Genomic DNA, 57,671 nt, shown 5'->3' on the forward strand with positions numbered 1-57,671 from the left:
GCTTTCCGTGACTTCATTTACCGGACGCCTCCTTTTCGCAACTTCGGATCCATAGCGTACATGACTAAATCCAATATAAATAAACTAATGACAACGATGACGCCCGTAATCATAACGCTTCCCATTAATAAGGGGAAATCTTTTGTGACGACTGCTTTCACGGTCAGGTGCCCCAGTCCAGACCAACCGAAAAGTGATTCAACGATGATGGAACCACCAAAGAACGACGGGATGGTGATAGCGATATAATTTAAGTATGGAATCGCAGCGTTACGCATGATTCCCCTACGAATGATTGCTTCTTTAACACCATTTGCGCGTGCCACTTTCACATAGTATTGTCGATTTTCTTTCTTAATGCCTTCCTGGAGAAAACGCGCATAGATTCCGACATGCGTTAAAATCATTACACTTGCAGGCATGATTAGGTGACGAATCGTATCGCTCAACCCGCCATCTCCACTTACATCACTCGAACCAGAAGAAGGAAGTATACCTAAACTCACTGAAAAGAAGTAGATGAATAAAATCCCCAGCCAAAAAGCAGGGATGGACGACGTCGCAATACTGAATGTGGAAAGTCCTCTATCCCAAATAGAACCTTCCTTCATCCCTGCTACTGTACCGAGCCAGATAGAGCCGGCTATAATGAAAAACATCGTTACACAAAATAACAGTAAAGTATTTGGTAGTCTTTCCATCAAAATAGTAGAAACTGGCCTACCTTCTTTATACGAAGTACCAAAATTCCCTTTTACGGTCTCTCCTAGCCACGCTACATACTGATAAGCAACCGGTTGATCCAATGCGAATGCATGGGTAATTCGCTCTTTTTCAGCTGTTGTGAGCGTCTGTGCATTGCCACCATAAAAAGCGGCAGCGGGATCACCTGGGGCGGCTTGCATAATAAAAAAAGAAAGGAAGCTCACGATGAGGAGGACAATTATCCCCATCGCCATGCGCTTCCCTACCCACTTAGCGGTCATTCCACTTCCACTCCTCCACATTCCAGAGGAAACCGGATCCGTGATGACCCAAAATTCGTTCTTTCACGCCACTGAGATTTTTATTGATCCCATAGACAGCATTTTCATACGCAATAAAGTCAAATGCTGGATCGTTCGCAAGTTCTTCTTGGAACTGCATATAGATCTGTTTACGTTCTTCTGGATCTGTTGTTGTACGTCCTTTCGCAAGCAGTTCATCTACCTTTTCATTCGAATAACTACCATAGTTATACCCTGAGCTCGTTACGCTGGATTCATCCGAATGGAATAAGATGTGCGTGTGGTGATCCGCGTCATACGGACTTCCCCAACCAACCATGAACGCTTCCGTGTCTTCAATCGTAATGGCGCTCCAATCAAGTGCAGCGACTTGTACATCTGCACCTATTTCAGTGAATCCTTCCGCAATATAATTCGCCATGTTCACACGAACGGAATCACTGGCAGGTGTAGTAATCGTAAAGGTTAGTTTTTCTCCATCTTTATAACGGAAACCATCTTTCTCTACTTTCCATCCTGATTCTTCCAGTAATGATTTCGCCTGATCTACGTCGTACGTGTACTTTTCCACTTGATCATTATTGAATTCATGGTTCTGTAGTGGTGAATAGGCGACGGAGCCATGTCCTTTTAAGATTCCTTTGACGATTTGTTCGCGGTCAGTCGCATAACTGAACGCCTTACGTACATTGACATCTTTCCAAAGATCTACATTCATATTAAACAATACGCCACGGTAATCCGCAGATTCTATATCGTAAATCGTTAAATTCTTTTCTTTTTCCAGATTTTCTACTTGCACAGGATCTAGCAAAGCAACATCCACTTCGCCCGACTTTAATTGAAGTGCACGTACGTTGCTATCTGGAATGAACTTGAATATTACTTTTTCAATGGAAGGCTTCGTTCCGAAAAAGTCGCTATACGCTTGTAATGTTAACGCGTTGCCACGATCCCATTTATCGAACATATATGGTCCTGCCCCAATTGGATGGCTATTAAAGTCTGCTGTTCTCATATCGACACCTTCAAATGCATGTGCCGGGAGAATAGGTACCGTTAATTTATCCAATAAAGGGGTGAATGGTTGTTTTAACTTGATTTCCACTTTGTAGTCATCCACTTTCTTAATGGAATCCACTTCTTCAAAATCGGATTTCAAGAACGAGGCCGTTTGATCATCCATAATACTTTCAATCGTGAACACCACATCATCCGCTGTAAGCTCTTCACCGTCATGGAATGTAATGCCTTCTTTTAATGTGAAAGTATACGAGAGTTGATCTTCGGACATGTCGAATGAATCGGCGATATCCGTAATGACTTTATTATTTTCATCAAATTGCATTAAACCGCGAAATAATAAAGCGTCTAAATTTGTTTCCTCCAAAATCGGATTCAACCCTTCGAATTCTTCTTCTGATGCATATACAAGTCGATTTTCTTTCGCTGTATCTGCTTCTTTAACCTCTTCTTTTTTGTTGCATCCTGCGATCGCTACTATAAGTACTAGTAGCACGATCAGCATGTTTTTATTCCTCTTAAGCATAAAAACCTCCTGTTTAAATTATTGCGTGTACTTACTAACTTACCTATTATTCTACTTCGGGGCTAGTTTGTCTCGTATAAAGCTTTATGCTAGTTCAAATCACGTAATTATAAATTGGGCATGATTTTTCTAGCACCTAAAATTAACCAAGTGCTCAGTACAAATGGCATCGTTAACGCAGGAAGCCCGTACGGTAATAACCAAATGCTGACACTTGCACTCAGCGGCACTGTGATACAGGCAGCAAGCACGCCGGTAATAGGGGCATAGCGATTTTCTTTCGTGTTAAACACAGCAGATACCGCGAGAATAGTTAAAATAGCATTATAACCATATAAACCTAGCACGATCTGCGTATGCTCCCCGCCTAATGCAAGTGCTGTGAAGAAAGCGACCGCATTGCCGATGATCGCATAAATACCGAATTTTCTGCTGGCCCAAAAAACCGCAAGAAACAGTAAAATACTAGGGATCGTTTCAATAATGAAAAAGATTTGGCCGATTCCATTGAAAATCACATCAAGCAAATTAATTTCACCTGCTATATGCAATTCCCAATTGGCTAAACTTTGAGGTACTAATTCATCACTCAATGTAATGCTTTTGAATTTATACGATTCCAGCAGTACAAACCAAGTGACTAAGATGAACGGTAACGTTAAAACCGGAATACCTATGTGGCCAATGAAATGCATCAAGGTCGCAGTGAAAATCGCAGCTACTGCAGCGCCGATCAATGCGACAACCCACGCACTCGGACCCGTCAAAAACGATTGTAACGCCAAACCAGTTAACACAGAATTATATCCCATCAATCCTTTACTAACCAACGTTTTGTCCGCACCGCCAACTGTTGCAACCAATGTACCGATCACAGCAGACAAAAACACTATGATTCCAAGTGGTAACGAAGTGATGGTAATAGCCAATAAAATTAGAAGGCCGCTTATTGTATTTTCTATAAATATGATTTGTGATATCCCTTTAATGGAAGCCTTTAGTAAATTAATGAATTCCTCTTTTTTCATCGATTGCCCTCCCAACAGTGTATGATATAGTAACTACCGGAGAGCATCAATCACATTTTCTTGTGAATGAACATAGTGAGATTTACTCATCAAAACATCCAATGATTATTTCATAAAAGTAAATCAATTTGTTTTTGATCATTAATACATGTAAACACACTATGTCCGATTCACTTTCATTTTATAAATGAATTATCCTTTTTCACGAATTAAAGAATGAAGGTATGTTACAGATGAGTTCAATGATTGTCAGCGGCTAGAAATTCAAAACGTCTTTGCTTGATCTAATGCAGGATTGCGGACACAAAAATACTTTGATTGCAGGGGAGGATTATTCTCGTTTTGCGCCCCTAAACTATTCACTTTATATAATTTATCTTGTCTTCTATACTTCCTTTCATACTTGCCCACTGTTCCTTGGTCACACTAAACATCACAGTGTGACGAATTGTACCGTCTACTCGTATCATATGATTGCGAAGAACACCTTCTTTTACAGCTCCAATCCGCTCAATTGCTTGTTGGGAACGAATATTCTCATGATCGGTTTTCAGTTGGACACGATTCAATTGTAATTCCTCAAAACAATAAGTGAACAGCAAATACTTGCACTCCGTATTAACGGAAGTCTGCCAAAACTCAGGATGCAACCACGTGTTTCCGATTTCTAAACGCTTATGCGACAAAACTATATCCATCAATCTAGTTGAACCAATGATTTTGCCCGATTCATTATGAATAATTACGAAAGGATACTCGCTTCCAAGATCTTTTGTACGGAGAGCTGCTTGAATGTATTTCTCCATATCCAGTCGAGTTTTCATGGGATTCGTCATGTACGTCCAGATCCGGTCGTCTTGCGCTACACTATAAAGGGCTTCCACATCATCTTTTTTCATCGGCCTTAGTGTAACGTGAACACCCGGCAATAAAATTTCTTTCATCACATATCCTCCAGATTTAGTAGTATCACATATTGGCTATGTTAGTAAAAAAGATGCAAATTCTTTTTAAAGAATTGCATCTCTTTCCACTAAAACATCATCGGTCACTTACTTTATTATTCTGCAAGTTGCTTATAATTTCAAGAATTTATACAACACTAATTTACTTAGTCCAAATTACTAATTCTAACGATATTCCCTAGATTAGAACCGATCCAAGCTCCGATAAATGGTAAGAGATTATAAAATTGTAGCATTTCGGAGCCAGTGTCTACTGTAAAGACAAATACGGTGAACATAATGCTTACGACGCTAAGAATGATGACCTCAGTTATCTTTTTTCTCTTCCAGCGCTTCTTTCCCCAATGATCTCTATCAAAAGCCTGAACAAGTTGATTTGTTTTGGTGCCCGTTGTTTTTTCTGTTAGGAGGATATAAAGTGCGTGTACAGAGAAAAACCATAATAGCACGCAAATTAATGCAAAGACAGTAGAAAGTGGCCATGCCGCTTTTATATAAAGAAGGGACAGAACGAATATCACGAGCATCCCTATATTGAATTCTACCAATTGCTTTTTCTTAAGACGTTTCACTTCTTCTATATTCCATTTTGATTCATCCACTTTACCCCTCCTTATAGGCAATAAAAAGTGCTATTCTTTTTTCTCTTTATAACCAACCCCATACCCCATGATAACGCCTAGCAATAGTATGAGTAAGAAATCTCAGTCAAAATTTTTTGTGAAAATACTAATTATGATCCAACCAAATAAAATTCCAGCAGTTAACAAAATTAAATTTTTAGACATTTTTTATCAAACTCCTTCATTTTCCAAGACGGTATCTCACAAATACTAGAAGCCAATTACAAAAGCAAGAACTAGAAAAACCGCAATGCCTACTGCTCGTGTGATCCATTTATTCCGTGTCCCGTCGCCCCGAAGTGGATCTATTCTGTGCCAGACCATGAACGCAATGATAGTAAAGGATACAAATAGTACCCAATTTGTCCAAAAGCTATCAAAGTATTGGAATGTGACAAATCGGATCATTACATATGTAACAACAGACAGACTACTGGTGAGGAGTAAGCTAAGAAAATACGGTTTTCTAGTATTTGAAACTTCTTTTGTCAATTCCACATACATACCTCCTAGTGATTAGTCGAATTCGAATTTTTGTAGACTTTGTACACGAGGCTACCAAATAAAAACTTAATAGGATACAACGCAATCAGAATCGCAACAATCTGACTAAATGTCTTAATTGTTCCTGTCAGATGTAGTTGATCATTAATAACGTAATTTGCCAACTGAATTAAACCGAATACAATAGCGACTGATACCGCCAGCGCAAATAAAATTAAAACAACTTGAGATATAGACAGCTTTCTTAACTTTTGAATGCTGCCGTCGCTAATTGTAAAGCTAATATACGATAATGGGACTAGCAATAAGAACCAACTTGAATAGCCGAATGAAATCCAAGAAACACCTATTACTATAAGTAAAATCCAGCCAATTACACTACTTATCCTTTTGCTCATTTTCTTCACCTACCTAGGTTCTGATTATTCTAGTATATCTTCTTTTAAATACGAATAGACCTTGGCTTAAGTTTCACTTCTTGAGGAATTTCTTGCAAATAATAGAATATTCTATACAAACTATTTCTAGTAGAATAACATGATCATTACTGCGAAAACTTTTTTACCATATAAAAAAGCACCGCAATATGCGATGCTAAATGGATATTTAGTTTGTTCTTTAAATGGTTAAATGAAAAGCACAGCTCTTACTTTACTGCAATTGCATCGTTGTAATACAAGTATTGTCCCCGTCAAACGTAGTAATTTCAGAGACGGTTTCTTTGTTGTCTTGTTTAATCGTTACAGTAAATGTATCATCACGGGGAAGCCAGAAATCAATAAATCCATTCGTTTCGGTTGTTTTGATTTCATCAAGAATGACATTGCCTTCCGAGTCTTCTATATGCACTTCAAAATCTTCTTCAACGAGTTCACCTTGACAGCCTGTAAGACTATGAATATCGCAAGGATGCGTACTGTCGACAAATGGTGCAATGGATACGAAAAATTCATCTTCAGGAAGATCGTATGTCGTAACGTTTTTATCATCATCTGTGACAATCAGTTCAGACGATGTAATCGATGCGGATGCAGCTACGGCATTTCTCACGGTGTAGTCGTTTACTAACTCTTTAATATCTACTTCTGGTTCTTGTATTTCAGTATTCGCTTTTTCATTGCTGCAACCTACTGATAAAGCAGTAATCAATAGCAACACGGCAATCAGTTTCATTTTCATTATTTTCACTACCTATCCCTATTTTTAGCAAAACTATACCGATTCATGTAATGATTATTGTTCGGATAGCTCATCTTCAACAACCCATTTATGATTCTTAACTTCTTCTCCATCCGTTGTGGATTCATAATCAATCATATAGACAGTCGTTTGCTCCGCAGATTCAATTTCTGATTTCGCTCCCTCCATCCCTTCCATATGATCGGCAAGGACAGTCACTTCAGTTCCTTTTTCAAGAGGGGCAGGTGCCGGATCTTCAATTTCTTCATGGACGACCCATTTATGATCCATCACTTTCTCGCCACCATCCGTCGGTGTGTAGTTGATGGAATAAGCAGTCGTATCAAATGCGCCTACAATTGTTGCAGTGGCTCCTTTCATTCCTTCCATATGATCTGTTTCAATAATTGCTTCGGATCCAACAAGATATGTCGGGTTTTCGGCTTTCATTATACCTTCAGGAATACTTCCATCACTTGAATGGTCCATCCCTTCCATTTCACCTGGGGACGTTTCTTCATTTTTAACAGGTTCTTCTTTCGTTGTCAAAGCTCCACATCCTGCAAGCACAAGGGCGAAAGCTGCGCTGACTGATAGTATTTGTTTTTTCATATGTCTTCACTCCTTTTACTTTACTAGTAGTATAGCCACTTTTAATTCAGAGTAACGCTATATTCCTAAACTCCTTAGAAACTCCTTAATTGCGAAAAATAGTACAATAAACTATTTCGGTACAAGCATTTGAATTATGGTACATCATTCGTGCTTTCTGCATACATTTTCGACACGTTTACCTTATACTGCTCAATAGAGAGAAAAGGAGCGCGTGCCATGAAAAAAATCTCCACCAAGTTAGCGTCAGCATTTATTATTTCATTTCTGATTATGGACACATTGTTGATGATCTATTTACATCAGACCATCACACACGCCCGGGTTGATGAAGAATTGGATCGACTATTGAAAACGGGTAGTAACCATCGAAATGTTTTAGAAGATAATTATACCGAAACAACTTTGCATCATATCATTCTAATGGAAAGCGGTGGCGAACGAGATGTTGTTATTCTTGATGATTCAGGGAATAGCGTACAGCACTCATTGAAAAACGAAGAAGTTCTCGCTCCATATTTGAAGAAAATCCAAGAAGAGAAACCGACTGAAGACAGCATTTTACCTGTTGATTGGAACGAGTCTCCTTACCTTGTCAGTGTCCATCCATATAAAGTCGGCGATAACTCAGGAACTCTCGTTATGCTTCAAAGCACTATTCCCATACGTCAGCTTGTGAATCAACTCAATATTCATTTTATACTGGCGGGTGGAGGAAGTATTGTCGTGCTGTTTGTCGTGTATTTATTACTCTCCAAATGGTTGACACGTCCACTGATTCGAATGAAAGAAGCGACCGAACAGATTAGCGAAGGGTTCTACGATGTTGACTTGCCTAAGTTATCGAATGATGAACTTGGGGAATTGGCTGCGTCGATCCGTAAATTATCGAATGACTTAAGTCGTGTCAAACGCGAACGACATGAGTTTTTGGCGTCTGTTTCTCATGAAATGGGAACACCTTTAACGTACTTGATTGGCTATGCCAAAGTAGCACAACGTACAGAATTGAATGATACGGAACGATTTAACTATTTATCGATTATCGAAGAAGAAGCCGAGCGTTTAAAAACGCTTGTGAAAAACTTGATGGATTTAGCTCAAATGGATGAAATGACTTTCACTGTGAAGAAATCCGAATTCTCTGCAGAACAATTCATCAAGGATACCGTTCAACTCGTCCAACCTGCATTTGATATGAAAGGAATAACGCTTCTCGTTGAACCAGTCCGAGACTTCTCTTTATTCGCAGATCGCATGCGGTTAGAACAAATCATTCTCAATTTATTGGACAATGCTCTTCACTATTCTCAAAGTGGCAGTACGGTAATCGTTCGTGCTTTTCAAGAGAAAAAGCATGCGGTCCTTCAAGTAGAAGACGGTGGATGTGGGATTGCGATTGAAGATCAACAACAAATTTTTGAAAAGTTATACCGTGTGGAGAAATCACGTTCTCGTTCGTTTGGCGGTGCTGGTTTAGGCTTAGCGACTGTGAAGGAGTTAACAGAAGCACATGGTGGGACGATCGAGGTGCAAAGTGAATTGGATAAAGGAAGTATCTTTACGGTACGACTATGACTGGAGATGATGACGGATATGAAGACACTATTATTGATTGACGATGAGCAACGCATGCTCGATTTACTTGAGCTATTCTTAGCACCACATGGTTATCGATGTTTACAAGCAACAGATGGTCAAACAGCTCTTGAACTATTCAATAAAGAGAATGTACACCTCGTGTTGTTAGATGTTATGATGCCGGGCATGGACGGTTGGGAAGTTTGCCGTAGGATCAGGGAAGTATCGGATGTACCCGTCATTTTATTGACTGCTCGTTCCGACAAATCAGATGTCGTCAAAGGACTCGACCAAGGCGCAGATGATTATATTACGAAACCGTTTGACGAAGGTGAACTGACAGCGAGAGTGCGCGTTGCTTTGCGGCGTATTCCCGATGACGAACCAAAGACAATCGAGGAAGGTTTATTTACGTTGGACTTGGAGTCTTATTCCATCCTATATGACACGCAGGAAGTTCGTCTTACATTAAAAGAGTTCTATATTATAGAAGCTATGATGACGAGGCCGAATCGGACGTTTACTCGGGAAGACTTGCTTCAAGTCGCTTGGGAATATGACACCTATACAGAAGTTCGGACGGTTGATTCCCATATTCGAAATTTGCGTGACAAGTTAAGAAAGTCTGGTTTTCCGATTGACGATATTCTAGTGACGGTTTGGGGAATCGGGTACAAATGGAGATGAAGTAGCGCCAGGGACGATTCGATTTTCCGTAGAGATCCCTTTTTAAGACGAGAGTGCTAGTATAATACGTGTACTAAACGAAAAGAGTCCAATTCTCATTTGAATGGGACTCTTTTAAAATTCGAAAATATTCACTTATAGTTCTAATTAGTACTTGATCTTAGCTGGTTATTTATTATTATTACGCTGAATCTCGGCTAAAATAAAACCTCCCATTATTGCAAGAGGAATGGAATTTGCAAAGACTGGCGGTTCTAAGAAACTTCCAAAAACACCACCCAAGATCGTTACTATCATGGCAACTAAAATTCTTCCCAAATAACTTCCCCCCTTTAGAATTTGGTGCTATTGTGTTCTACTATCGCGCTTATTAGCTTAAATAAGTTTACTTCAAGAGTTATAGCCAAATGCAATGATGAATATCATTGCAGTCACAGATACTACGATAAAAATTATAGAAATTATAGTGATACTTACAGTTAAACTTTTCGGTATGTTCGTACGGTTTTTCCGAATAGCTACTAACAGGAAAACACTCAGTAAAATTATAATAAGAAAAATTGATAAGAATGCAAAACGCTCTTTAATTATAAACCATATATCCATTTCTTCTGTTCCTCCAATGACTTTTAGCTCCATGATTTGTCTCTATTAAAGCGGTGGGGGCAATCCTTCTTAAAGAAATGCAACCTTTGACGTATAAGGGATTAACTCGCTTATAGTACTATTTAAATTTTGGCCATTGATTATAACCAATTTCCGGATCATTAGAATTATATTTCCTTATACACTCTACTTCTTTTAAATTAACCTCTTTATCTGTAGCAGTTTCAGACTCCCATAATATTTCTTTTCGTATTGTAAAATCTCTTCGTTCTTCCCTTGTAAAGTCTTTTTCAATTAGTTTACTGTTTGCACTTCCAAAATAATTAATAGTATCTGTAAAATCTTTACCAATATAAATTTTGTTGTTTGGATAAGTAATCTTGTAAATGATTTTCATGAATTAACACTCCAAAACTAGATAGCTATTCTACAAATATATAATTCAATTACTCAATATTATAACCTAGATTATTCATTCAACTATTTTATCAGCACTTCAATTCCCTCTTTATTCTGTTCAGCCAGTTCCTCTAATAACTGATTTGATTCTTCATTGTAATCTGTTATCCCATCATCATTATCGTTATCAAAATGATACGGTCCTATTTTTTCTTCCAAATACGTAAGCATGTAGGCGTTTTGTTCGTTTAATCTTCTAGTATATTCTCGTTGAAATTCCTTTGGATCCATATCAAACTTTTTTGCTTGTGATTCAGCAAATTCCCGTATTTGCTTGCCATTTGGATCTTCTGTACCTTCAGGTGGTAATACCGCAAACACGTCATCATCTGTTTCGAGATGTCCAGAAATATCGAGGTCCATTTTCTTTACTTCCTGTTTCACCAATTCTACCCGTATGGCTCCGTCCAAATAATTCAATGCTGTTTTATCCGGGAAAAAGAACCGTAAATCTCCGACCGTGATCTCCTGTCCATTTACGATGGCGGCTGGGTCATCATGATCATATTTCGCTATACCGCTGCAGCCCGACAGCAGAATGAGAACAAGCATAACGAAACAGAACTTTATAGATTTCAAATTCTAGGCACCTCCTATTCTTCAATCTTCTTTATCAAAAGAGTTTGCCAAATAAGCTTATTTTCTTCATCTATAATCTGTTTTTGAAAACTTTAAGCAACCGGCGTACCGTTTTTAACGGGTTGTTCAGGTTGTAACAGTACTACGTCATCTTCACCAGGGACGCCGCCGATTACTAAGACTTCGGACTTGAATCCCGCGATTCGTCTCGGGGGAAAGTTGACTATGGCCACTACTTGATTTCCTACTAGCTGTTCTGGTTCATATCTTTGCGTAATTTGGGCTGAAGAATATTTAATGCCTACTTCCCCAAAATCGATTTCTAACTTAATTGCAGGCTTTCGCGCTTCTGGGAATGGCTCTGCTTTCAACACTGTGCCCACACGAATATCTAATTTTAAAAAGTCCTCGATTGTAGCCATCACTATCACCTCATATGTTTATTTTAGTTCTGAGATTATGCTGCTTTTTAATGTCACAAAGTCGTAAGCGTAGCGCTAGTTTTTAAAATCCTCACACTTCCCCTCCTTATGACTATTGAAATTCAAAAACTTATTGAATTTTCAATATAAACTAATTCTAGTAGTTTTGCACCTGTATTACTATGAAAATCCTTTTACAATAAAAAAAGCACCGCTGAATGCGATGCTGATTTCACCTTATTTTAATTCTGTTAACAGCTCACCAAGTTTTTTCACACTTGCTGTTTGCTCTGTTACGGTTTTCTGCAATAACGCTTTCTGGCGATCTAGAGCGTCAGTTAATGTCGCGATTTCTTCTGACACGTCTGGCTTGTCCTGGTCTTTTTTCGCTTTCAACGATTGGATCGTATCGAATAGGTCTTCGTGATCGACAATTCGTCCAGCGCCCCACATCAGTTGTTCTTTTGGTGCTTTGATCACGTAATCCGTGAAGTAGGTAAATACTTCTTTATCAAAAGCGTAGGCGTACCAGTTATTATCGATTGCGGACAAGTTCTCGTCCAAAGGTGTTGCGACATCACCTTTTTGTAGTGCCTCTATGGAAGCACTCAAATGATTGACGTTATTTTGGGCATGTTCATGAGGGAAAATCGGTTCGTCTTCCCATGTTAATCTTACAAATTGATCTTCTGCATATTTGAATGCAGCGAGTAACCCACTGTTCAACTCACGGCTTTCTTCATACAATTTTTTCGCAGTGTCCGCATCTTCTTTTTTAAGTGCGGTTGCGTATTCTTCATTCACTTTTGCGACTTTCACGTTGACCTCTTCCGCTGCGGATAACGCTTGATCGATTTCATTAGTCAAACTATTTGACGCGACTTCTGCTTGATCAAATACATCTGTATCCATCAATTCTTTCATAGCAAGCAAACGTGTCGTGAAGTCGAGTGGTACGATCGCTGTTTTATCGTAATGCATCGTTAACAAGCCATAGAGATTCAAGTGGAATTTCAATGCTTCTGCATTAAATGCCTCTTCGCTATCAAATTGAGAGTGATAATGGGAATGCATGAATTCACTATCTTGGAAATCATTCCGAAGTGCCGGCACACCCGCAATTCCGAATGAAAAATCATCCGACCATGTACGTAGTGGCGAAACGACGGAAATGCCGTCTTTGTATACATCCGGTAGTGGAGGTACTTGTTTTGTAAACTCTGTCAAATAATTATTCAATTCATACACGGAACGGATTTCATCTTGTGTCGTATGTTCAAATGCCGGAAGCTCGAAGTTCATATTGGCAAATGTTTTCCCGACCCATTCCGGATGAATCTTGAAGATTTGATTATAAGCGCCTGTTGACCAATCATAGCGGGTGTTCGAAACTCCCCATTCTTCCGCTGCGATCGCATTGAAAATAATGGTCTTCTCCGGCTGATTGCCACTGTCGATCATCCCTTTGGCAATCCCCATCATCAAGCCGATTGCTGCATTATCATCTTGGAATCCAGCGAAATACGAATCATAGTGTCCAGATAATAGAATATACGATTCAGGATCTTTCCCTACAATCTTTCCATAATAATTATACGCTTCACCGTCCATTTTGACAGTCGATTTCGCATCGAACTTTACAGTAAATGCATCTGCTTCGCTTGCTTCAAGTGCCTTTTTCAGACTACCTGCATCTGTTTGAGACATCGAAAATGCTGGTGCATCGTCCGGTCCACAAATATCTTGGGCATTCAATGCATCGGGATCTACTTCAGCATAGCCAGCTTCTTGTACTGCAATTACCGCAGCTGCTCCTTTTACATGCGCTTGATAGGTAGGATAATTAATCCACCATTCTTCACGCTGGTTAATGTCGATTAACACAAGCTTCCCTTCAATATCCAAGCCTTCTAAGTCAGCAGCCGTCCCTTTTCCTGCATAGACGACTTCAAGTTCTTTCACACCATCTGTATTAAAGTTCACTTGGTAACCGCCAAGAACAGCGAGATGTTCTTTCCCGTCGGCGTCTGTAAAGGTTAGATCTGCTTTCTCAAACTCCCAACTATCTACTTTAAATGCGTCTTTTGTTACTTCAGTAAGCCCTATTTCCTTCATTTCTTTTTCTATTTTCTCGCCCGTCTTATGTTCCGCTTCCGATCCAGCCGTACGATAGCCGAGTTTTTCATTCGTTTTAAATTCTTCCAATCCTTTAGCGAAATCAAAAGCGTATTCTACGTCAACTACAGATAAGTACTTGTCTTTCTCACCTGAAAGCGGAACGGTCTTTACGTCTTCTACTGGCTCGTCTTTCGTCTTCGAAGTATCTTCTTTTGGTGTACACGCAACGAGTGACGCTGCAACGAGCATGGATAGAGCCATGCCACTTACGATCTTTTTCATATATCACAGTCCTTTAGATTTTTTTTAACAACTAATCAATTAAACGACATAGATTCATATTTGGCAATACAAAATTTATAAATTATTGATAAAAAATCATCGGTTTTTATTTATTTCAAAAAGTAATGCTTCTTCCTATTCTACTTGTCTATTACATTGGAAATTTTACTATTGACTGAATTCTATACTATTTGAAACTGCTTTTGTGTTTGAGCACATACCCAGTTTCGCTGCATATATATAGAAGGATTAACTAGACAAAGGGAGTGAACTTCATGGCAAACCAAACATTCCAAACGCTGATCACAGCCAATCCGGATGAAGGCTTTGCGCTCGCTGTTAAACTCGCGCAAAAAGGGGTGGAAGTAACACAACCTTCAGAAGAGATTAGAAAAGTATTGCGTCCGACGTATTCACGAGACGCGGATAGTTTAACGGCCGCTTCCCAAGTCATTGCTATTCATTTTCAAACGGTAGCTGCGGCCAATAATTATTGGCGGACGTGGATGCCTTTATATTAAAATGAATAAAACTCTGTGTTAGTGAAAAGGCTTTCTCCATTGTTTTTTAAGGCTTTGCTACAGGTGAAGAACGCACAACAAACTACTCTCCAATTGAACCGGAGAGTAGTTTGTTTTTTCATTAGTCTATTCAGTACATCACTTTTCTTAATCAAACGTTAAAACAATACGTCCGTTGATCTTCCCTGCCTCCATTTTATCCAACACTTCATTCACTTCAGAAAGAGGCGCTGTTTCGATCTGGGCTTTTACTTTTCCGCGCGCAGCGAAATCAAGTGCTTCTTTCATGTCGATGCGTGTGCCGACGATCGATCCTTTTACCGTTACGCCATTTAATACTGTGTTGAAAATGGGAATAGGCAGTTCCTCGTGCGGTAGTCCGACTGCTACTAATGTTCCGCCACGTTTAATGGAACGGTATGCCTGCTCAAATGGTACTTTGGAAACCGCTACACTGATCGCTGCTTGTACTCCGCCTACTTGTTGTTGGATCGCTTCAGCAGGATCTTCTTTCCGTCCATTTATTGCGATATCAGCGCCTAGATTCTTCGCAAGTTCTAGTTTCTCATCCGCAATATCGACTGCGACTACGTTAAAGCCCATCGCCTTTGCGTATTGCAACGCGACATGACCTAGGCCACCAATACCGTAAATCGCAACCCAGTCCCCTGGCTTCGCACCCGATACTTTCAATGCTTTATACGTTGTCACACCCGCACAAAGAATAGGAGCTGCTTCAACTGAGCTAAGATTCTCAGGAATTTTGGCTACATACTCTGCCGCCGCCAAGCAATATTCCGCATATCCGCCATCAACTGAATAGCCGCCGTTCTCCTGCTTGTGGCAAAGAGTTTCTTTTCCTTGTAGACAATAATCACATTCTCCACATGCCGAATACAGCCAAGGAATCCCTACACGATCCCCTATTTTTACCGCAGTAACATTCGGACCGATCGCTTCGACAATACCGACGCCTTCGTGTCCGGGAATGAGAGGTAGTTTCGGTTTAACGGGCCAGTCTCCGTTTATCGCATGCAAGTCTGTATGACAAACACCACATGCTTCCAATTTTACTAAAGCTTGACCCGGACCTGGTACAGGCTTTGCCGTGTCCTCGATTTGTAGTTTTGTTTGAAATTCTTTTACGATTGCCGCTTTCATCGACGTCTGTTGTTTTGTCTGTTGTGCCTTGTTGTTTTGGATTGCTGGTTTCATGAATTAATTCCTCCCTTTTCTCGTACCGTCCATGTATACGAGAGTACAGGGATGATTATGATAGAGGTTCAGAAATATTTTCACTGCTACATAAAATAAAAGAGTTCCTATGCCAATTGGCAGGAACTCTTTTTGTTGCGAACTGAATTTCATTACATCATTTAATTACGTAAAATAACATACACCAAGTAAATGACGTAGGCTGCGGCGAGCATTAAGCCTTCTCGTTTGCCGATTTTAAAGCCGGTTCTCGCGAATACGAGTAAGACCAGAGTCAGTGCGATCATGATGATGACGTCGATAAAGACTTTATCGTTCACCGCGATCGGTGTGATGGCGGAAGACGCACCAAGGACGAACAGGATATTGAAAATATTACTCCCGACAATGTTCCCGAGCGCAATTTCACTCTCTTTTTTCAACGCGGCCGAAATCGACGTTACCAATTCAGGTAATGATGTTCCGATGGCGATAATCGTCAGACCGACCAGCGTTTCACTCATCCCGAGGGAATACGCGATTTTCGTTGCGTTATCCACGACTAGATCACCGCCGAATATAATCGCTGCCAGTCCGACGAGCGTGATGAGTATATTCTTGCCCGACTTCACATTTTCCGTTACTTGGGTCAATGTGGCATTTTGTCGGCTACGGAGGCCGAGTTCAATCACGTAATACATAAAGATCGAAAGAAATATTAAGAAAATAATACCATCGCTGCGCGTGAGCACATTACTGCTGAAACCTTGTAGTGCGATATCACTCATCAACACCAACATGACGATACTTGCGAGCAATGTAAATGGAATTTCTTTCTTGATCGTCTCACTTTGTACCTTCAGCGGAAACAGAAAAGCTGCCACTCCGATTACGATGGTGATATTGAAAATATTACTTCCGACTACGTTACCGACTGCGACGTCCGCGTTTCCGCCGAGCGCCGCGATAATACTGACCGTCGCTTCTGGAGAGCTCGTACCAAGAGCAACAATCGTCAAACCGATCAAAATAGGCGGGATTTTCAGTAGTCTAGCAATATTAGAAGAACCATCGACAAAATAGTCGGCTCCTTTTATTAATAATGCAAAACCAATTAGTAGTAAAACATACGTCATCTAGTTGTTGCCTCCTTTAATGGAAAGAACTTTCTCATTAGTAGTATGAACATCGCTTGAAACCGTGAAGTTTCTGCGTTTTCATAGCATCCAGCTTTCTTGATCCATCATCTTTTTTAATCATTCCTTATTATCTCACGTTGTAAACACTTTTGCATACTACAAACAACATGTATGTTCACAAATATTAGAGTGTTTATTCTCAATTAGATGTGTTTTTCATCGTATTTCACCTATTTCATTCTCAATTAGATGCTTTTTTCAGAACGTTCTCTTATACTAGGAATACATCAAACGAAAGGAATTACTACATGATTACACAATTCTTCGCTTATTATAAGCCACATCGTCGCTTGTTTTTGATCGATTTTTTCAGTGCGATTTTCGTAGCACTTCTTGAACTCGCATTTCCTCTCGCCGTTCAGTGGTTTATCGACGGACTCCTACCGTCCGGTGATTGGAATAAAATTGTCACCATCAGCTTTTTATTATTACTTGTTTATCTAGTCAGTACGTTTCTTCATTATATCGTCAGCTATTTAGGGCATAAGCTCGGCATCAATATCGAAACAGATATGCGCCGCGAATTGTTCGAACATGTACAGAAGCAATCATTCCGTTTTTTTGACAATACGAAGACCGGCCATATTATGACGCGCATCACGACCGATTTGTTCGATATCGGCGAACTCGCCCATCACGGACCTGAAGATGCATTCATTGCGATCATGACTATTCTTGGCGCTTTCGGCTTAATGTATTCAATCAATCCCGAACTCGCGTTAATTGCGATCGTCATGGTTCCGCTACTCGCGGTCGTTGTGGCTTTCTCAAATAAACGGATGAATGCAGCGTGGCATAAAATGTACCAAAATATTGCAGATGTCAATGGTCGAGTAGAAGATTCGGTTTCAGGATCACGCGTCGTGAAATCTTTTACGAATGAAGACTTCGAATTGCGCCGTTTCCAACAAGACAATGACTATTTCCGCTTAGCTAAACTAAAAGCGTATAAAGTCATGGCGTGGGCGACGTCTTCGATGTACATGCTTACACGTCTCGTAACTCTCGTCATTCTGATCGTCGGTGCGTGGTTCACGGTCAATGATAAGTTAACGTACGGTGAACTCGTCAGCTTTATTTTATTCAGTAATATTTTGATCAAACCGATCGATAAAATCAGTGCGTTGCTTGAGTTATATCCAAAAGGCATGGCAGGATTCAGTCGTTTTCGTGACTTGATCAATCAAGAGCCTGAAATTAAAGACGCGAAGGACGCTGTTGAAGTTGCTCATTTACACGGTGATATTACTCTTTCTAATGTAACATTCGGATACGATGAACAGCGTCCTGTCTTACGCAATATCGATTTAACGATTCAGGCAGGACAAACCGTTGCGTTCGTCGGTCCGTCCGGTGCAGGAAAGACGACGATTTGTTCACTAATTCCTCGTTTCTATGAAGTCAATGAAGGCTCGATTTCCATTGATGGAATGGACATTCGCAATATGACGCAAAAATCATTACGAGATCAAATCGGCATCGTCCAACAAGATGTGTTTTTGTTTACTGGAACGATTCGTGATAATATTGCGTACGGTAAATTGCACGCGACGGACGAAGAAGTGTATGAAGCGGCAGAAAAAGCCCATCTTACCGACTTGATCAGCAGTATGCCGAACGGTTATGAAACACAGATCGGTGAACGCGGATTGAAACTGTCAGGCGGTCAAAAACAACGGCTGGCAATCGCCCGCATGTTCTTAAAAAATCCACCCATTCTTATTTTGGATGAAGCGACTTCCGCACTGGATACGGAGACTGAACGCATCATTCAACAATCGCTCGAAGAATTGGCAGTAAATCGCACGACACTCATCATTGCACATCGTTTGACGACGATCCGCAATGCCGATCAAGTCATCGTCATGACGGAAGACGGCATTGAAGAGCAAGGTACGTATCAAAGTTTACTCGAGCAAAACGGGACATTCGCTCAATTACATCAAGCGAACCAAGTCTAACTGAACATGAAAATACCTGTGCACAACGTTCGTGATGGTTTGATCCTCACAAACGTTTAACGCACAGGTATTTTTTTATTTCTTTTTCTTCCTGAATGATCGGACTTTCTTCCGCTTCTTCGCAATCGGCGCGCTCGGTTCAGGTGCCGGATTGTACGCAACGGTATATAAGCCCGAATAGTCTTGGTACCACGCGAAAATATGCTGGAATATTACTTTCAGTACTGCATAAGCAGGTATTCCAAGAATAACTCCAGGTACTCCGAATAGTTTACCCGCAGTCAGTAGGACGATAATAATCGTCACGGGGTGGATTTTTAAGTTACTGCCTAAAATTAAAGGCTGAATCAAACGACCTTCTAATAATTGTTCAATAGCGAAAACAATGAGTACTTTGACGAGCATGAACGGTGATGCAACAATCGCGACAATGACAATCGGGATCATCGCCATAAATGAACCTAAATACGGAACCAAATTCAATAATCCCGCCACAATGGCTAATAACACCGCATATTCGAGACCGATAATCGCGAATCCAATCCAAAATATTAATCCTACAAAGAAAGCTACAAGCAATTGGCCACGAATATACTGGCTGATTTGCGTATTGATTTCTTTCAGTAAATTATACATCGGTATCCGAGTCTTCGTCGGAAGTAATTTCATAACGTGATACGGTAAACTGCGTCCATCCTTCAATAAAAAGAATAATAAAATCGGCATCGTCACTAAAGCGATGACTAAATTTGTAACAGTCCCCACTACGCTACCGATTCCTGAGAATGTGGAATCCATCACTTGGTTCGCTTGCTCCGAAATGGACTTGATGACATTGGCATTGACATCGGCCAATTGTGTTTGCAACTGCGAAAATATCGTGCTATTTAATAAATGATCTATCTGTTCGATTAATCGATTCCAATAAGTCGGCCAGTTTTCAATCAAACTAATTGTCTGTTCACGTATGATCGGAATCAGAATAATAATCCCCCATACGACCAAGCCGATAATCACTAGAAAGACGGTAACGATTCCACCGATACGTGGAACTTTTTTTCTTTCAAGCCAATCAATTAACGGATTCAGTAGATAAAATAAAATCCCCGCCATTATTACTGGCAATCCAATCACACTGAAAAACTCTTTTACGGGATGTAGAAGGTAGGTAATCTTTGAAAAGAGTAATAAATTCGCTAGTAGCAATAAAGTAATCAATAAAATCGCAACGACTTTATTATCTAAAAACCATTTGCGGAACCATGTCGCCATGCCTTTTAACTTAGCTCTCTCCTGATCCATTGGCTGTACCCCATTCCTTTTTCTAGATGTGACATGCTGTATGTATAGTATACAACGTTAAGAGAAAAGCAGTTAGTAATACTATCTTTCATAATAGTTGTTTGCCTATTAGCAAACAAAACTAAATTTTGTTTGCTAATAGGCAAACGAATGCACAAATAAAAAACGTCTGCACCCATACATCTGGTACAAACGTTGAATAATTATTTCTTAATCCATTTAGACTCAAGCGAAATTCCCGCATCCGCAAATAAATTATACACTGGACATCTTCTCTCTACTTCAGCTTTCAATTGATCGATCGCTTCTTGTGATTCATTCGTGGTGATTTCACAAACAAAGCGTACTTTTTGGAAATGTGTTTTCACACCTTCTTCTCCCATCAAGCCACGCGCATCTACAATTCCTGTTGTATCAAAATCAATTGCTCTGAATGTGAAGTTCTGTTCTGTCGCAATTAGAGGGATCATGACCGCTTTACAACCATTCAGTGCAGCTGCGATAAATTCGAGTGGATTGGCGCCGGTATCCGTTCCGCCCAATTCTACTGGTTCATCCATCGGAAACGCTTCGAAATTACGAATGCTATGTGTGGAGCGAACGCCTTGATCCCACTTCGCTGTTGCGGCAATCTTTACTAATGTACTGTTTTTCGTCGACATATACCCATCTCCCTTTAATCCTTAGTAATATAATATGTATTGTAGCATATAAGATTATAAAACGTAATAGAGTATTTAGAATTCTTTTGCATAGAAAAACACCTGTAGAAAAAACAGGTGTTTCTGCTTCTCATACAGGTGGTAGTCATTTGTTTTTTATCAAAAAATATTCAATGGAAAAATATTCAATCAATCAAACTCTTCATATTCATTCGGATGTTGTCCTTCCACTCTTCCAGCTTCACCTTTATCCAATGCATCAATTTGTTTCATATCTTCTTCGCTCAGTTCAAAGTCGAATACATCCAGATTAGCTTTTTGATGAGCGTATGACGAGGATTTCACGACAGTCAATACGTCGTTCTGTAAGTTCCAGCGAATAATGATTTGTGCTGGTTCTTTGTTGTATTTTTCAGCGATCTTAACAATGGTTTCATTTGTTAAGACGTCATTTATTTCACGGCCTAAAGGACTCCAAGCTTCTGTTACGATTCCACGGCTCTTATTGTATTCAACCAATTCATTATTGTTAAAGTACGGATGACGCTCGATTTGGTTGGTCGCTGGTGTGACGCCAGTTTTTTCAATGATTTTCTCCAAATGCTCCGACAAGAAATTCGATACGCCTATCGTCTTGATCAGTCCGAATTTCTGTGCATCGACTAACGCTTGCCATGCTTCTTCATATTGACCTTGTTTTGGAAGCGGCCAATGAATCAAGTATTTATCAAAGTAGTCGAGACCTAGACGATACAGCGATTCTTGAATCATGAGTATCGCTCTGTCGTAACCGTGTGAATGTCCGGGAAGTTTCGAACTGATGATCAATTCCTCGCGAGGAGTAGATGAACGTCGAACGGCTTCGCCTACCATGCCTTCGTTGTTGTAGTTAGTGGACGTGTCGATGAGTCTGTAGCCTGCTTCGATTGCGGATAATACGGACGTGACACCTTGTGCACCTTTAACTTGTACAGTTCCGAATCCAATGGATGGAAGGCTCGTTCCGTCATTTAATCGCATCGTTTGTAGTTTTTCCATTTTACTCAAACACCTTTCATTTTTATTAATTGTACTTGTGTAGATACTCTATTTATCTTCCCTGCGTAAACGCAAATAAACATTTCTACATTTCTGACGCTTTCTATCGTGCACATCTAAAAAGCACCCACGCGGAAATGCTCCATGCATGGGTGCTTCTGGGTGATTATACTTTGCTTATACCTGGCTGTGTAGACAAGGTGATGTCTTCCCCCACATATTTCATGAATTCTGGCTGTTCTTTCAACCACAAAGGGGCATCCAGATCAAAGTATCGTACATTAGGATGAGCTACTGCAAAATGTGCTGCCGCCGCTACCGATTGGTCAGATTCCATCATGCTGCCTATCATGCAATGAACATCAGCTGTTTCAGCAATACTGGCAATTTTCAACGCATTGGAGATCCCTCCACACTTCATCAGCTTGATATTCAATAAATCAATATATTTTCCACTGACTAACTTCAGCGCATCATGCGGAGAGAATAAGCTTTCGTCTGCCATAATCGGAATATTGACGTTGTTCGTAACAAATTTTAATCCTTCCAAATCATGTGCAGCGACTGGCTGTTCAATGAATTCTATATTCAAATTTTCACGTTCCATTTGATTGATTAACTGAACAGCTTGTTTAGGCGTCCATCCTTGATTGGCATCTAGGCGCAACGTAACATCTGGCGGTATAACGGCACGTATTGCAGAAACTCGAGCCATATCCAATTCCGGTGCGGAGCCGACCTTTACTTTCAAGCTCTTAAACCCAGAATCCACATTTTTTATCGCGTCTTTTGACATAATTTCAGGTGTATCTACCCCAATTGTCATACACGTTTTCAAGTGTTTATGATTTCCTAAATAACGATAGAGCGGAATTCCCAACAACTTACTGTAAGCATCATACATCGCGATATCTGCTGCTGCTTTGGCACTTGTATTTCCTACGCAACTAGTTTGGATATCCATCAATAAGGATTGAAAATTATCCATATGTTGATTTAACAATATTTTTTTTATTGGACCCAACAAAGCAGCTTGGATACTTTCAGTTGAATCTCCTGTAATTACCCACGTAGGAGCGGCGGATCCCATACCTACCACCCCATTTTCCAAATGAATAGTTACTTCAATACTGTCGATTTCAGTCGCTGTCCGAAGAGCGGTTTTAAATGGTCTTTCAAGAAGAATGTTACGACATGTGACTTCTACATCTAGTATTCTCACGCAATCTCTCCTTAGATATTTAATTAAGTACTAATTTATTTAAACGAGTATGTTTACATCATGCCTAGGATCTTGCCGACCAACATACCGAAATACGTTCCTAAAAATGAACCAATTAGTGCCATGAGGACTCCTATCGGGATCAAGGAACGGTTATATGCAGCAGCAAGCATTGGAGCCGAAGCCATACCTCCTATATTAGCCAAGCTCGCGATACCAAGAGTGAATAAATCAAATTTAAATAACTTACCTAGTAACAACATAATGATTAAGTGGAATAGCATAATCAACAATCCTGACAATAAATATATTGGCGCTTGTGACAACTGCGAGAAATCAGATTGTGAAGCAATTAACGCCACAATAATATAAAGCAGTACATTGGATACATCTAATGCGCCCGTAATACGAGAAACACGCGTTTGTGCCAAAATTAACCCTACAACAGAAGCAATCATGATGGTCCAAGTAGTAGCATTAATCACCGTTCCGAACTCCGGCAAGGATTTTCCTATAGTAGATGATAATGTCGAAACCAATAGACCTAAACCTAGCAAGTACATGATATGTTGGAATTGCAAACCTTTTTCTTCTTCTTTAGCATGTTCAGTATCTTCTAAGTCTATTTGCATAAATTGTGTGTCTGCTTTTGTCCATTTATTAAATGAACCCGCAAATGGTACAAGCCAAAACATAAACATAACCCACAATGCATAATTGATTGTGTCCATCATCAACACATAGCCAAAAATATTTTCAGGCACTTTTAGAATACCTTGCAAGGCAACCATATTTGCTGATCCACCAGTCCAGCTTCCAGCTAGCGCTCCAAAAGCGCGCCATGTGTCTGTATCATAGAAACTTTTAAATAGGGCAAAAACGATTATAAAACCTAGCAATATACTGACAACCGCCACTAGATAGCCACCAATCATACGTGGTCCTAGTTTAATAATACTTCGAATATCACATTTTAATAACATGATCATCAGCATAGCCGGTAACAATGCATTCTTCACATTGCTGTAAGTGGCATCTATTGAATCGTTATGGGCAAAGACTCCACTTGTTTGTAAAATGGCTGCGCCAATATAGATCAGGACGATTGCCGGTACAAATTTCATGAAACGATTAGAACTAAACTTCTTTTCAATGGCTACCATTACGGCAGCTAATGCAACTAGAACACTTAAATACAAAAATCCATCGGTAATCATTCTATCTCCCCCTTATAATAAAAACACAAAAAAATCCAGTCTAACTAGAAAGTTAGACTGGATTTCGACTAGGTTTATGTAGTCAAAGCAGTTTTGGCTTGATCATATTTACTTTTAGCATCACGAAATGCAACAATCAATGCTTTTTGTGATGCGCCATGATATCTCTTGGAAATGTTACTCTCAATAGATTCATCGTGTACTTTATACCCAATAAACAAAGAACGAACAAATTGATTAGTTAGTTGAATAGTTGATGAACATTCACTATCTATAATCTCATCAGTCGAAGAGTCTATGACTAGCGCTAAAAAGAATTGGTTATATTGTTTGGTTATAGGGTTATTCAGTGACGCTTTTGCATCACCAATAACATAGATACTATCCTGATTATACATATTAATAATCTCCTTCAGTACATTACAGACGATGCAAGGAAACTACAATGGGAAATTGCAGCGTCTTATATCATGTAATCGTTTGCATGAAATTATAATCTAAATATAGCATTACGATAACTACCCGTCAATAAGTAAATTAAATGATAGAAATCTTCTCAATGTATTATACTATTTCAAAACTATCCGTACGAAAGATAATGTCCCTTTTTTGATTAGCGATTTTTCGATGCGTGTACAGTGCTATACTATTTCCCAGGTTATAGTTACATGTTATACTGCTCTAGCGGCATAATGAATTTGCATGCAAGCTATTTTAATTTATTGTTCTAGAAAGGAAGTAACTCGTGTCATCATTACAAATTGTTCAAGTACGTCATCCTAAAGCTATGGCTTTCACTCTGATGTTCGGAGCCTTTATTGGGTTGTTTGGTGAAACAGCATTAAATATGGCTCTGACAAATATTATGTCCGATTTCTCGGTCAACTCTGCTACCGCTCAGTGGTTGACAACAGGATACTTATTAACGCTCGGTATTCTAGTACCTGTGTCTTCTCTCTTAATTCGGTGGTTTACAACGAAACAATTGCTCGTTGCGTCTTTGGCCTTTTCCATAGCCGGTTCATTTCTAGCGGGGTTCGCTCCGAGTTTTGCCGTGTTATTTATAGGTCGTGTCGTGCAAGCGATAGGAACAGGAATATTATTACCATTAATGATGAACGTTATTTTATTGATATTCCCAATCCATAAACGCGGTGCCGTTATGGGCGTCATGGGGCTTGTGATCACGACAGCTCCTGCGATTGGACCTGCGTTGTCCGGATTGATCGTCGATACACTCGGTTGGTCATATATCTTCTGGGTCAGCTTGGTGTTTTATGTAGGATTGATCGTATTCGGTCTCAAACAAATTGACAACGTCTCACAAATCACGAAGCCAGCGATTGATATCGTTTCGATTGTATTATCAACAGTTGGATTTGGCGGAGTCATTTATAGTTTAAGTACTATGGCAGAAAAGTCTTTAACATCTGCATACGTATATCTTCCATTAGTAGTCGGTTTAGTCTCCCTATCATTATTTGCGGTAAGGCAGTTCAAGATGAAACACCCGATGATTAATTTACGTGTGTTTAAATATCCGATGTTCACGTTAGGGGTCGTGCTGTTGTTCATCGGCATGTTTTTAATTCTCTCTTCAGCCATTTTACTTCCTCTGTATATGCGAACATCTTTGCTCGTCAGCGCAGCAGTCGCAGGATTTGCTTTGCTGCCAGGTAGCGCTATGAACGCATTATTGTCTCCCATCATTGGCATGCTGTCGGACAAGTTCGGTGTCAAAAAAATCTTACCGATTGGCTTTTTATTTACAGCGGTCGCAAGTGTGTTATTTATCGTCATTATTTCGGCTGAAACGCCTATTTGGCAAGTGGTCATCGCATTCCTAATCTATTTTGTAGGCATTTCTATGATTATTATGCCTGCTCAAACAAATGGGTTAAATGAATTACCGCGCGAACTTTACGCGGACGGCTCAGCTGTCATGAATACTTTACAACAAATCGCAGGCGCTACAGGAACAGCGTTGGCGATTACATTTATGATACATGGGCAAAATGTATTTTTAGAAACTTCACCTAGTGCTTCGGCTGCTGAAATGATTGCGGCGGGTACGAAATATGCGTTCTACTTTATCGCTGGATTTGCTATTGTTGGATTCATAGCGTCATTGTTTGTGAAACGGGTTCGGGTGTAAGTAGACAAGTTATGTATATAAAACGTAAAAAAGACCGCTAATTTAACTAATGATTAGCGGTCTTTTCTATTATATAGTCTTATAAAAGTATCTGCATCTTAATGGCCGTTACATAAATGCTCCCTCACTTCTTAAACACATATTTCTTCCCATCTTGGCCTATTACGATTAACTGTGTGTCAGATACAGACATATGTTTCCCTTGAATACTTGATAATTTACTCGTCTTCTTATCCAGCAAGCTGTACTTATAAATACCTGTTTTATTGAAATAATACATCGTGGAATGATCGTACAGCACGGATGCATTGTTTTGATTTTCATTTGGAATAAATGATTTTTCTTTCGGATCTTCGTAAAATAGGATTCTTGCATCAAAATCGTGTTCTTTTTTTCTGTCCGATCCATTCATTGCGACAGAGTTGAGTGTCAACTTACTATCTTTTGGGATGTTAGGCGTTCGGTAATAGTCTCTTTTCGTTGCTTCATTTGTATAATAGATGCGATCATTCCAAATAAATACGTTTCGCATCGTCTCACCGAAAAGGGAAGACATAATCATAGAATCTTTCGGCCCCGTAAAACGCTCTGTTTTCGTCCGTATGATACCATACTCCATCGGTAATTCTGAAGCTTGGCCGATTGCACGTAAATAGGGAATGAATACTTCATCATTATAGACAATTACATCAAACCAATCTTCCATATAACTAACCCAAACCCCGTCGACGGGTTCGAAATTTTGCTTACTCAAGATTATTTCACTTTTAGCCGTTTTTAAATCTTTTTTCACCAATCCATTATTTATATTGTATGAAAAGCCATTCTGCTCAACTGTTTTTCCTTTCTGGCTGACATATGAATGGTAACGACTGAGTTTCATCGAATCGTCAAGCGCTCGTGTCAGAAATGCCGAAAACTGTGCGCGCGTCACCGATTGAGATGGCATGTATTTGCCTTCTGATCCGCCAGCAATGCGATGTTTAGCAATACCGTTAATGTCAGCATACGCCCAGTGCGCCGGAACTACATCAACAAAAGTCGGTTGACTGTCAAACGGTATATTGAATGAACGGCGTAAAATGGCCGCCATCTGCGCACGTGATGTATTTTCTCCTGGACGCATTAACCCATGGTCTCCACGGAGAATTCCTTTTTCATTTACCGTCGCGAGAATTTTATAATAAGGGGACTTCTTTGAAACGTCTTTAAACATTATGTTTGGATTTTCCGCGAGTGGAATCTTTAGAGCTTTGATGAGCATGGCGGATGCTTGTGCTCGTGTGATCGGTTCATTCGGTTTGAATGTACCGTCTGGGTATCCTCCAATAATGTTGCGGTCATATAAATACTTGATCTCTTTTTGTGCCCAGTGGCCATTCATATCTGTAAACTCGGCCGCATGTGCTGGAAACGGCATGGCTGGAACTATGAGTAGTAATGCGATGAACGCCGCTATAAGTTTTTTCTTCATCTGTTTCTCTCCTTTATCCGTCATATGTGCTGTGTACTTTCATCACTTATGCACCGTACAGACGGAGAATTTCAGAAAAAGTTTCAAATAAAAAATACCAAACCCCCAATTGTGTAGGGGCTTGGTATATAAATAGTTCTCGTTTAGTAAATAACATGTTTACCAAGTGACAAATGGTGGTGATCCGGGTGGTGCATTTTGTATCATATCCACTAGAGGGATCACATAACCGAACGCGACAATGACCAGCATGATAATAATCCATACAGTCCATCGTTCTGTCCACTTCGGTGTCTCACTTGCGTTTTCTTCACCTTGGGCAATTGGAAATTCTGTATTTCCTTTTGGTGCGAAGAACATTAAGTTGAAGACGATATAGACAATCATCACGAGGGCTATAGTTAATAATGTTCCACCGACAGCTAATAATAGTAAGTATGGATCCCAACTTGCAGCCGTTGCACTATCGCCATACGTTGTGTAAGAAGTTCTTCTTGGAGCACCAAGTAGACCTACCGTATGCATTCCTCCGGCAATGAATACCATTCCAATAGTCCAAATGAGTGTTTGAATTACGCCTAATTTATTCATTGCTGGCGTAAGTGTCCGTTTGGATAAATAAGGTATTAACCAATACATTGCACCGAAGAAAGTCAACACCGCTGTCACTCCGACGGTTATATGGAAATGACCTACAACCCAAAGCGAATTATGAACGACTTGATTCAATTGGTTCGCGTTTTGCGCTATACCGCCAGCTCCACCTGGAATGAAGAAGATCATCGCAATCATAGGGGCAAGGAAACGAACATCTCCCCAAGGCATTTTCTTAATCCAGCCGAAGACTCCTTTTGCTCCTTTTTTCTTGCCGACACGAGCGAATACGAAGAACATCGCAAATGCGGTCATTAAGGACGGGAAGCCGATTACCATGCTCATTAGCGCATGTGTAAGTTTAATTCCTTCTGACATTCCTGGGTCAACAATTTGATGATGAAAACCGCCTGGGATATTCGATACGACTAACAGGATGACAACTACTCTCGTTAATGTATCACTGAATAAGCGCCCGCCAATCACTTTCGGTACGACGACATACCATAATGAAACTGCCGTTAAGTACCAAATGTTTACAAACGTATGTCCGAAGCTCCAAAATAACGTTCTACTGAGCATAACATTAATTGTTTCCGTCCAACCAAACGCCCATGGGATCAGCATTAACACTTCTGCTGTTACACCAAGGCTTCCGAAGAATAGAAGAATAAATACACCCATCGCAAAGAATCCTAGTAACGGTATATGTTTGCCACGATTTCTTTTTCTCCACTTAGCGATTTGGGTGAATCCACCAAACGCAGCAATCCAAATCCCTGCGACTACAATAAATAAGCCGACATAGAACCAAGGAGATGCTTTCATAGGCGGATAAAATGTATACATCACGGATGCGTTCCCCATTACGACTTGCGTAACGACGAGTACTACTCCTACCAGCATAGTGATGAGAGAAATCCACCCCATCTTCCTAACGATCGGAAATAAACCGTCCATCGTGTGAGAAAGTATCGAGTAAAAATAAGCAATTACAAACAACACAGAGAACACTAAAACTAATAAAATACCATGTGCAGTTAAGACTTGATAGTAATTAAAGTTTGTGGGTAGTTCAAGTAATCCTGCACGGTTAAGTCCTTGAAGTAAACCTAACAGTCCACCTGCCAACAAGGTGATAAAAGCTATGGAGAAATACGTTAACGTAAGACGAGAGTCTAGTCTATTACTTCCTGACATAGTACTGATTTTATTTTCAATTGTTTCCATTTGATTCACCTCCTATTTCACTATGATTTTCATGCTCATCAATTGATGTCCGACGCCACAATATTCATTACAAATGGCTAAATATTCACCAGGTTTCTTAAACTTTTGTTTCGCTTCTTGAATATGTCCTGGCATGATCATGGCGTTTAAATTTGTACCAATTACTTGGAAGCCATGCATGACATCTATAGAAGTCATTTTAAAATGAACAGTCGCGCCAGCAGGTATTTCAATTACATTTGGCTCAAACGAAAAGGCGCGTAATATCATGACGACTTCGTATTCGTTATCGCCAATCTTTGAAATTCCGGGATTATCAAACGGTGCTGTCTCTTCGACTTTTTCTGGATCAATCATGCCTACACCGCTTGGCGGGCCTTGGCCTAATGCAAAAGTCTGGACTCCACTATAAACTACTGCGATGACCAACATAGAAGCTGCTAAGAAAAGCCAGATTTTTTCATATCGATGCATTTTCATTTGAATACCTCCTTATAGTCGTACTGAAAAGAAAATAAATAATAGTACCCAAAACAAAGCGATTCCGCCTCCAACAAACAGTATAGAAGCATACATAGCATTTCTGAATGAACTTTCATCCACTACTTCCTCATTGTTCACTCGTTCGTTTGGTGAATTCTTCATTTTATCCCCCCTTAATAAGTGGTTGACGCAAATACATAAAGCAAATCTACGATGTCTGCTCTATGAGTGATGAACCATAATACTATTGTAAAATCAATTCAACTTACCTCTTTTAAAAAATCATAAGTTTCTTGTACACTACTTATAGGCAAGTAACTATTGATAATAGTATAAACTTAACATAGATTACAGAAATATTGTATTAATTACTAGAATATTCTGTTAATTTTTAGATCGTTTTTACTATATAAGAATAATTATTAACAGGTTTTAATTTTTTAGATTAGTAGTTACCTAGAATGATTTTACCGTTTTCATTTTATGTATATTGAGTGATTCAGCCATCGCATCAGTTGTTCCCTTACCTATTTTTAGTATTACGTAACTCCTAGCTTTAGTATGAAACAAGTAGCAGACTTACACCTTGATGTGCATCAAGTTTTTATATTCAAGTTCTCAACACGATTAATTAAAAACATTTGAGCGCATTAGGTAAGTTTCTTGTGAATGTACTTTAATTGGATTTTTACATAGCCCCAAAAAACGTATTACTTCCTTTCTGTTATGTAACTATAGATCAACGTACAAACAGAAAAATCCGCAAATAGTTTCATCGTATTGATCATATATTTATAGTCAGAAGCAGATTTGTTCGCAAGTAAAAATAGTGCCAAGTCTCAACACTATTATCATCGCAAGTCAATTTGCTATGATGGTGTTATTCCTACTGAAGAAAGGATCGATAAAATATGCTGCAATGGATTTCAAAACGTTTAACACTTACCGGCACACCACTTGAGCAGATCAGCCAAATTCAGAAACTCTTCGCCGAGCAATTCGAATTTGAAAACTTGGATGTTTTGCTTGCGAATGAAGAACCTATTACGGAGCAATACCTGGAAGATAAAATGATGAAACAAGGACGTGGCGGCCTATGCTATGAACTTAATGGCCTGCTGTGTATCGTACTTAGAGATTTAGGATTTCCTGTACAACTCGCTGCTGGCACTGTTTGGGCACCCTCGCCACGAAACAGTTTCGTCATGGATAGTACTCATGTCGTGAATTTACTCGAATACGAAAATACACTGTACCTGATCGACAATGGTTTCGGCAACAACCTCGTCAACCACCCTGTACCACTAGATGGTGAACCTATTACTTCGCCTGCTGGCACATTCCGGTTGCGAAGCGAAACGACTGAAAAAGGCACGATGGTATTTGAACAACTAAAAGATAACAACTGGGAACTTCGCTATAGCCTATCTCCTGACGTAGTTGACTGGGAACATTTGGACGACGTGAAACAGCAAATCCATCACAGCCCAGATTCTTCTTTCAACAAAGCATTACTTATCGCTAAATTGACGGATGATGGCACATACTCGATTAATGAAGACCGTTACTATCGTAAATATAATGGCGATGAAGAAACTCTGCCGTTCCAAGATCACGGTGAACTGCTCGATCAAGTTAGACGGCATGCTGCGCCAGCTGTTTATGAGGCGACTGTGAATTATATTAATGAACAAAAACCCTCCTACGACTAATTTAGGTCGTGGGAGGGTTTCTTGTATTTGACTCGCTGTTGAATTGTGGTGGGAAATATAACTACTTTTCACACCTCTATTTTATTGTATTAATTACTAATACCGATGACGAATTTGTAAATGGCAAATTAAATGAGATATTATTTTTTAAAAAATACAACCGTTAATGTATGAACAATCATGAAAGCCTATCAATCAAAAGTTAAAAAGTACTTTGCCATTTCATCTTCTGTCAATCCGAAATACTCTAAACCCGCAACGCAGTAAGCCAACAGAATGTCGCTTCCTTCTGATTGTTCGAATCTCACATCATATTCTTGTTGTAATAACTCAGCCATATCCCACTTTCGTTGATCATCATTTCCCTCACCCATATAATAATAATCTGCCAACCTATATAATTCATCAAGCGCAAGTCTTGTAAAGGGATGATTTGTAACCATTTGACTATAGTGCGAATCTAGAATTTGGGGTTCCGTATAATATTTATCTTTAAACATTACTTGAATCAGTTCACCTATCGGGATAGAGTTTTTTTCTACAAGTGGTATGCACCAAACCTTTTCACCCGATTCCGTTTCACTTCTCTCCGTATTTCTCAACTTTTCATTTTGAAATAGATGATTGATCCAATAACCATTCACCACACCTGTTACATTATAATTTGTCATATAATCCAAATCTAACGGAGTCAATTCTTCTACAATCATGCTCTCTTGACTCTGTAATTTATCGACACGTGTATTGTAGTCTACTGTGAATACATGTTCATCTTCACTCATAAATCCTGTTGTATACGTAGTGAAATTAATTATATCCTCATTTGACTGATTTTCTACTATTAATAAATAGTCACTGTCTTTACTTTCAATTCGCAACGTGATTTTATTTTCCGATATGCCTTCTACCTTTCTCCACTGATCATTTATATGTGTAATGACCGTCTTCGTAAAATCCTTAAAAGAATCTCCATTTTTTCCATAGTACATTAAATGTCTACAAGCGAAAACAGTGGCTTCTTTACCACTTTTATATTTAAAACGTAAAACTGGTATACCGCTTTTTTCTACTTCTCTGACTTTAATCTTTAGCGGAGGGACAGTACTCGAAAGCCCTGCATTATTTAGTACACTTACAAGGTTTTGAATAGTAGACTGTCCATACGTGATCAAGGTTTTAGGCTCATGTTCATACAGGACTTTCAAAAACAACTGTGTAGCACGATCTATTTCATTTTTAGGTAATAATTTCAGATGTTTAGCTCGTGGAGTAGGATAGGTAATAACATTTGTGCGGAGTACTTTCTGTTTTGTTTCTTTTTCTAACAAATCAACCAAACTACTCGTTCCCAAACGAGTACGTGAAATACTAGTCTTGCCGTCATTAGACCTAAGATTGCTATAAAACTCATTAAATTTCTCTTCATTATATAGTAAATTAACATAACAATTCACACAAATGTCTTTAGGTGAAATCAATGTGGTTGGATTAATGCCTATTAAAAAGATATCAACAGGAATTTGAAATCCTTGTGGTAGCGTGAAAGGACGTAAATAAGGCATAGTGGTCGTCCTGTTATAAACTAGTGGTGTAACTAGTTGTTTCAATTCATCGATATTCATTTTCACCATCCTCCAGACAAGTTTTAATTTTACATTCAAGAACTACATAGTATTAAGTAATTATTCCGATTTTTCTACTTAATTCCAGTATACACTATCTACTATCATTTATTTCAGAAAAAAACAGTTTTAAAACATTTATAAAAAACAGGTCCCGACACGATTCTACATTTGTCGGGACCCTCTATAAAAACTCATTTCTTCAATTACATATTGTTGCTATTTAGATTCATTTAATGAGTGAGTGCAAATTTTCTCGATGGTATTACTCTCCCCAGTGCTCAGCAATGAATTCATTGCGCCCTGAACGCGCACGATCTTCTTCATAATGTTCTTCTTCTTTTATGTAATAATCTTGATGGTACTCTTCTGCCGGATAAAACGTTTCGGCTGGGCGGATGGGTGTGACGATCGGTTTTGCGAAAATACCGCTTGCAGCTAGGTTGTCTTTCGATTTTTCAGCAGCTTCCCGTTGTGCCTCTGTGTAATAGAAAATAGCAGTTGTGTAGGATGGGCCACGGTCTTGAAATTGACCTTCTGCATCAGTTGGATCGATTTGTTGCCAGTATACTTCAAGCAACTTCTCATAAGGAAATAGTACAGGGTCAAACGTGATTTCAACGACTTCCACATGACCGGATGTACCTTTTTTCACATCTTCATATGTTGGATGATCGAGATGCCCACCCATGTAGCCGGACACGATGTCTTGCACTCCAGGCCATTCTTTAAACGGTTTCACCATACACCAGAAACAGCCTCCTGCAAATGCTGCTTTTTCAACTTTTTTATCAACCATTTCTACCGTCTCCTTTTATATGATACCGAATACGTATTTTTGATTATAGTAGAAATAGCACCTGTATTACAAGCAATTAAGATGCATACAGGTACTCAAATCAGACGGTCTTCCAATGATTCGATTGCCAGTTTAAGTGCAGTTAAACGACGCGTATTTAATGTCTTTTGAGAACTACTATCCCCTGCTTTCGCAAGTTGTTTTTCAATAGAGGGAATCATACTTTGTAGAATATCTTTAGATGGTAAGATCGCTTCTTCATCATAGAAAAAGTCTACATCGTACCAAACATCTCGTAAGCTCTCCAAGCCCACATTTATGGCATCACGTCTTTTTAGTACGAGTGTAGTATTGGAACCTTTTTTCGTCATACTTTCATACGCATTCGAAAGCTTCATATAAGTGGACTCTAAAGATGCGATGGATAATTCTTGAACTTGTCGGCTAACTATTTTCATTTATGAACCTCGTCTTTCATTTCAACTATTCTACGATCGAATCGTTTTATATCATGTTATTTTAATCGGTGTGTCTTTCACTACTTTATAAACGGCTATGGCTGTTATCGCCGCTATAGCGAATGACGCTATAATCGCAACTGCAATAGTAGGCACTGGAATATGATAGGTAAGCAATCCCATCAAAGGTTTAGGAGTATTGAATGACCATAATAAATCATTTAACGATACGATTACGAGACTTGCCATAATCGTTACAAATCCGCCCATCCCCCCATAGCGATAAAATCCTAATCCGATTAGCCATCCGACTAGAGAGTACATCATGACGACTAGGAAATAAGCAATACTAGTCATGAACCAACTATTTACTCCAAGTGATGATAATACAACTTCTCTGAACACCTGTATGTTCAATACATGTACGATCCACGTTAGAATGGTTGTCAGACCGATGATCGTAATAGCTAAGCCTATTGCGGACAACAACACACCTTGGAAATAGGACTTTCTAGTAACACCATTCTTCACATATAGAGGTAAGAATACGGTGCTTGAAAGGATTCCACACACAAGCATAAATATTGTAGATGTTTGAAATGTAAAAGTGAGTAACGACATGGATCGTATATCTGGTTCATTGATAAACCAAACAATTGCAAAGTACGCTATATACACAATCGATAAATACCACGCTACTCATTTCATTTGGATTAAGTAGAGATCAGCAGCTACTTTCTTTCCTACTTCGTTCATTTTACAAGCCCTCCTTCGTTAAATGAATAAACAAATCATGAAGTGAAATAGTACCTATATCTAGCTCTTTTCGTTTTATTTCATCCTCTTTTTCTTTCGTTAATTCACCATACAACATGACCGATTTTGTGCCACCTAGCTGTTCTTCATTTAATACGTGAAGGCCCGAGACAGCTTCTAGTACATCATGAGTTGGACCTGTAACCGAATACCCTCTTTCTAGAAGCGTATCCACTTGCTCTTGAAGTATTAACTTACCTTGATGAACAACTAGAACTTCGTCAAATAAGTACTCCATTTCAGAAATTAAGTGTGTAGATAAAATGAAAGTCCGAGGATATCGTGATTGTTCCTCTAAGATTTCATTGTAAAAAATTTCACGAGTCGGGGCATCCATCCCTTGATAAGCTTCGTCAAAAATCGTGATAGGCGTTCTATTCGCTAACCCAATCGTTACTTGAAAAGCAGACTGCATACCTGCCGACAACGTCTTTAGAGGTTTGTTTAGTGGGAGTTGAAATACTTTAGCTAATTGTTCGGCGTATGTTCGATCAAATGTAGGACGGTAGCGCTCGGCTAGATCAAAGTATTTGTGAATGGTGTCATGGTTATCTTTATAGTCTGATTGATAAACAAATGTAATTTGAGACATGGCTTTCTCGTTCTCAAAAATCGTTTCTCCAACCATTTCAACTTCACCGCTTGTCGCTTTTCGGTAGCCGGCTAACAAAGATAGCAAGCTAGTTTTCCCTGCTCCATTACGTCCGATTAATCCATAAATCTTCTCGTTTTCTAACACCAAGTTGATATCATGCAATGCTTGAAAATCTTTATAAGAAACATTTGCATTCTTCGCCTCTACTTTTTTAGTCATCCTACACACTCCCTTTCAACTTTTCCATTAATTTCAGAATATCATTGTCGGTTAACATCAATTTCTTCGCTTCTTTTAACATCGGCAATACAAATTCCTCTGCGAATTCGTCTCTTCGTTTGACGATCAATTTCTCTTTTGCCCCTTCCATCACGAACATGCCCACACCTCTTTTTTTATAAATAATCTCTTCATCGACCAGGAGGTTAATCCCTTTCGAAACCGTAATATGATTAATTTTATAAAACTGAACAAGCTGGTTTGTGGATGGAATTTGATCATGCGCTTGCAGTTGATTATTCATAATCTGGTCCTCAATCATTTCTTTAATTTGAAGATATATGAGCTTTTTATCATCCAAAGTTTTACTCACCGCTCTATTCACCTCTTCTCATGTTATGTTATGTTATGTTATGCTATACCGTTGCATGGTGTTATAGTTATGTATATAACCATATAACAGTTTATTCTTTAAGTCAACTAAAAAAACGATCACATTGTACGTGATCGTTTTTTCGGGTATAAGATTATTGTGTCGCTTTCATTAGTCAATTGAATGTATCTCAATTTTAATTAACTAAACGTCTTATTGATTTCTACTCGATCATAATCTAAGATCCATTCATTGAACTCGTTATATATCCAACGAATTGTTTCTGTATCCACTCCAAGTAGATCACAGCCCCTGTCGTCGTAGACATAGTAGATGGTACCTTTCGTTTCGTTCAAAAAGTAGATTGGATAGTGAATGCTCGGACTTTTCCCCATATCCTGATTGCAAATCGCTTTCAAAAGTGCCGCATAGTGGAAATCCGAACGATGACATCTCAAGCTGAATCGATGTATACGATAGCTCTCGTCTTCATTCTCTTCTAGAAACGTCTCGTGTTGTAATCGGTACAATATTGACTGGTGTTTCACATACTTGGCAAAAACATTTAACTTCCGCTGCAGGGTAGAACCTTCTCCAAAGTCGTAAACATCTACTACGAGATATAGCTCATCTTCCGGAGCATGCAGCGCTTCGAATAAGTCGATAGCTCGTCGGTAGACTCCTGGTAGATATACAGGATTTTCGTGAATGCTGAGAGAACTTTCGTTCACGCCGAGTTCGAATCGTATGCTTGGTTTCCATGAGTAAAATAGTGGAGATTCGAGTTTTAAATTTGGGAAGTTATTTTCCAGGGAATTTGTTGGTGTCATGTGGTTCCTTCTTTCTAGAGAATAGGGTTCTGATGGAATTAATCTCCGTGTAAAATTTTTAAGATAGTTTCTTGTAAAGGAACCTTACTTCATGAATATAATGGATTTAGAAAACCAACGACACAAATAGTATCATTGGCTTTTTCCAATTTGAAATACCTAGAACATCAGCGGCCTACATTATGGCCGATCTTGACCGCCGTGCCGAAATGGAAGGCTTGAACCGGGCCAGCCTTGACCTTGTTGCATTGGGGGCGCGCCGGTCCCAGCAACACTATTCTGATTGACATCTACTGTAATCATAGAACCAGAATCCAATTGTATCTCGGCAGAATTCCCAAATGTTCTGATAAGTGTACCCGAAAAAGTACCGTTAGGAAGTGATACCCATATTCTCATACCAGGTCTATACTGTTGATTGAAATCTCCCGGATCCATATATCTAGCCATCAACCACACTCCACATATTATTCTTTCCTAGTAAGATATGTAAGAAAAAGATATATTCCTGTGCTGTTGACTAAATTCCTCTGAATTTTAATAAAAGCGTACCAGGTCTCGACACAATTCATAACCGTGTCGGGACCTGGTACCCAAAATCAGTCTTTCTCCGAAAATCAAGGATTCTTTTATAGTCTTCTATAACGTCTATTTCTGACCAAAACATACCGCTAACGTCTATAACATTTATGGTTATCTCATTTATAAATGAATATAAAACGTTCTCCCACCAAAAATAATGATTTTGCTGTTTTATTAGTTCCTCAAGTCTCTCTACGAACTTTCCCAAAAATACTTTCTTGATTTTTGCTATGCCGACATATTCACCACTATATTCTTTTAATTCTTTACCATGCCTGATTAGCTGATTACCATTACAATAGAAAAGGTAATCTAGTTCACTATTCGAATCCATCAGTAAAGTTTGTTCATGCTCAGAGCTTAGTAGTTTGTCCAACATATTCTGCTCAAAGTATACATCGGCATTCGCTATGATAATATCTTCATCATTCAGTTCGTTTCTCGAAAACCATAGAGAGGCTAGACTATTTGTAACACTATAAAATGGGTTGAAATAATATTTAACATCAAGATCCCATAGAAGATCCTTAATGATATCCGCTTTATACCCAACGACAATGATTACTTCAATATTATTTCTTTGGAATAATTCTACAGTATGGCGAATTAATGACCTCCCTCCTATATCAAGTGAACATTTAGGTACGTCTCCAATAAATTCGCTAATTCTTGTCCCTCTTCCGCCAGCCAATAATATAGCTTTCAAATATAACCCTCCCTTTACGAAATGGTTTTTAGATTTTTCTTTATTTCATCAAGTAGATATTGGTTATTTTCGATAGTAATAGCACCGAGATGTCCGACTCTAAATATTTTACGACTTAATTCTCCTCCGTTAGGCATTACATAGATATCACTATTCATCTTAAGCGATTGAACAACTGATTCAGGGCTTATTGATGTAAGTGGAGTTAAAGCTGTTAATGCATTTGAAGGGCTCTTAGTAGGAATTTTAAAAGGCAACTTGATAATTTCATTTCTAAAATGCACTGCTAGTTCTCTAGTTTCTTTAATAATTTTTGAAACACTTTCCTTCTCAATATACTTCAATTTTTTATTCAATTGGATTAAATTACTTACGGCTGGAGTATAGGGGGTCTGCCCTCTTTCACCGTCAAACAAGTATTTGTTGAAGTTAAAGTAAACGCTTTTAAAGGAAATTTCGCTTACACGATCTTGTGCTTTTTTGTCGAGAACAACATAGGACATACCGGGCGGAAGACCTAATGCCTTCTGGGAGCTTATAATAACTGCATTAGCATTACTTCCTTCCATGTCAAAAGGATCGGCTAAATATGAACTAATTGCGTCTACCACTAGGAGTAAATGATTTTTTTTACAAAACTCCTTAACCAAGTTTATATCATAGAGTACACCTGTAGAAGTTTCATGTATATTAATGAGAAGTCCGGTAAAACCTTTTTTTTCGTAAGGAATTACATCATCATTAGTTAAATCTTCAAAGAAGTTTAATTTAATCTCTTTATAATGTAGACTGTGGATTTGGCAAATCTCCGTGAACCTAGAACCAAAAACTCCTCCATTTACAACAAGCAACTTATCTTCTTGATCAAACAAATTTAAAACGGTTGCTTCCATTGCAGCTGTACCAGAAGCAGTTAAAAAAACTACTCTAGAATCTGAAGGAGAGTTTATACTTTGTTTTAACAGCTCTTCACTTTCTAATGTCATGGCAGAGAATTCTTCATTCCTAAAGTAAGGAATTTGATTGGACCCTATCTCCAGTATTTCTTTATCAAGTGTGACAGGGCCGACTGTGAAATTTAACAATATAGCTCCTCCTTCTATATGTGTTGATGTATCGATGGTTTGACCGCCTTAGTTTAAATATATTTAAAGTATACACTAAGAGATATAAATAGTTATCTAAATCTTCTATATAGTTAACGACACGTATTCATTTCAATGGAAATTCACGGAAATCCCTATTCTTTATCCACACTTACTCCAAGATAGCGATCCTACCCCTAATCTAGCTAACAAGCATTGGGACCTAGTATCTCGAATTTAAGACCCCATGCATCTCCAACTGTTTATAAAGCGACGGTGAATTACATTTATCAGCAAAAACCCTCCTGCGACTGATTTAGGTCGTAGAAGGGATTTCTTTTATAAAGTATATTTCCATCAAAATAATTGAAATTTAGGGAATGGTATTAGGTGCTACGTCATGCTACTTTGAATTTAAGATAAAGATTATTTTCAAGAGCATGTAGCGCTTCGAATAAATCGATAGCTTTTCAGTAGACCTCTCAATCGATTTTCGTAAATGCTAAGAACCTTCGTTCACTCGGAGTTCGAATCGGCTGCTTGGATTCCATGAGTAAAAGAGCGAATTCCTACTTTCAGGTTGGAGAATTTATTTTCCAGGAAATCTAATGTTGTCATGTGGTTCCTTCTTTTTGGAAATATTCTATCCTAAGAAATTCCTGAGTTTAAAATATTCATTCTGTTATTAGTAAACAAGAATATTGAAACTATCATGTTAGATTTTTATGGTAGTTTCTTTACACAAGTAACTAGCAAAGCTATGCTATTTACTTTAATGATGTTCTAATCATAAATAGAACATAAGTGAAACCGTGGGCATTTAGATATGACGGAATTTTTCTCAATGTTATCTTTATTAAATTCGATTATTTATTATTTATTAGATGGTTTTTCTATTAAAAAGAATGTAAAAAGGGATTGGGTTTGTAAGCATTGTAATTCTTTGAACAAATCAAAATCCTATAACTGTCATAGCTGTGGTGCAAATAAAAAATAGATACACAATGAAAATATCGGCATATTAAAAAGCGCCTGGTTAAGAAACTACAATAAATGTTTCCTGCCCAGGTGCTTTTTTCTATTCTATCGTCCGAGAACATCGGGATTCAACAAGTTCGCTGGTTTCTTGCCTTCAAGTCCTGCTATAAGATTATCAGCAGCAAGATGCGCCATCGCGACTTCTGTTTCATGGGTTGAGGAGCCAATATGCGGCAAAGTGACGACGTTCTTCATCTGCAACAGCGGATTCTCGGGGTCGACAGGTTCTTGTGCGAACACATCGAGGCCAGCTGCGGCGATTTCATTTTGTTGTAGTGCATCGATTAGATCTTCTTCAATGATAGTGCTGCCACGTGAAATATTGAGGAATATAGCGGACGACTTCATTAGACGAAACTGTTCGCTGCCGATCATGCCCCGCGTTTCTTCGGTCAACGGGATTACGAGACAGACGTAATCAGATTCTTTCAGCAAATCGTCAAGATCCCTGTAAGATGCATCAAACCGTTCCTCCGCTTCCGGCTTCCTCGTTCTCGTATGATACAGGATGTCCATATCGAAGCCGAACCGCGCGCGTTTGGCGATTGCACTGCCAATACGCCCCATTCCAATGATACCGAGAGTTTTGTGATGGACGTCCACACCGTACCATTCATTCGGCAGAAGGCCTTTCCACAAACCTCGTTTAACATAACCATCAAGCTCAGGCATCCTCCGCGCCGTCGCAAGCATCAGCCCCATCGCCATGTCAGCCACAGTATCGTCGAGCACGCCAGGCGTATGGGTCCCCATCACACCGCGTTTTGTCAGATCGCCCAGTTCGAGATTGTTGTAACCGACAGATACGTTGCTGATAATTTTCAGATTCGGCGCTTTATCGAGTGTCGCTGCGTTCCCAGGAAAACCGATTCCGATCACGCCTTCCGCCTCACGCAAGAATTCAGGAAAATCGGCGTCGTTTTTTGGGTCTTTGAACAATCGAACGTCATAGTCCTCCGCTAGTCGATCATAAACCGGTTGCTCCAGCCGTCGATAGGCGAGTATTTTCTTTTTCATGTATATTCCTCCCTATAGGTTGATCCTTACTGTCAGTATACATGAATGGGTTCTGACAAATCATCTGCTTTCTTACCTTCTAGAGGAACTTTCATAGATAAACATATCTGTGCTTTAGACAAATGCGAGTATTTTAAAAGGTACCTGCGAGAGAAACTAACGTGTATGCTTAAACATTCATGAAAGTTTCGTTCACAGGTACCTTATGAAATTTTCAAGATCACTTTCCGCACAAGTTCTTTACAAAGTTTTTAATCCTCATTCTCCCCCAAATCCTCCATGTCCTTCGGGTAGTTCACCGTCCCAATTCTTTCCCCAGTAGCTTCATTCACTGAATGTATTGTCACATCCAGCTTGTCGGCATGTACTCCATCAAACAATTGATAGAACATACCCGCCATACCTAGACCTAGAACAGCGAATCCGTCGAAACTGTTCTCGAATACTTCTTGATCAACAACCATTGAAAATTCTTTGAAATTCTTGTCGTAGGTAATATCTTTAATAGAAGAAAACTCATCATTGCTGACTAAATCATCCGTATATTCAACCAGGTTGTTTTTCATCTCTGTCATTAATTCTTTATGCTTTGCTTTCGACATTTTATACGTAATTGTGTCATCTGAATTTACGGTCGCACTCTTCATGCCACTTTCTTTTGCGTTTGCTGCTACTTCATTTAGATCCTCGTCTGGAAAGAAGGATACCGGTATGGTTATTTCCACATCTAGCAAACCTTTGTCTACCGCCACTGCTCCATTCGTATCTTCTGATTTTTCCACTTCATCCGCTTTTTCACTTTGCTCTTGATTGCTATTCTTCACTTCATTTGATGAACAGCCCGCTATAAGAACTAGCATGAGTAATAATAGTGTAGCTACGTTCTTTTTCATTTTCCTCATCTCCCTATTTAGAATGACCTGTGCAGCTATGTGAGCGACAACCAGAACCCTTAAACATTCATGATAGTTTAATACATAGAAACACTTTTTCAATAACGCATATTTTAATTATTGCTGAAAACTCACATCAAACCTAAACGGCTCAATAGTAATTTCGTAATTATCACTAGAGCCTTCTGCATAGATTTGGAACTCTGTTGTATCCTCGCTTAAAGGTGGATATATTACTACACCGGACGTATTTGTTCCTGGTAGGATTTCGCTTTGAGGCTCCTCTAGATCCGATTCGTAATCACTTTCGTTTTCAAGTTGTTTTCCATCCGCGACTAGCTTAGAGTTGAAGCTATAAAAGCTGACTTTTTCACTAGATGTATTAGTTATTGTAAAAAACACTCGTGTTTGTTTCTCTGATAGTTCTACTTTCTCTACCTTCATTTCATAACCGTGTTGCTCTTTCGTTTCGTTAACTTCTATTGTCTGCAACGTAGGGGCCATAGCGTCTGTATAACCTATGATTTCTAATTCTGTTGCTTCAATCATCGGCATAGTGAGTTCTGCACCCATCATGTTTTCCCCCTTAAACTCATCTTTTATTATGCCTGTTATTTTTAGGTAGTCTTCATCAGATACTGAAAGGGATGCGTCAGGATAGAATACGATAGTATTTTGTTCATATTTCTCTGGATTTGCGTATACTTGCAAGTAAACGCCGTCGTCATCTTTTTCGGGCGTATTCATCACTCTGCCTATATAGCTGACTTCGTAGTTTTTGTACTTCTTTGGATTGGTGTACATTTTATCGAAATCTTCTGCTGCTAACACTTTGCCTTTTCCATCAGCTTGAGTTTCTTCAACTTCTTGTGCCGTGTCGTTCTTCTCTTCCTTCGCCTCATCAGTTCCGCATCCAGCCAATAATAAAACTGCTAAAGCACTTCCAACGTAAAATCTTTTCTTAAACATTTCATTCTCCTCCATTACTCATAAAATTATGTATTTCTACGACATCTGTTCAAATATGTTGCAAGTTAGCAACGTACAGACGGCATCTTGTGAGAAAAGTTTCAGATTATTTATACAAACTCTTTTATTAATCAATTCCAACTATCTCTTATACTTCATTTTAGTAGCTTTAAAAAAGAGCACCAAGCCCCAACACTATTCTAAATAGTGTCGAAACCTAGCACTCTTAACTCACTTGCTGTTTTTCATTTTTGTTATCTCGATTTCATAGTACAGCTTATGCTTAGTCGGCGCTTTCACATCCACCGCATAACGCACTTCTTTTCCGTTAGTTAAGCGGACTGTCGCGATATAGTTGCCGTGTCTATTGACGCGAATGAACACATCCGGTGAATCGATATATCCTTCAAAAGCCATATTGTCGGATATCACCACTCCATCGGTTTGGGCGAAACGAATACTTTCGACCTTTTCACCCGCTGCCATTTTCAGCCGTGCACGAGTCTTTAAAATTTCGCTCGGATGTTGAAGCTCGATCTTCAATCGACCGTTCACCTTTTTCACATCGACATAATATTTATCGTAATACCGTTTAATGTTTTGCGCTTCCATGCCATAATTACCACCGACTTGAAGTGTTCCTCTGCCCTCTTTAAGCGGCGTCAACTGTAAGCGGTCGCCTGTATAGCCAGCAGGTGTTTGTCTGCCTTTAATGATCGCTGCATGGTAGATTTCAGAGTTCGGAATGAATTCATCCGTATCCTCATCCGCCATGATTTCCGAAAATCGCATCATCATTCCGGACTTATCGCCTTGCGTTTTTATAGAATACGTATCAGGATACACGCGCTCCGTTGTCAGCATCAGTTTAGAAGCTTGCCCTCTTGTCACGAATTCATTGATGCCGAACCTCTCGGGTGTCACGCCTGAAGTGATGCCGAGTTTATACAGAATCAACACATTGGCACCGTGTGAATTAGTCGATTTCACATCATGGAAAGGATTTTCCTTAGAAATGAAATCAAAACGCGGCAAATCATATGCTTTAACAAGAATAGAAGCCAGTTGCCCACGTGTGACAGGATCATTCGGACCGAAATTGCCGTTCGCATAACCTGACATGATTTCTAGTTCTGCAAGCTTCGCGATGGAATTGTAATAGCCATTTGCTTTCGAAACATCCTTAAATCCTGGATCCTGTACATAATAATCCGGGTTTTCTTTCAGCAGCTTCACGATGATCGCTGCAGCTTGCCCGCGAGTGATGGGATTGCCTGGTTTGAACAGGCCGTCCGCATACCCCGTAATAATATGACGTTCCGCCAATTCATTAACCGCCTCCGCAAAGTGCTTTGTTTCAGGCACATCTGTGAACTTCTGGTTACTAGTGGCCATACTTGTTAATGGCAAACTCAGAGCGAGAGCTACCGTACTAAATGCTACCCAGATCTTTTTCATTGTGTTCCTTCCTTTCTGTTCTGTAATCATAAGTCAACGTACAGACGCTAAATTTCCAATATAGTTTCAAAGATTATTATTATTTTTTTGTATAATAGGGTTGGTATATATAGGTAAATAGAATCTTTTGAGCATAACGAATTTGAAGGACTTATTACACTTGAAGCGGCTGCTCAAGAAGCTATGCAAGGTTAAATTAAAACAGACTCCTGATTGGCTCACATGACGAAGTGGGCTGATCAGGAGTCTAGTGTATTGTTTAGGTATTCAAGTTAATTTCTCAAGTAACAGTTACAGTACGTCACAGATATTAACTTCTCAGTCCACGGCCTTTTTCAATCAAATACCAGTTGATTACGTAAAGCACTACGATAAACGTAATCGAAATGAGAATGGAAAATAAAATGGGAACGTCGATCACACCGAGAATCCCGAATCGGAATCCGGAAATCATGTAAACGATTGGGTTGAACTGTGAAATCACCTGCCAAAATGGAGGCAACATCGAGATGGCAAAAAACACCCCACCTAAGTAAGTCAACGGCTGAAGAATAAACGTAGGTACAATAGACACATCGTCAAATGACTTGGCAAAAATACCGTTCAACAGGCCGGCCAACGAGAACAGAATAGCCGTCATCAAAAACGTCAAGATGACCATGCTCCACGAGTGCACTTGCAACGGAACGAAAAACAGAGAGATGATCGTGACCAGTATCCCTACGAGAACACTTCTACCTATTCCTCCAATGACAAAGCCCCAAATAATAATATGAGTCGGTACAGGGGCAACTAATAGTTCTTCAATGTTCTTTTGAAACTTTTGCGAGAAAAATGATGACGAAACATTTGAGTAGGAACTGGTGATGACTGACATCATGATCAATCCTGGGACAATAAATTCCATGTAAGAGAATCCGTTCATTTCGCCAATCCGTTTACCAATCAAATTCCCGAAAATGATAAAGTACAAAGAAGTTGTGATGACTGGCGGGACCAATGTTTGGATCCAGATTCTTAAATAGCGGTTCGTTTCTTTGACCGATAGACCTTTTAATGCGGTTAAATATAATTTAAACATGTACATCCTCCACTACGCAGTTTCTTCTGTAAGCTTTAAAAATAACTCTTCTAATCGATTGGACTTGTTGCGCATAGATAACACTTTAATCCCTTGTTCTGTCAATTGGTTAAACACTTCATTGATCCCTTGATCACGTGCTACCTCTACAGAAAGAGACCCATCGTCCAGGAGTTCACTAGTATAACCTTTAATCACTGGCGTCTGTCCTGAAGGTTCGATATCTAAAATAATGGTTTCATATTGAAGCTTAGCGAGCAATGATTTCATACTAGTATCTTCAATCAGCTGCCCTTTTTGAATGATCCCGATATTACGACACAACATTTCGGCTTCTTCCAAGTAATGTGTTGTCAGAATAATCGTCGTGCCATTTTCATTCAATTCTTTAAGAAATGTCCACATCTCTCGTCTTAATTCAATATCTACCCCAGCTGTAGGCTCATCAAGAATAAGTAAGCGCGGTTCATGCATCAAAGCACGTGAGATCATCAGTCGACGTTTCATCCCTCCAGAAAGCATCTGGGCTTGAACATTTCGTTTCTCCCACAAATCAGACTGCTTCAAGTATTTTTCGCTACGCTTTAGCGCCTCTTTCCTAGACACACCGTAATAGCCCGCCTGATTCACTACAATCTGCTGAACCGTTTCAAACGGACTGAAGTTGAATTCTTGAGGAACCAGACCGATCTGCAGCTTGGCTTGCATTAACTGCGTATCCATATCATAGCCAAAGACATTCACTTTTCCTGATGTCTTATTGACGAGAGACGTCACAATTCCGATAGTTGTAGATTTGCCGGCACCGTTAGGACCTAAAAGAGCATAAAAATCCCCTTCCTCCACTTTCAAATCGATGCCACGCAAAGCTTCAACACCACCAGCATAGACTTTTTTTAGATCTTTAATTTCTAATGCGTATGTCATTCTATTTATCTCCTCACCATCTTTGTGATCGGGTTTATATAAATATCCATTTGCCAGTATACCATTCCTATAGTAGAGGTACCAGGTTCTCGCACCAGTCTGAATGGTGTTAAAACCTAGTATTTCACGATTCAACTCAATAAAGAAAGAGTACCAGCCATCGATATGGTGATCGATAGCTGGTACTTTAAGGTGCCTTGTTCCAATACATTTTCGGATTATAAAAACTAATATTTTTACCAGATGTAGTAGAAATCGTGAAAAATACTCGTGTTTGTTTCTCTGATAGTTCTAGCACGATAGCTCCGTTCAGACGGCAAAATGCAAGATAAGTTTAAAATTTTTATGCGCTCATATTATATTAAACAATTTTAGTTATCTTCTAGACTTCCAATTACTTCTGCCAATAACTCTACTCTTTTACTTTATTCTACATTAATCTATACGCTTTTAAAGTCAAATACTCCTTTCATTTCCTCGCTCCTCCCACAAAATCACCACCCCAACCCGCATAAAACAACAACAATAAGGACATGATGAATAAAACAGTAATGAAAAATCAATATATATGCGTTCCTACGCAAAATACCAAACAGTAAATGAGGTAGTGTATGGGCTTTTTCAAAAAGAAAGTGAATACTAAAGTACAATCCACTCCCCCTAGCCAAACGAAAGAAAATACTTCACCTAATGATCTAAAGACAAGTCTTCAAGACAATATACAATTTGTAAAAGATAGCCTTGGTTCGAGCACGGATATTGTCATTCGTGAAATTCGAATTGGTAAAGGTGGATCGGTAAAAGCAGGGATTTTCTATACTGACGGCTTAAGCGATACACCGGCATTGCAAAATTTCATCATGGAATCGTTGATGTTAGATATAAAAGGGACCCCGTTAGAGAAGAAGTTAACGCCTGAACAAAATCTCATAACTGCTTTAAAAGATTTTGCTATGACGGTGGGAGAGATTAAAGATCTAACCAATTTTGATGATCTTTTTACTTCTCTTTTATCTGGGGATGCTATTTTGTTAATTGATGGATATTCTGAAGGTTTGGTCATTGGAAATAAGCACTGGGTTGAGCGTGGGGTAACGGAACCAACGTCTCAGACAGTAGTTAGAGGACCGCGCGAAGGTTTTTCTGAAAATCTGCGTGTCAATACGGCATTGGTTCGTCGGAAACTGAAAGATCCAAGTCTTTGGATGGAGTCAAAAGTGATTGGGACACGGACGAAAACGAATGTTGCGATTATGTATATCCATGGCATTGCTGATGATAAAATCGTCGATGAAGTCCGTTTACGTTTGGACCGAATTGATATTGATGGGATTTTGGAAAGCGGTAATATCGAGGGGCTAATTGAAGATTCAACGTACTCCCCTTTCCCTACCGTTTTTAATACCGAACGTCCCGATACAGTCGCTGCAGCACTTCTCGAAGGACGCATAGCCATTTTAGTGGATGGAACTCCTTTTGTACTACTTGTTCCCGCACTATTCGTCCAATTTTTCCAATCTCCTGAAGACTACTATGTGCATACCGGTATTGGAAGTCTGATTCGACTTCTACGCTTCTTTGCATACGTGATTGCTTTGCTTGCACCCGCATCATTTATTGCGATCACCACTTTCCATCAAACGATGTTACCGTCAGCGTTGCTGCTTAGCCTGACAGCACAACGAGAAGGTGTGCCATTTCCGGCATTTATTGAAGCCGTCATAATGGAAATCACTTTTGAAATTTTAAGGGAAGCAGGCGTTAGGATGCCCCGCTCCATCGGTTCAGCCATGTCCATTGTAGGTGCGTTCGTAATTGGTACCGCAGCAGTCGAAGCAGGCATTATTTCAGCCGCAATGGTCATCGTCGTTTCCATAACCGCTATATCAAGTTTTGTTTCGCCTACTTACAACCTTGCGATATCTGCAAGGATACTCCGCTTTGGATTTATGGCACTAGCTGCTTCGTTTGGTTTATACGGTATTGCCATAGGTTTCGTAGCTCTGATTCTCCATTTATGCAGTTTACGTTCATTTGGTGTGCCTTATATGTCACCATTAGCTCCATTCAATGTTTCCGATCAAAAAGATACGTTGATTGTGGCACCTATATGGAAAATGTTTACCCGCCCACGCCTAACTAATCAAACAAATAGGGTAAGACAACAAAATCCAGCTTCCGCAAAGCCACAGCCACCCAAAAATGAAGATTAGGAAAGGGAGTATATGATGAAAAGGTGCATAGTTACTCTTCTGTTTCTCACTCTTTTCTTGTCTGGGTGCTGGGACAGGAGGGAATTAAATGAGCTGGGTATCGCAATGGCAATAGGAATCGATAAAATAGAAAATGAATACGTAATAAGTGCACAAGTGGTCGTACCTTCGGAAGTATCCATGAAGGCAAGTACGGGACGTTCTGCAGTCACTCTCTATACAGCAACCGGGGAGACTGTATATGAAGCCATTCGAAAAATGACAAAGAACGACCCACGAAAAATGTATCCGGGACATCTACAAATTCTAGTCATCAATGAGGACTTGGCTAAAGAAGGAATAGCCGAATCATTAGAATTGCTATCAAGGGATTGGGAGCTTCGATCGGACTTCTACGTAGTAGTTACGAAAGATATAACGGCTACTGAAGTATTGAATGTGACTACACCTATAGAAAACATCCCAGCTAATAAAATGTTTAATTCCTTAAAAACATCAGAAAAAAACTGGGCCGGGACAGAAGGCGTTATATTAGATGAGCTAGTAACCAATCTGATAAGTGACGGAAAGGAAGCGGTGTTAACAGGGATTCAAGTATTAGGTAACAAAGAAACAGGAACTAGCAAACAGAATGTGGAATCGATTACTCCATCTACGCGAATTGAGTATGATAATTTAGCTGTGTTTAAAGGAGATCAGCTAGTCGGCTGGTTAAATGAAGAAGAAAGCAGAGGCTACTCAGATATCACCAACACCGTTAAAAAAACCGTAACCTCTATTTCATGTCCTAAAGAAGGAAAAATCATTATAGATATTTTTCGATTTCATTCTAAAATTGTAGGTTCTATAAACAAAGGTGAACCTGAGGTGGATATCAAAATTGAAGCGGAAGGCAATATAGGGGAGGTTTTATGTTCAATTGATATTATGGAACCTGAAACCATTGACAAGCTAGAGAAAATTTATGAAGAAGAAGTGAAAGAGATTATTCATCAAACGATCGAGTCAGTACAAAAACAATATCAATCAGACATTTTTGGATTTGGTGAAGCTATTCACAGATCCAACCCGAAAGAATGGAACGAGATGAAAGAGCACTGGGATGAAAAGTTTTCCGATTTAACCGTGAATGTTCATATTGATATGAAAATTCGTCGCATCGGTACAGTAAATAATTCCTTCTTAAAAAAGATAAAGGACTAACTCATCATGATAAATAGTATAGGTATTCTCTTAATAGCAGCTGCCATTATCTGGTTTGATGTTCCCCCTCTCTTAGATAAAAAACAAAAAAAAGAATTGCTTGCGTTTTCTGTTTTTCTTACAATCGGAGTTGTATTAGGCATGGTGCTTGGATTTGGAAAGTCGATTCCAACACCACTGGACTTACTCACTTTTTTATTCACACTGTTAACTAACCTGATGGCTCCTTTGCTGAAGTAAAGATCTAAGTAAAGGGAAAGGTAGGATATGAAATAATGCAAAACGTAAAAATTAATCCATATCAATTTCTAATTTTGGTTATTTTCTTTACGGTTGGTACAGGCATCTTAATTGTCCCGTCAGTTTTAGCTACTGAAGCGAAGCAAGATGCTTGGATTGCAGCAATCGTGGGGACAGTAATCGGCTTATTAGTCATATGGCTATTCACAACTATATCTCTTTGGTTCCCACACCTAACCTATATCCAAATCAATGAAAAGATATTTGGTAAATGGATAGGAAAAGCTGTTTCCGTACTATTCGTATCCATGGCCACTCTTTACACATCTAGTCTTTTGTATTACTCGGCGACATTTATAATGACCAATATGATGCCTAACACTCCAGTAGTAGCCCTGAATATTCTAATGATGGGGATCGTCGTAATGGGCGTCCGGCTTGGATTGGAAACGATCGCTCGTTCTGCAGAAATTTTTATTGTCGTATTTTTTGTCCTTTTTCTCATTTTAGCGGTGTTTATTTCACCTCAAATCAAGTTTGAAAATTTACAGCCTGTATTTGAGGCAGGGACCAAAACGATCGTTCAATCCAGCATCTATTTTATTACCTCTTCCTCTGTCAACGCGATTGTGTTATTGATGATCTTCCCCGCTTTGATTAATAAAGTGAAACAAGCAAAAAAGTCATTTCTACTTGGAAACTTAATAGGTGGAATCTTCATCCTCATTTTTACATTCTTAAGTGTTTCGGTAGTAGGTGCCGATGATACAGCTAGACAGATTTATCCTAGCTATGAATTGGCCAAACGAATTAATGTTGGGGATTTTGTACAGCGCATTGAAGAATTGATGGGTTTCCTTTGGTTTATCGCCCTCTATTTTAAGACGATTCTTTATTTTTATGCTTCTGTTTTAGGCATTGCACAACTATTAAATTTGAAAGACTACCGCCCTTTAACGTTACCCTTAGGCATGTTGGCCATTATACTCTCTCTTGTGATCTATCCTAACGTCGTCTACCAAAAAGAAGTGGAACAATCGACTGAAATATATTTCTCTATTACTATTGGACTGTTCTTTCCTCTTTTGCTCGCTATCGTATACGCATTTCGAAAAAATAAATTGAAAAAGGAACCCGATAGCCCTTAGTGAATCCGCTTAGGAATTGATGGTACATCAAGTAATCCAGCTCATTTGCTAACGTGAAGATGAGCTGGATTTTGATGTAAAAAGATCAAAATGTACATATCAGCTACAGAGTATCTCTTATTGACTTACTTCCCACTACCGCCTTTCCCCCACTATACAAACCGCCAGCAGATAATCCCATGACAATTCCACTCAATACTCCACTAGCCCAGTCCTCTGGAAATACATATACGACTCCGCTTGCTACACCAAGTACTATCGATACAACCGGACACAATTTCTTCGGCAGCCCATAGCCTTTTAACGCATCCACCAATCCGACGATCACTGGGACCAACACCATATCTGTTATTTCCACAACCCTCTCTCCTTTCCTTTATAACATACGTTGCACTAAGCGCTTCCCTGCTTCTACATGACCAACGTACACCGGAAACTGCATCACTCGTTTTCGGTACTCATACAAACTTTCTTCTTCGCCTGATTCAACAAAGGTTAATAAATTCGGCATCAATCTGTCGGCATGTGTGACTTTCACACCGGTCTCGCGAAACGTTTCGCTATGTAACCGATAAGCGTCTGCCTCTTTCTTGCTAAGATAAAACGCATACCAATTCGGTTGCTTACTTTCCACCACAAAGAGTTTGATGTCTCCAATACGCAATATGTTTTCTTTCATCGATTGCTGAATCGCTTCCTGATCGAATTCGATTTCTTTCAATTTCTCGCTGTCTTCCTCCATACGGATTTTTTGATTGCTGATTGCCCAGAAGATGCTGTGGGCGGTTAGGGACATATCGGTATCGATCGCGTAATCGAATAGTTCTTCAACTGTGATCATGTGTAGCCTCTCCTTTTTTAACCTTGTAGGTCTCTGAGTCGACCCGTATCTTTGTCGTAGTGGACGGTGAAGCTGCCGACTGGGCCATTGCGGTGTTTGGCAACGGTAATATCCAGATGATTCGATACTTCCGAGTCCTGGTCGTAGTAGTCATCCCTGTAAAGGAAGCACACGACATCAGCATCTTGTTCGATGTTGCCTGAGTCACGTAAGTCGCTCATCATCGGGTGTTTGTCTTGACGTTGTTCGACGGCTCTTGATAGCTGCGACAAGACGACGACCGGGCAGTTAAATTCTTTCGCCATGGATTTTAGATCTGCGCTAATTTGACCGATTGCTTGATTTTGATTGTTCGCTGTTTCTTCCGGTCGGATGATCTGCAAGTAGTCGACGAAGATGATCGGACGCTTTTCTGGATTTGCTTTAATGATTTTACGGGCTGCTGCTTTCATTTGGCTCACTTTTAATCCGCTTCGGTCGTCGATTCGGATCATAGCACTTTGCAGGAGTTCTAGCGCCTTCATCCAGCTATTCTTTTGTGAATCAGGAAAGTACTTATACGGATCGCGCATTTTCAAACGACTGTATCCACCAACTGAGGCAATGAGTCGGTCTGATAGTGTTTTACGGCTCATTTCGAGTGAGAAAATCATTAGCAAATGATTAGCCAATCCAGCAGTAAGTGCGAAATGATTGAGTGTGTCCGTCTTGCCCATCGATGGTCTCGCCGCAATGACAATGAATTCACCATCTCGGAATCCGTTCAGTACATAATCCATAGACTGTAAGCCCGTACTTATTCCTGTCATGTCCGGTGCTTTGATGAATGGTTGTTCGTATTGAGATGCAAGATAGTTGTCGAGTAACTCCAGTTCCACGGATGCATGATCACTATCCAGTTCGTCTAAAGCATTCTGAACCTTCCCAATCACCCACTGCTCGGCCAACGCTCGCTGCAAAGTCTTTTCCGTTTCAATCTTCTTATACTTGTTAATCACGATATCCAAGTATTCGTCAAAGCGATCCGGGTTCGCAAAGCGACGTAAATCCGATACATAATTTGCTCCACCTAGTTCTGCTGGTTCACGTGTCGTCAGAATGGTAATGAAGTCGACTGAGCGTCCCTGTAATGCCAATCCTTTCATGGACAGATAAATACTTCTGTGTAGCTGTGTCTCAAAGAAAGCTACTTGGATTCCACTGTCGAGTATTAGATAGTTTTCTTGCATCATCGTACCGAGAAGACTTTTTTCTACTAGTTCGTTCATCATACGTGATCATCTCCTTTCGTGAAATCTAGCACTGGCGGAACGAGCGGGCGTCTTTTCGGTTTCTTCGACAAAGTCTGTTCGTTCACATAATTTTCGAAGTTACTTGCGCTAAACAACGTCGCAGGCCGCAAGTATTGGTTGAATTCTGGTAGATGCAACCACTGATTTGTTTTGAGGTCGATGACACGTATGAAATCTTCTTGTGTATATCCCTCGCTCAATCGATCGTTGATACATTTTCGAGTAGTAACGTTTTCAGTTTTGAACTGTTTTGCGGTTTTGTTATTTAAGTACTCAATAACAGAATGGAGGACGTCGAGATTCATCTCGACACTCTTTTTATTCTTTATTATTAAAGGTTCTTTAAGTTCTTTAGTTATTGGCTTGCCCAATTCCGACACCTGGACTTGCTTAACATCGACACGTGCAGATGGCGGTGTTGAGCAAGCGATTTGCCCGATTCCGAACGAAGTTTTTGGAAATAACGTATAGTCAATTCGATACCATTTCGTTTTATCAATTTTCATATGGTTGTGTTGATCCGTTGAAATGAGATAGCCCTTATTTTCCAAATCATAAATTATACGGCGAATCGTATTTGTAGACCAAAACGTAAACTCTTTTGTCCAGTCCACATACGTCTTATAGACCCATTTATGACCGTCCTTACTATTTTTGGAAACAAGCGAACGGAAGTGTAATTGCTGTAAAAATAGTGCGCCATTTATTCCCACTTCGTGTACAAGCGATGGTAATAACGGAATCGTCTCTTCTTCAATTAATAATTTCATATGGTGGTCCCCCTAAATTTGTTGTAAGAGTACGCGTTTCGCACTCCTTACACTCCATATAGAAAGTTTTTCAGGAAAGGATACTCATTTTGAAAATTAATTTTACGAAATTTAAAAATGAGTTGAAGTAATGTACTCCAACCCCTTGTAACGTATCGCTTTTCTTCACACACATATCGCATAATTAATTCGATAATATTTCGATGTACTTCCTTCTCTGCCGGTCATTACGTCCAAATAGCCGATGGTTTCCAAATTCAAAAGAATGCTTTCGATCATCTTGAGCGACCAGAATGGGAACATCTCTTGCCATTCATTTGCCGTTTTATAAATCCAGCAATCTTGATTTTGTTCATTTTTCAAGCTGTAAACATACGCATGAATTTCTTGCAATGCGAGGTATTCATGCCAGGCGTTTTGTTCCACTAATAAATTCGGCGTTTTTAAATAGTGCATAGTAGCGGTTTGTCTCATATCCCATTCCCCCTCGATGTAACTTGCTCGTTTCATACGTTATATAGCGAGATTTATAGAGAGGGATACACAAAAAATAAACCGGTCGCTTTTACTACAAGCGGTCAGTTTATGATCTTTACTGATTGGGTGCTCAATCTCACCCACAAGTGTCGTGCCGTGTTATCGTTCCATTGATACTCCAATGAATGCTATACTAAGATACGTTGAAAACAGACTGCTTTAAGCTATCATCATCGATAGACATGGTTGTAATGATTTTCCAACGATTTCAGTTTTCTACTGCAGAAGAATAGCCGCTGAGGAAGTAATTGGGGGTGCCTAGTTACGCATAGAAGTATTTGCAGTTTTTAATCATTCATCCATATCGTCAAATCAAAAATCTGCTAAATGAGTGCTTTGCAGCGTGTATCATTCATGCTTCTTTTAAACTTAGCTACAACTCATTCGAATCATGCAATGGATCATTTCATCACCGTTTACAAGACATGCTCTTCGAATTTCACATAAAGAATGACATTACATAAAACTGCACATACTAATTTGCAGTTGGAAATGGGGGATTATATTGAATATCACAAAAGTATTCTGGTATAGCATAGTCATATGTATAGCAATTGTACTTTGGGGATCTATTGCCCCTGAACATCTAAATGGATTAACCGCATCTATGACAAGTTTTATTTATACTCATTTTGGTTGGTTTTATATGCTCGTCATTGTTGCCATGATAAGCTTTTGTTTTTATATGATGTTCTCACGTTTTGGTAAAATCAAACTAGGAAAAGATAGTGATCAACCAGATTACAGCTTACCAGCATGGTTTGCCATGTTATTTAGTGCAGGTATGGGAATTGGGCTCATGTTTTTTACAACAGCAGAAACGATTTCACATGCTTTCATTAAATCACCAAACGCTGTGCCGGGATCAGAACAGGCGATTTTGGATTCTATCCAATATACATACTTACACTGGGGTTTTCATGGCTGGGGATTATATGCCGTTGTCGGTCTGATCTTCGCTTATTTTAAATTTCGTGTCGGTGCACCTGGGTTAATTAGCGCAACACTTGAACCATTATTTGGAGAAAAGGCTATGCGTGGTCCATTCGGGCAAATAATTGATACCCTCGCTATTTTCGCAACCGTTGTCGGCGTTGCCTCCACACTTGGATTTGGCTCAGCACAAATTAATAGTGGGTTAACCTATGTATTTAATACACCCAACACTTTTTGGTTTCAGTTGCTTATTTTGGCGATTGCGACTGTCATTTTCATCCTATCTGCTTGGTCAGGTATTGGAAGTGGTATAAAATACTTAAGTTCAATTAACATGTGGCTTGCCATCATACTATTATGCGCACTATTTGTAGTTGGTCCATCGATGTATATTTTAAATATGTTCACAACGGGTATTGGTAATTATATAAGCAACTTTATTCAAATGAGCTTCGAGTTAAAACCAGAAAACACAGAACAACGAGCCTGGATTAACGATTGGACAATTTTTTATTGGGCATGGTGGATCTCTTGGGCTCCATTTGTTGGAATGTTTATTGCTCGCGTATCAAAAGGACGTACCATCAAACAATTTATTACGGGTGTATTAATCGCCCCTACACTTGTGACCATGGTCTTCTTTGCTGTTTTTGGTGGTTCAGCATTGAATATAGAGCGAAACGGTATTGCCAAGTTATCTGAATTAGCTACAGAAACGGTGACATTCGGTATGTTGCAGCAGTATCCATTTGGAACCGCACTTTCATTCTTGACGATCATCGTCATTGCGATATTCTTTATTACGTCAGCCGATTCAGCCACGTTTGTACTTGGTATGTTCAGTACCGGTGGTCAGCT

59 protein-coding genes (2 of these 59 only partly in view) are annotated in these 57,671 nt (G+C 39.4%); 11 read left to right on the top strand and 48 right to left on the bottom strand.

Features of this window, described 5'->3' with window-relative positions; all coding sequences use genetic code 11:
* The 10 genes from CSV76_RS08430 to CSV76_RS08475 form a co-directional block, all read right to left on the bottom strand.
* Nucleotides 1–17, bottom strand: the 5' end (the start) of a protein-coding gene (locus CSV76_RS08430; protein WP_099625266.1) for an ABC transporter permease. 796 nt of this gene lie to the left of the window's left edge; only the first 17 of its 813 coding nucleotides appear in the window; its start codon is at nt 15–17; its stop codon lies off the left edge, out of view.
* Entirely contained in the window at nt 18–986 is a 969-nt protein-coding gene (locus tag CSV76_RS08435; RefSeq protein ID WP_099625267.1) for an ABC transporter permease, read from the bottom strand.
* The gene (locus tag CSV76_RS08440) at nt 976–2,556 is read right to left on the bottom strand and encodes an ABC transporter substrate-binding protein (RefSeq protein ID WP_099625268.1); all 1,581 of its coding nucleotides are present in this window, start codon (nt 2,554–2,556) and stop codon (nt 976–978) included. Before CSV76_RS08440 ends, CSV76_RS08435 begins: the two co-directional genes overlap by 11 nt.
* A 107-nt stretch (nt 2,557–2,663) precedes the next feature.
* On the bottom strand, nt 2,664–3,584 hold the full coding sequence (locus CSV76_RS08445; protein ID WP_099625269.1) for an urea transporter: 921 nt from the start codon (nt 3,582–3,584) through the stop codon (nt 2,664–2,666).
* Between the two features lie 359 nt (nt 3,585–3,943).
* Nucleotides 3,944–4,528 carry a GNAT family N-acetyltransferase gene (locus CSV76_RS08450; protein WP_099625270.1) on the bottom strand — a complete coding sequence of 195 codons (585 nt, stop codon included), beginning with the start codon at nt 4,526–4,528 and terminating at the stop codon, nt 3,944–3,946.
* A 167-nt stretch (nt 4,529–4,695) separates the two neighbouring features.
* Nucleotides 4,696–5,151: a hypothetical protein gene (locus tag CSV76_RS08455; protein WP_085426266.1), complete on the bottom strand. Its 456-nt coding sequence runs from the start codon at nt 5,149–5,151 to the stop codon at nt 4,696–4,698.
* A gap of 231 nt (nt 5,152–5,382) precedes the next feature.
* Nucleotides 5,383–5,670, bottom strand: coding sequence for a hypothetical protein (locus tag CSV76_RS08460; protein WP_085426267.1), 288 nt, complete (start codon nt 5,668–5,670; stop codon nt 5,383–5,385).
* An 11-nt stretch (nt 5,671–5,681) separates the two neighbouring features.
* The gene (locus CSV76_RS08465) at nt 5,682–6,074 is read right to left on the bottom strand and encodes a disulfide bond formation protein DsbD (protein ID WP_085426268.1); all 393 of its coding nucleotides are present in this window, start codon (nt 6,072–6,074) and stop codon (nt 5,682–5,684) included.
* A gap of 253 nt (nt 6,075–6,327) precedes the next feature.
* Complete coding sequence (locus tag CSV76_RS08470) at nt 6,328–6,855, bottom strand: CueP family metal-binding protein (RefSeq protein WP_085426269.1); 528 nt, start codon at nt 6,853–6,855, stop codon at nt 6,328–6,330.
* 54 nt (nt 6,856–6,909) lie between these two features.
* Nucleotides 6,910–7,467: a YdhK family protein gene (locus CSV76_RS08475; RefSeq protein WP_085426270.1), complete on the bottom strand. Its 558-nt coding sequence runs from the start codon at nt 7,465–7,467 to the stop codon at nt 6,910–6,912.
* Between the two features lie 219 nt (nt 7,468–7,686).
* Between CSV76_RS08475 and CSV76_RS08480 the strand changes: the two genes are divergently transcribed.
* The gene (locus CSV76_RS08480) at nt 7,687–9,045 is read left to right on the top strand and encodes a sensor histidine kinase (protein ID WP_099625271.1); all 1,359 of its coding nucleotides are present in this window, start codon (nt 7,687–7,689) and stop codon (nt 9,043–9,045) included.
* Between the two features lie 18 nt (nt 9,046–9,063).
* Nucleotides 9,064–9,735, top strand: a complete 672-nt coding sequence (locus CSV76_RS08485; protein ID WP_099625324.1) for a response regulator transcription factor — start codon at nt 9,064–9,066, stop codon at nt 9,733–9,735.
* 168 nt (nt 9,736–9,903) lie between these two features.
* Here the strand turns inward: CSV76_RS08485 and CSV76_RS17285 are convergent, their stop codons facing one another.
* The 5 genes from CSV76_RS17285 to CSV76_RS08510 form a co-directional block, all read right to left on the bottom strand.
* On the bottom strand, nt 9,904–10,053 hold the full coding sequence (locus tag CSV76_RS17285; RefSeq protein ID WP_157129913.1) for a hypothetical protein: 150 nt from the start codon (nt 10,051–10,053) through the stop codon (nt 9,904–9,906).
* Nucleotides 10,054–10,459: 406 nt separating this feature from the next.
* Nucleotides 10,460–10,738 (bottom strand): GIY-YIG nuclease family protein, encoded by a 279-nt coding sequence (locus tag CSV76_RS08495; RefSeq protein ID WP_099625273.1) that lies wholly within the window; start codon nt 10,736–10,738, stop codon nt 10,460–10,462.
* A gap of 83 nt (nt 10,739–10,821) precedes the next feature.
* On the bottom strand, nt 10,822–11,379 hold the full coding sequence (locus tag CSV76_RS08500) for a hypothetical protein (protein WP_233204438.1): 558 nt from the start codon (nt 11,377–11,379) through the stop codon (nt 10,822–10,824).
* A 92-nt stretch (nt 11,380–11,471) separates the two neighbouring features.
* Nucleotides 11,472–11,801 (bottom strand): chaperone CsaA, encoded by a 330-nt coding sequence (gene csaA / locus CSV76_RS08505; RefSeq protein WP_099625274.1) that lies wholly within the window; start codon nt 11,799–11,801, stop codon nt 11,472–11,474.
* A gap of 237 nt (nt 11,802–12,038) precedes the next feature.
* Complete coding sequence (locus CSV76_RS08510) at nt 12,039–14,201, bottom strand: M28 family peptidase (RefSeq protein WP_099625275.1); 2,163 nt, start codon at nt 14,199–14,201, stop codon at nt 12,039–12,041.
* Nucleotides 14,202–14,476: 275 nt separating this feature from the next.
* Between CSV76_RS08510 and CSV76_RS08515 the strand changes: the two genes are divergently transcribed.
* Nucleotides 14,477–14,722, top strand: a complete 246-nt coding sequence (locus tag CSV76_RS08515; RefSeq protein WP_085426275.1) for a hexameric tyrosine-coordinated heme protein — start codon at nt 14,477–14,479, stop codon at nt 14,720–14,722.
* A 147-nt stretch (nt 14,723–14,869) separates the two neighbouring features.
* Here CSV76_RS08515 and adhP read toward each other — a convergent pair whose 3' ends face one another.
* Together adhP and CSV76_RS08525 are read right to left on the bottom strand one after the other, a co-directional pair.
* Nucleotides 14,870–15,883 carry an alcohol dehydrogenase AdhP gene (gene adhP, locus CSV76_RS08520; RefSeq protein WP_085428950.1) on the bottom strand — a complete coding sequence of 338 codons (1,014 nt, stop codon included), beginning with the start codon at nt 15,881–15,883 and terminating at the stop codon, nt 14,870–14,872.
* Between the two features lie 215 nt (nt 15,884–16,098).
* Nucleotides 16,099–17,052 carry a calcium/sodium antiporter gene (locus CSV76_RS08525; RefSeq protein WP_099625276.1) on the bottom strand — a complete coding sequence of 318 codons (954 nt, stop codon included), beginning with the start codon at nt 17,050–17,052 and terminating at the stop codon, nt 16,099–16,101.
* Nucleotides 17,053–17,363: 311 nt separating this feature from the next.
* On the opposite strand from CSV76_RS08525, the gene CSV76_RS08530 reads away from it, so the two are divergent.
* The gene (locus tag CSV76_RS08530; protein ID WP_085426277.1) at nt 17,364–19,076 is read left to right on the top strand and encodes an ABC transporter ATP-binding protein; all 1,713 of its coding nucleotides are present in this window, start codon (nt 17,364–17,366) and stop codon (nt 19,074–19,076) included.
* A 75-nt stretch (nt 19,077–19,151) separates the two neighbouring features.
* Here CSV76_RS08530 and CSV76_RS08535 read toward each other — a convergent pair whose 3' ends face one another.
* The 6 genes from CSV76_RS08535 to CSV76_RS08560 form a co-directional block, all read right to left on the bottom strand.
* The gene (locus tag CSV76_RS08535; protein ID WP_085426278.1) at nt 19,152–20,378 is read right to left on the bottom strand and encodes an AI-2E family transporter; all 1,227 of its coding nucleotides are present in this window, start codon (nt 20,376–20,378) and stop codon (nt 19,152–19,154) included.
* 203 nt (nt 20,379–20,581) lie between these two features.
* Entirely contained in the window at nt 20,582–21,040 is a 459-nt protein-coding gene (locus tag CSV76_RS08540; RefSeq protein WP_099625277.1) for an OsmC family protein, read from the bottom strand.
* Nucleotides 21,041–21,229: 189 nt separating this feature from the next.
* Nucleotides 21,230–22,078, bottom strand: a complete 849-nt coding sequence (locus tag CSV76_RS08545) for an aldo/keto reductase (RefSeq protein WP_099625278.1) — start codon at nt 22,076–22,078, stop codon at nt 21,230–21,232.
* A 166-nt stretch (nt 22,079–22,244) separates the two neighbouring features.
* A complete protein-coding gene (locus CSV76_RS08550; protein ID WP_099625279.1) occupies nt 22,245–23,300 on the bottom strand; it encodes a dipeptide epimerase in 1,056 nt (351 codons plus the stop codon).
* A gap of 53 nt (nt 23,301–23,353) precedes the next feature.
* Nucleotides 23,354–24,517: a DUF819 family protein gene (locus tag CSV76_RS08555; protein ID WP_099625280.1), complete on the bottom strand. Its 1,164-nt coding sequence runs from the start codon at nt 24,515–24,517 to the stop codon at nt 23,354–23,356.
* 74 nt (nt 24,518–24,591) lie between these two features.
* The gene (locus CSV76_RS08560) at nt 24,592–24,915 is read right to left on the bottom strand and encodes a DUF3870 domain-containing protein (protein ID WP_099625281.1); all 324 of its coding nucleotides are present in this window, start codon (nt 24,913–24,915) and stop codon (nt 24,592–24,594) included.
* A gap of 389 nt (nt 24,916–25,304) precedes the next feature.
* Here CSV76_RS08560 and CSV76_RS08565 point away from each other — a divergent pair, with 389 nt between their 5' ends.
* Entirely contained in the window at nt 25,305–26,672 is a 1,368-nt protein-coding gene (locus CSV76_RS08565; protein ID WP_099625326.1) for an MDR family MFS transporter, read from the top strand.
* 124 nt (nt 26,673–26,796) lie between these two features.
* Here CSV76_RS08565 and CSV76_RS08570 read toward each other — a convergent pair whose 3' ends face one another.
* From CSV76_RS08570 to CSV76_RS17290, 4 genes are all read right to left on the bottom strand, one after another.
* The gene (locus tag CSV76_RS08570) at nt 26,797–28,146 is read right to left on the bottom strand and encodes an S-layer homology domain-containing protein (RefSeq protein ID WP_158232767.1); all 1,350 of its coding nucleotides are present in this window, start codon (nt 28,144–28,146) and stop codon (nt 26,797–26,799) included.
* Nucleotides 28,147–28,305: 159 nt separating this feature from the next.
* Nucleotides 28,306–29,970: a cbb3-type cytochrome c oxidase subunit I gene (locus CSV76_RS08575; RefSeq protein WP_099625283.1), complete on the bottom strand. Its 1,665-nt coding sequence runs from the start codon at nt 29,968–29,970 to the stop codon at nt 28,306–28,308.
* 12 nt (nt 29,971–29,982) lie between these two features.
* Nucleotides 29,983–30,450, bottom strand: a complete 468-nt coding sequence (locus CSV76_RS08580; RefSeq protein WP_099625284.1) for a cytochrome c oxidase subunit II — start codon at nt 30,448–30,450, stop codon at nt 29,983–29,985.
* A gap of 12 nt (nt 30,451–30,462) precedes the next feature.
* Nucleotides 30,463–30,615, bottom strand: coding sequence for a hypothetical protein (locus CSV76_RS17290; protein WP_157129914.1), 153 nt, complete (start codon nt 30,613–30,615; stop codon nt 30,463–30,465).
* A 749-nt stretch (nt 30,616–31,364) separates the two neighbouring features.
* Between CSV76_RS17290 and CSV76_RS08585 the strand changes: the two genes are divergently transcribed.
* Entirely contained in the window at nt 31,365–32,165 is an 801-nt protein-coding gene (locus tag CSV76_RS08585; RefSeq protein WP_099625285.1) for an arylamine N-acetyltransferase family protein, read from the top strand.
* A gap of 191 nt (nt 32,166–32,356) precedes the next feature.
* Here the strand turns inward: CSV76_RS08585 and CSV76_RS08590 are convergent, their stop codons facing one another.
* The 16 genes from CSV76_RS08590 to CSV76_RS08665 form a co-directional block, all read right to left on the bottom strand.
* A complete protein-coding gene (locus tag CSV76_RS08590; protein ID WP_099625286.1) occupies nt 32,357–33,787 on the bottom strand; it encodes a hypothetical protein in 1,431 nt (476 codons plus the stop codon).
* A 265-nt stretch (nt 33,788–34,052) separates the two neighbouring features.
* Nucleotides 34,053–34,586: a peptide-methionine (S)-S-oxide reductase MsrA gene (gene msrA, locus CSV76_RS08595; protein ID WP_099625287.1), complete on the bottom strand. Its 534-nt coding sequence runs from the start codon at nt 34,584–34,586 to the stop codon at nt 34,053–34,055.
* A gap of 95 nt (nt 34,587–34,681) precedes the next feature.
* Nucleotides 34,682–35,044 (bottom strand): hypothetical protein, encoded by a 363-nt coding sequence (locus tag CSV76_RS08600; RefSeq protein ID WP_099625288.1) that lies wholly within the window; start codon nt 35,042–35,044, stop codon nt 34,682–34,684.
* 51 nt (nt 35,045–35,095) lie between these two features.
* A complete protein-coding gene (locus tag CSV76_RS08605; RefSeq protein WP_158232768.1) occupies nt 35,096–35,575 on the bottom strand; it encodes a hypothetical protein in 480 nt (159 codons plus the stop codon).
* A gap of 226 nt (nt 35,576–35,801) precedes the next feature.
* A complete protein-coding gene (locus tag CSV76_RS08610) occupies nt 35,802–36,674 on the bottom strand; it encodes an ATP-binding cassette domain-containing protein (RefSeq protein WP_099625290.1) in 873 nt (290 codons plus the stop codon).
* A gap of 1 nt (nt 36,675) precedes the next feature.
* Nucleotides 36,676–37,047, bottom strand: coding sequence for a GntR family transcriptional regulator (locus tag CSV76_RS08615; protein WP_099625291.1), 372 nt, complete (start codon nt 37,045–37,047; stop codon nt 36,676–36,678).
* Between the two features lie 200 nt (nt 37,048–37,247).
* Nucleotides 37,248–37,877 carry a DUF3885 domain-containing protein gene (locus CSV76_RS08620; protein WP_099625292.1) on the bottom strand — a complete coding sequence of 210 codons (630 nt, stop codon included), beginning with the start codon at nt 37,875–37,877 and terminating at the stop codon, nt 37,248–37,250.
* 180 nt (nt 37,878–38,057) lie between these two features.
* Nucleotides 38,058–38,327, bottom strand: coding sequence for a hypothetical protein (locus CSV76_RS08625; protein ID WP_199173046.1), 270 nt, complete (start codon nt 38,325–38,327; stop codon nt 38,058–38,060).
* Nucleotides 38,328–38,445: 118 nt separating this feature from the next.
* Complete coding sequence (locus CSV76_RS08630; RefSeq protein ID WP_099625293.1) at nt 38,446–39,165, bottom strand: phosphocholine cytidylyltransferase family protein; 720 nt, start codon at nt 39,163–39,165, stop codon at nt 38,446–38,448.
* Between the two features lie 14 nt (nt 39,166–39,179).
* Entirely contained in the window at nt 39,180–40,250 is a 1,071-nt protein-coding gene (locus CSV76_RS08635) for a pyridoxal-phosphate-dependent aminotransferase family protein (RefSeq protein WP_099625294.1), read from the bottom strand.
* Nucleotides 40,251–41,333: 1,083 nt separating this feature from the next.
* Complete coding sequence (locus CSV76_RS08640; RefSeq protein ID WP_099625295.1) at nt 41,334–42,305, bottom strand: 2-hydroxyacid dehydrogenase; 972 nt, start codon at nt 42,303–42,305, stop codon at nt 41,334–41,336.
* A 251-nt stretch (nt 42,306–42,556) separates the two neighbouring features.
* Nucleotides 42,557–43,198 (bottom strand): hypothetical protein, encoded by a 642-nt coding sequence (locus tag CSV76_RS08645; RefSeq protein WP_099625296.1) that lies wholly within the window; start codon nt 43,196–43,198, stop codon nt 42,557–42,559.
* A 117-nt stretch (nt 43,199–43,315) separates the two neighbouring features.
* A complete protein-coding gene (locus CSV76_RS08650) occupies nt 43,316–44,167 on the bottom strand; it encodes a DUF4352 domain-containing protein (protein WP_099625297.1) in 852 nt (283 codons plus the stop codon).
* Between the two features lie 231 nt (nt 44,168–44,398).
* Nucleotides 44,399–45,625: an S-layer homology domain-containing protein gene (locus CSV76_RS08655; protein WP_158232769.1), complete on the bottom strand. Its 1,227-nt coding sequence runs from the start codon at nt 45,623–45,625 to the stop codon at nt 44,399–44,401.
* Nucleotides 45,626–45,935: 310 nt separating this feature from the next.
* Complete coding sequence (locus tag CSV76_RS08660) at nt 45,936–46,706, bottom strand: ABC transporter permease (RefSeq protein ID WP_099625299.1); 771 nt, start codon at nt 46,704–46,706, stop codon at nt 45,936–45,938.
* Nucleotides 46,707–46,718: 12 nt separating this feature from the next.
* Nucleotides 46,719–47,633, bottom strand: coding sequence for an ABC transporter ATP-binding protein (locus CSV76_RS08665; protein WP_099625300.1), 915 nt, complete (start codon nt 47,631–47,633; stop codon nt 46,719–46,721).
* 611 nt (nt 47,634–48,244) lie between these two features.
* Between CSV76_RS08665 and CSV76_RS08670 the strand changes: the two genes are divergently transcribed.
* From CSV76_RS08670 to CSV76_RS08685, 4 genes are read left to right on the top strand one after another with little or no spacing between them, the layout of a single operon-like run.
* Entirely contained in the window at nt 48,245–49,846 is a 1,602-nt protein-coding gene (locus tag CSV76_RS08670) for a spore germination protein (protein ID WP_099625301.1), read from the top strand.
* 15 nt (nt 49,847–49,861) lie between these two features.
* A complete protein-coding gene (locus tag CSV76_RS08675; RefSeq protein ID WP_099625327.1) occupies nt 49,862–51,049 on the top strand; it encodes a Ger(x)C family spore germination protein in 1,188 nt (395 codons plus the stop codon).
* 6 nt (nt 51,050–51,055) lie between these two features.
* On the top strand, nt 51,056–51,289 hold the full coding sequence (locus CSV76_RS08680; protein WP_099625302.1) for a hypothetical protein: 234 nt from the start codon (nt 51,056–51,058) through the stop codon (nt 51,287–51,289).
* A 35-nt stretch (nt 51,290–51,324) separates the two neighbouring features.
* The gene (locus tag CSV76_RS08685; protein ID WP_233204440.1) at nt 51,325–52,437 is read left to right on the top strand and encodes a GerAB/ArcD/ProY family transporter; all 1,113 of its coding nucleotides are present in this window, start codon (nt 51,325–51,327) and stop codon (nt 52,435–52,437) included.
* Between the two features lie 103 nt (nt 52,438–52,540).
* Here CSV76_RS08685 and CSV76_RS08690 read toward each other — a convergent pair whose 3' ends face one another.
* The 5 genes from CSV76_RS08690 to CSV76_RS08710 all read right to left on the bottom strand — a co-directional run bounded on the left by CSV76_RS08690 (nt 52,541) and on the right by CSV76_RS08710 (nt 55,814).
* The gene (locus CSV76_RS08690) at nt 52,541–52,795 is read right to left on the bottom strand and encodes a hypothetical protein (RefSeq protein ID WP_099625304.1); all 255 of its coding nucleotides are present in this window, start codon (nt 52,793–52,795) and stop codon (nt 52,541–52,543) included.
* An 18-nt stretch (nt 52,796–52,813) separates the two neighbouring features.
* On the bottom strand, nt 52,814–53,278 hold the full coding sequence (locus tag CSV76_RS08695; protein WP_099625305.1) for a hypothetical protein: 465 nt from the start codon (nt 53,276–53,278) through the stop codon (nt 52,814–52,816).
* A 17-nt stretch (nt 53,279–53,295) separates the two neighbouring features.
* Nucleotides 53,296–54,549 (bottom strand): replicative DNA helicase, encoded by a 1,254-nt coding sequence (locus CSV76_RS08700; RefSeq protein WP_099625306.1) that lies wholly within the window; start codon nt 54,547–54,549, stop codon nt 53,296–53,298.
* Nucleotides 54,546–55,340 carry a conserved phage C-terminal domain-containing protein gene (locus CSV76_RS08705; protein WP_099625307.1) on the bottom strand — a complete coding sequence of 265 codons (795 nt, stop codon included), beginning with the start codon at nt 55,338–55,340 and terminating at the stop codon, nt 54,546–54,548. Before CSV76_RS08705 ends, CSV76_RS08700 begins: the two co-directional genes overlap by 4 nt.
* Before the next feature lie 165 nt (nt 55,341–55,505).
* Nucleotides 55,506–55,814, bottom strand: coding sequence for a hypothetical protein (locus CSV76_RS08710; RefSeq protein WP_099625308.1), 309 nt, complete (start codon nt 55,812–55,814; stop codon nt 55,506–55,508).
* A gap of 565 nt (nt 55,815–56,379) precedes the next feature.
* On the opposite strand from CSV76_RS08710, the gene CSV76_RS08715 reads away from it, so the two are divergent.
* Nucleotides 56,380–57,671 carry the 5' portion of a BCCT family transporter gene (locus tag CSV76_RS08715; protein WP_085426309.1) on the top strand. 184 nt of this gene lie beyond the right edge of the window, so only the first 1,292 of its 1,476 coding nucleotides appear in the window; its start codon is at nt 56,380–56,382; its stop codon lies off the right edge, out of view.

This window comes from Sporosarcina sp. P17b (assembly GCF_002743115.1).
GTDB classification, from domain to species: Bacteria; Bacillota; Bacilli; order Bacillales_A; family Planococcaceae; genus Sporosarcina; species Sporosarcina ureae_C.

What these genes read in the sequence shown, in the direction of transcription:
- msrA (WP_099625287.1), bottom strand. Translation starts at nt 34,586, where the DNA reads ATGGTTGATAAAAAAGTTGAAAAAGCAGCATTTGCAGGAGGCTGTTTC.
- CSV76_RS08625 (WP_199173046.1), bottom strand. Translation starts at nt 38,327, where the DNA reads ATGGCTAGATATATGGATCCGGGAGATTTCAATCAACAGTATAGACCT.
- CSV76_RS08620 (WP_099625292.1), bottom strand. Translation starts at nt 37,877, where the DNA reads ATGACACCAACAAATTCCCTGGAAAATAACTTCCCAAATTTAAAACTC.
- CSV76_RS08570 (WP_158232767.1), bottom strand. Translation starts at nt 28,146, where the DNA reads ATGAAGAAAAAACTTATAGCGGCGTTCATCGCATTACTACTCATAGTT.
- CSV76_RS08680 (WP_099625302.1), top strand. Translation starts at nt 51,056, where the DNA reads ATGATAAATAGTATAGGTATTCTCTTAATAGCAGCTGCCATTATCTGG.
- CSV76_RS08640 (WP_099625295.1), bottom strand. Translation starts at nt 42,305, where the DNA reads ATGAAAAAGAAAATACTCGCCTATCGACGGCTGGAGCAACCGGTTTAT.
- CSV76_RS17290 (WP_157129914.1), bottom strand. Translation starts at nt 30,615, where the DNA reads ATGAAGAATTCACCAAACGAACGAGTGAACAATGAGGAAGTAGTGGAT.
- CSV76_RS08560 (WP_099625281.1), bottom strand. Translation starts at nt 24,915, where the DNA reads ATGTATAATCAGGATAGTATCTATGTTATTGGTGATGCAAAAGCGTCA.
- CSV76_RS08495 (WP_099625273.1), bottom strand. Translation starts at nt 10,738, where the DNA reads ATGAAAATCATTTACAAGATTACTTATCCAAACAACAAAATTTATATT.
- CSV76_RS08510 (WP_099625275.1), bottom strand. Translation starts at nt 14,201, where the DNA reads ATGAAAAAGATCGTAAGTGGCATGGCTCTATCCATGCTCGTTGCAGCG.
- CSV76_RS08535 (WP_085426278.1), bottom strand. Translation starts at nt 20,378, where the DNA reads ATGGATCAGGAGAGAGCTAAGTTAAAAGGCATGGCGACATGGTTCCGC.
- CSV76_RS08555 (WP_099625280.1), bottom strand. Translation starts at nt 24,517, where the DNA reads ATGATTACCGATGGATTTTTGTATTTAAGTGTTCTAGTTGCATTAGCT.
- CSV76_RS08475 (WP_085426270.1), bottom strand. Translation starts at nt 7,467, where the DNA reads ATGAAAAAACAAATACTATCAGTCAGCGCAGCTTTCGCCCTTGTGCTT.
- CSV76_RS08675 (WP_099625327.1), top strand. Translation starts at nt 49,862, where the DNA reads ATGAAAAGGTGCATAGTTACTCTTCTGTTTCTCACTCTTTTCTTGTCT.
- CSV76_RS08705 (WP_099625307.1), bottom strand. Translation starts at nt 55,340, where the DNA reads ATGAAATTATTAATTGAAGAAGAGACGATTCCGTTATTACCATCGCTT.
- CSV76_RS08545 (WP_099625278.1), bottom strand. Translation starts at nt 22,078, where the DNA reads ATGGAAAAACTACAAACGATGCGATTAAATGACGGAACGAGCCTTCCA.
- CSV76_RS08580 (WP_099625284.1), bottom strand. Translation starts at nt 30,450, where the DNA reads ATGAAAATGCATCGATATGAAAAAATCTGGCTTTTCTTAGCAGCTTCT.
- CSV76_RS08695 (WP_099625305.1), bottom strand. Translation starts at nt 53,278, where the DNA reads ATGATCACAGTTGAAGAACTATTCGATTACGCGATCGATACCGATATG.
- CSV76_RS08540 (WP_099625277.1), bottom strand. Translation starts at nt 21,040, where the DNA reads ATGTCGACGAAAAACAGTACATTAGTAAAGATTGCCGCAACAGCGAAG.
- CSV76_RS08440 (WP_099625268.1), bottom strand. Translation starts at nt 2,556, where the DNA reads ATGCTTAAGAGGAATAAAAACATGCTGATCGTGCTACTAGTACTTATA.
- CSV76_RS08515 (WP_085426275.1), top strand. Translation starts at nt 14,477, where the DNA reads ATGGCAAACCAAACATTCCAAACGCTGATCACAGCCAATCCGGATGAA.
- CSV76_RS08585 (WP_099625285.1), top strand. Translation starts at nt 31,365, where the DNA reads ATGCTGCAATGGATTTCAAAACGTTTAACACTTACCGGCACACCACTT.
- CSV76_RS08485 (WP_099625324.1), top strand. Translation starts at nt 9,064, where the DNA reads ATGAAGACACTATTATTGATTGACGATGAGCAACGCATGCTCGATTTA.
- CSV76_RS08650 (WP_099625297.1), bottom strand. Translation starts at nt 44,167, where the DNA reads ATGTTTAAGAAAAGATTTTACGTTGGAAGTGCTTTAGCAGTTTTATTA.
- CSV76_RS08465 (WP_085426268.1), bottom strand. Translation starts at nt 6,074, where the DNA reads ATGAGCAAAAGGATAAGTAGTGTAATTGGCTGGATTTTACTTATAGTA.
- CSV76_RS08450 (WP_099625270.1), bottom strand. Translation starts at nt 4,528, where the DNA reads ATGAAAGAAATTTTATTGCCGGGTGTTCACGTTACACTAAGGCCGATG.
- CSV76_RS08435 (WP_099625267.1), bottom strand. Translation starts at nt 986, where the DNA reads ATGACCGCTAAGTGGGTAGGGAAGCGCATGGCGATGGGGATAATTGTC.
- CSV76_RS08470 (WP_085426269.1), bottom strand. Translation starts at nt 6,855, where the DNA reads ATGAAAATGAAACTGATTGCCGTGTTGCTATTGATTACTGCTTTATCA.
- CSV76_RS08660 (WP_099625299.1), bottom strand. Translation starts at nt 46,706, where the DNA reads ATGTTTAAATTATATTTAACCGCATTAAAAGGTCTATCGGTCAAAGAA.
- CSV76_RS08530 (WP_085426277.1), top strand. Translation starts at nt 17,364, where the DNA reads ATGATTACACAATTCTTCGCTTATTATAAGCCACATCGTCGCTTGTTT.
- CSV76_RS08590 (WP_099625286.1), bottom strand. Translation starts at nt 33,787, where the DNA reads ATGAATATCGATGAATTGAAACAACTAGTTACACCACTAGTTTATAAC.
- CSV76_RS08670 (WP_099625301.1), top strand. Translation starts at nt 48,245, where the DNA reads ATGGGCTTTTTCAAAAAGAAAGTGAATACTAAAGTACAATCCACTCCC.
- CSV76_RS08600 (WP_099625288.1), bottom strand. Translation starts at nt 35,044, where the DNA reads ATGAAAATAGTTAGCCGACAAGTTCAAGAATTATCCATCGCATCTTTA.
- CSV76_RS08575 (WP_099625283.1), bottom strand. Translation starts at nt 29,970, where the DNA reads ATGGAAACAATTGAAAATAAAATCAGTACTATGTCAGGAAGTAATAGA.
- CSV76_RS08525 (WP_099625276.1), bottom strand. Translation starts at nt 17,052, where the DNA reads ATGACGTATGTTTTACTACTAATTGGTTTTGCATTATTAATAAAAGGA.
- CSV76_RS08445 (WP_099625269.1), bottom strand. Translation starts at nt 3,584, where the DNA reads ATGAAAAAAGAGGAATTCATTAATTTACTAAAGGCTTCCATTAAAGGG.
- CSV76_RS08565 (WP_099625326.1), top strand. Translation starts at nt 25,305, where the DNA reads ATGGCTTTCACTCTGATGTTCGGAGCCTTTATTGGGTTGTTTGGTGAA.
- adhP (WP_085428950.1), bottom strand. Translation starts at nt 15,883, where the DNA reads ATGAAAGCGGCAATCGTAAAAGAATTTCAAACAAAACTACAAATCGAG.
- CSV76_RS08655 (WP_158232769.1), bottom strand. Translation starts at nt 45,625, where the DNA reads ATGAAAAAGATCTGGGTAGCATTTAGTACGGTAGCTCTCGCTCTGAGT.
- csaA (WP_099625274.1), bottom strand. Translation starts at nt 11,801, where the DNA reads ATGGCTACAATCGAGGACTTTTTAAAATTAGATATTCGTGTGGGCACA.
- CSV76_RS08645 (WP_099625296.1), bottom strand. Translation starts at nt 43,198, where the DNA reads ATGAAAAAGAACGTAGCTACACTATTATTACTCATGCTAGTTCTTATA.
- CSV76_RS08700 (WP_099625306.1), bottom strand. Translation starts at nt 54,549, where the DNA reads ATGATGAACGAACTAGTAGAAAAAAGTCTTCTCGGTACGATGATGCAA.
- CSV76_RS08480 (WP_099625271.1), top strand. Translation starts at nt 7,687, where the DNA reads ATGAAAAAAATCTCCACCAAGTTAGCGTCAGCATTTATTATTTCATTT.
- CSV76_RS08685 (WP_233204440.1), top strand. Translation starts at nt 51,325, where the DNA reads ATGCAAAACGTAAAAATTAATCCATATCAATTTCTAATTTTGGTTATT.
- CSV76_RS08710 (WP_099625308.1), bottom strand. Translation starts at nt 55,814, where the DNA reads ATGAGACAAACCGCTACTATGCACTATTTAAAAACGCCGAATTTATTA.
- CSV76_RS08665 (WP_099625300.1), bottom strand. Translation starts at nt 47,633, where the DNA reads ATGACATACGCATTAGAAATTAAAGATCTAAAAAAAGTCTATGCTGGT.
- CSV76_RS08610 (WP_099625290.1), bottom strand. Translation starts at nt 36,674, where the DNA reads ATGACTAAAAAAGTAGAGGCGAAGAATGCAAATGTTTCTTATAAAGAT.